Annotated in this window: 50 protein-coding genes (2 of these 50 only partly in view); 23 read left to right on the top strand and 27 right to left on the bottom strand. The window is 72.4% G+C overall.

What is annotated here, in order from left to right:
• On the bottom strand, positions 1-1,954 hold the 5' portion of the coding sequence (gene treY, locus OG259_RS10260; RefSeq protein ID WP_328941993.1) for a malto-oligosyltrehalose synthase. Its footprint begins 473 nt before the window's first position; 1,954 of the gene's 2,427 nt are visible here — the first part of the coding sequence; it begins with the start codon at positions 1,952-1,954; its stop codon lies off the left edge, out of view.
• 90 nt (positions 1,955-2,044) lie between these two features.
• On the opposite strand from treY, the gene OG259_RS10255 reads away from it, so the two are divergent.
• Positions 2,045-3,277, top strand: coding sequence for an MFS transporter (locus OG259_RS10255; protein ID WP_328947042.1), 1,233 nt, complete (start codon positions 2,045-2,047; stop codon positions 3,275-3,277).
• Here the strand turns inward: OG259_RS10255 and glgX are convergent.
• On the bottom strand, positions 3,246-5,366 hold the full coding sequence (gene glgX, locus OG259_RS10250; RefSeq protein ID WP_328941992.1) for a glycogen debranching protein GlgX: 2,121 nt from the start codon (positions 5,364-5,366) through the stop codon (positions 3,246-3,248). The genes OG259_RS10255 and glgX overlap by 32 nt on opposite strands.
• Before the next feature lie 189 nt (positions 5,367-5,555).
• Here glgX and OG259_RS10245 point away from each other — a divergent pair, with 189 nt between their 5' ends.
• From OG259_RS10245 to OG259_RS10230, 4 genes are all read left to right on the top strand, one after another.
• The gene (locus OG259_RS10245; RefSeq protein WP_443052117.1) at positions 5,556-6,377 is read left to right on the top strand and encodes a Tat pathway signal sequence domain protein; all 822 of its coding nucleotides are present in this window, start codon (positions 5,556-5,558) and stop codon (positions 6,375-6,377) included.
• 63 nt (positions 6,378-6,440) lie between these two features.
• Positions 6,441-7,817, top strand: coding sequence for a copper amine oxidase (locus OG259_RS10240; protein ID WP_328941990.1), 1,377 nt, complete (start codon positions 6,441-6,443; stop codon positions 7,815-7,817).
• Between the two features lie 110 nt (positions 7,818-7,927).
• Positions 7,928-9,211 (top strand): SAV2148 family HEPN domain-containing protein, encoded by a 1,284-nt coding sequence (locus tag OG259_RS10235; protein ID WP_266898049.1) that lies wholly within the window; start codon positions 7,928-7,930, stop codon positions 9,209-9,211.
• 87 nt (positions 9,212-9,298) lie between these two features.
• Positions 9,299-10,024 carry a 3'-5' exonuclease gene (locus OG259_RS10230; protein ID WP_328941989.1) on the top strand — a complete coding sequence of 242 codons (726 nt, stop codon included), beginning with the start codon at positions 9,299-9,301 and terminating at the stop codon, positions 10,022-10,024.
• Between the two features lie 12 nt (positions 10,025-10,036).
• Here the strand turns inward: OG259_RS10230 and OG259_RS10225 are convergent, their stop codons facing one another.
• Positions 10,037-10,864: an alpha/beta fold hydrolase gene (locus OG259_RS10225; RefSeq protein ID WP_328941988.1), complete on the bottom strand. Its 828-nt coding sequence runs from the start codon at positions 10,862-10,864 to the stop codon at positions 10,037-10,039.
• A 46-nt stretch (positions 10,865-10,910) separates the two neighbouring features.
• On the bottom strand, positions 10,911-11,768 hold the full coding sequence (locus OG259_RS10220) for a phosphotransferase enzyme family protein (RefSeq protein ID WP_328941987.1): 858 nt from the start codon (positions 11,766-11,768) through the stop codon (positions 10,911-10,913).
• A 147-nt stretch (positions 11,769-11,915) separates the two neighbouring features.
• Between OG259_RS10220 and OG259_RS10215 the strand changes: the two genes are divergently transcribed.
• The 5 genes from OG259_RS10215 (at position 11,916) to OG259_RS10195 (ending at position 16,411) form a co-directional block, all read left to right on the top strand.
• On the top strand, positions 11,916-12,860 hold the full coding sequence (locus tag OG259_RS10215; protein ID WP_328941986.1) for a carbohydrate ABC transporter permease: 945 nt from the start codon (positions 11,916-11,918) through the stop codon (positions 12,858-12,860).
• Positions 12,857-13,699, top strand: a complete 843-nt coding sequence (locus OG259_RS10210; protein WP_328941985.1) for a carbohydrate ABC transporter permease — start codon at positions 12,857-12,859, stop codon at positions 13,697-13,699. Before OG259_RS10215 ends, OG259_RS10210 begins: the two co-directional genes overlap by 4 nt.
• Entirely contained in the window at positions 13,696-14,997 is a 1,302-nt protein-coding gene (locus OG259_RS10205; RefSeq protein ID WP_328941984.1) for an ABC transporter substrate-binding protein, read from the top strand. The genes OG259_RS10210 and OG259_RS10205 overlap by 4 nt, the downstream gene beginning before the upstream one ends.
• Positions 14,998-15,149: 152 nt before the next feature.
• Positions 15,150-15,710 carry a DUF1697 domain-containing protein gene (locus tag OG259_RS10200; RefSeq protein WP_328941983.1) on the top strand — a complete coding sequence of 187 codons (561 nt, stop codon included), beginning with the start codon at positions 15,150-15,152 and terminating at the stop codon, positions 15,708-15,710.
• A 74-nt stretch (positions 15,711-15,784) separates the two neighbouring features.
• Positions 15,785-16,411, top strand: a complete 627-nt coding sequence (locus OG259_RS10195) for a mycothiol-dependent nitroreductase Rv2466c family protein (protein ID WP_328941982.1) — start codon at positions 15,785-15,787, stop codon at positions 16,409-16,411.
• A 94-nt stretch (positions 16,412-16,505) separates the two neighbouring features.
• Here OG259_RS10195 and OG259_RS10190 read toward each other — a convergent pair whose 3' ends face one another.
• The 15 genes from OG259_RS10190 to OG259_RS10120 all read right to left on the bottom strand — a co-directional run bounded on the left by OG259_RS10190 (position 16,506) and on the right by OG259_RS10120 (position 31,197).
• Positions 16,506-17,360 (bottom strand): D-alanyl-D-alanine carboxypeptidase family protein, encoded by an 855-nt coding sequence (locus tag OG259_RS10190; protein ID WP_328941981.1) that lies wholly within the window; start codon positions 17,358-17,360, stop codon positions 16,506-16,508.
• Positions 17,361-17,605: 245 nt separating this feature from the next.
• Positions 17,606-18,349 (bottom strand): sirohydrochlorin chelatase, encoded by a 744-nt coding sequence (locus OG259_RS10185; protein WP_328941980.1) that lies wholly within the window; start codon positions 18,347-18,349, stop codon positions 17,606-17,608.
• Between the two features lie 11 nt (positions 18,350-18,360).
• A complete protein-coding gene (locus tag OG259_RS10180; RefSeq protein WP_328941979.1) occupies positions 18,361-19,248 on the bottom strand; it encodes an ABC transporter permease in 888 nt (295 codons plus the stop codon).
• Positions 19,235-20,029: an ABC transporter ATP-binding protein gene (locus OG259_RS10175; protein ID WP_328941978.1), complete on the bottom strand. Its 795-nt coding sequence runs from the start codon at positions 20,027-20,029 to the stop codon at positions 19,235-19,237. The genes OG259_RS10180 and OG259_RS10175 overlap by 14 nt, the downstream gene beginning before the upstream one ends.
• A 55-nt stretch (positions 20,030-20,084) precedes the next feature.
• Positions 20,085-21,194, bottom strand: a complete 1,110-nt coding sequence (locus tag OG259_RS10170; protein ID WP_328941977.1) for an aliphatic sulfonate ABC transporter substrate-binding protein — start codon at positions 21,192-21,194, stop codon at positions 20,085-20,087.
• A gap of 203 nt (positions 21,195-21,397) precedes the next feature.
• On the bottom strand, positions 21,398-22,741 hold the full coding sequence (locus OG259_RS10165) for a sulfate adenylyltransferase subunit 1 (RefSeq protein ID WP_328941976.1): 1,344 nt from the start codon (positions 22,739-22,741) through the stop codon (positions 21,398-21,400).
• On the bottom strand, positions 22,741-23,676 hold the full coding sequence (gene cysD, locus OG259_RS10160) for a sulfate adenylyltransferase subunit CysD (RefSeq protein ID WP_328941975.1): 936 nt from the start codon (positions 23,674-23,676) through the stop codon (positions 22,741-22,743). Before cysD ends, OG259_RS10165 begins: the two co-directional genes overlap by 1 nt.
• Complete coding sequence (gene cysC / locus OG259_RS10155; protein ID WP_328941974.1) at positions 23,673-24,239, bottom strand: adenylyl-sulfate kinase; 567 nt, start codon at positions 24,237-24,239, stop codon at positions 23,673-23,675. The genes cysD and cysC overlap by 4 nt, the downstream gene beginning before the upstream one ends.
• Entirely contained in the window at positions 24,236-24,958 is a 723-nt protein-coding gene (locus OG259_RS10150; RefSeq protein WP_328941973.1) for a phosphoadenylyl-sulfate reductase, read from the bottom strand. Before OG259_RS10150 ends, cysC begins: the two co-directional genes overlap by 4 nt.
• Positions 24,955-25,134: a hypothetical protein gene (locus tag OG259_RS10145; protein WP_328941972.1), complete on the bottom strand. Its 180-nt coding sequence runs from the start codon at positions 25,132-25,134 to the stop codon at positions 24,955-24,957. The genes OG259_RS10150 and OG259_RS10145 overlap by 4 nt, the downstream gene beginning before the upstream one ends.
• Positions 25,131-26,828: a nitrite/sulfite reductase gene (locus tag OG259_RS10140; protein ID WP_328941971.1), complete on the bottom strand. Its 1,698-nt coding sequence runs from the start codon at positions 26,826-26,828 to the stop codon at positions 25,131-25,133. The genes OG259_RS10145 and OG259_RS10140 overlap by 4 nt, the downstream gene beginning before the upstream one ends.
• 136 nt (positions 26,829-26,964) lie before the next feature.
• Positions 26,965-27,048, bottom strand: a complete 84-nt coding sequence (locus tag OG259_RS10135; protein WP_310591794.1) for a putative leader peptide — start codon at positions 27,046-27,048, stop codon at positions 26,965-26,967.
• A 154-nt stretch (positions 27,049-27,202) separates the two neighbouring features.
• Entirely contained in the window at positions 27,203-27,772 is a 570-nt protein-coding gene (locus OG259_RS10130) for a GNAT family N-acetyltransferase (RefSeq protein ID WP_328941970.1), read from the bottom strand.
• A 156-nt stretch (positions 27,773-27,928) separates the two neighbouring features.
• Positions 27,929-29,248, bottom strand: a complete 1,320-nt coding sequence (locus OG259_RS10125; RefSeq protein WP_328941969.1) for a helix-turn-helix domain-containing protein — start codon at positions 29,246-29,248, stop codon at positions 27,929-27,931.
• Between the two features lie 290 nt (positions 29,249-29,538).
• The gene (locus tag OG259_RS10120) at positions 29,539-31,197 is read right to left on the bottom strand and encodes an acyl-CoA dehydrogenase family protein (protein ID WP_328941968.1); all 1,659 of its coding nucleotides are present in this window, start codon (positions 31,195-31,197) and stop codon (positions 29,539-29,541) included.
• A gap of 17 nt (positions 31,198-31,214) precedes the next feature.
• On the opposite strand from OG259_RS10120, the gene OG259_RS10115 reads away from it, so the two are divergent.
• The gene (locus OG259_RS10115; protein WP_266898095.1) at positions 31,215-32,339 is read left to right on the top strand and encodes a YihY/virulence factor BrkB family protein; all 1,125 of its coding nucleotides are present in this window, start codon (positions 31,215-31,217) and stop codon (positions 32,337-32,339) included.
• A 27-nt stretch (positions 32,340-32,366) separates the two neighbouring features.
• Positions 32,367-33,131, top strand: coding sequence for a helix-turn-helix domain-containing protein (locus OG259_RS10110; RefSeq protein WP_328941967.1), 765 nt, complete (start codon positions 32,367-32,369; stop codon positions 33,129-33,131).
• Here OG259_RS10110 and OG259_RS10105 read toward each other — a convergent pair.
• Entirely contained in the window at positions 33,059-33,514 is a 456-nt protein-coding gene (locus tag OG259_RS10105) for a VOC family protein (RefSeq protein WP_328941966.1), read from the bottom strand. The genes OG259_RS10110 and OG259_RS10105 overlap by 73 nt on opposite strands.
• Positions 33,515-33,622: 108 nt before the next feature.
• On the opposite strand from OG259_RS10105, the gene OG259_RS10100 reads away from it, so the two are divergent.
• The 3 genes from OG259_RS10100 to OG259_RS10090 all read left to right on the top strand — a co-directional run bounded on the left by OG259_RS10100 (position 33,623) and on the right by OG259_RS10090 (position 37,468).
• Positions 33,623-34,633, top strand: a complete 1,011-nt coding sequence (locus OG259_RS10100; protein WP_328941965.1) for a hypothetical protein — start codon at positions 33,623-33,625, stop codon at positions 34,631-34,633.
• Positions 34,634-34,854: 221 nt separating this feature from the next.
• Entirely contained in the window at positions 34,855-35,976 is a 1,122-nt protein-coding gene (gene rsgA / locus OG259_RS10095) for a ribosome small subunit-dependent GTPase A (RefSeq protein ID WP_328941964.1), read from the top strand.
• A gap of 97 nt (positions 35,977-36,073) precedes the next feature.
• Positions 36,074-37,468, top strand: a complete 1,395-nt coding sequence (locus tag OG259_RS10090; protein WP_443051942.1) for an AlkA N-terminal domain-containing protein — start codon at positions 36,074-36,076, stop codon at positions 37,466-37,468.
• On the opposite strand, the gene OG259_RS10085 is transcribed toward OG259_RS10090, so the two are convergent.
• The 3 genes from OG259_RS10085 to OG259_RS10075 form a co-directional block, all read right to left on the bottom strand.
• Positions 37,422-37,799, bottom strand: a complete 378-nt coding sequence (locus tag OG259_RS10085) for a PPOX class F420-dependent oxidoreductase (RefSeq protein ID WP_328941963.1) — start codon at positions 37,797-37,799, stop codon at positions 37,422-37,424. The two genes, OG259_RS10090 and OG259_RS10085, sit on opposite strands and share 47 nt — an antisense overlap.
• Before the next feature lie 196 nt (positions 37,800-37,995).
• Positions 37,996-38,478: a DUF456 domain-containing protein gene (locus OG259_RS10080; protein WP_328941962.1), complete on the bottom strand. Its 483-nt coding sequence runs from the start codon at positions 38,476-38,478 to the stop codon at positions 37,996-37,998.
• An 81-nt stretch (positions 38,479-38,559) separates the two neighbouring features.
• Positions 38,560-39,543: a helix-turn-helix domain-containing protein gene (locus OG259_RS10075; RefSeq protein WP_328941961.1), complete on the bottom strand. Its 984-nt coding sequence runs from the start codon at positions 39,541-39,543 to the stop codon at positions 38,560-38,562.
• Between the two features lie 233 nt (positions 39,544-39,776).
• Between OG259_RS10075 and OG259_RS10070 the strand changes: the two genes are divergently transcribed.
• The 4 genes from OG259_RS10070 (at position 39,777) to OG259_RS10055 (ending at position 47,603) form a co-directional block, all read left to right on the top strand.
• A complete protein-coding gene (locus tag OG259_RS10070; RefSeq protein WP_328941960.1) occupies positions 39,777-43,538 on the top strand; it encodes a S8 family peptidase in 3,762 nt (1,253 codons plus the stop codon).
• A 123-nt stretch (positions 43,539-43,661) separates the two neighbouring features.
• Positions 43,662-45,344: a protein phosphatase 2C domain-containing protein gene (locus tag OG259_RS10065; RefSeq protein WP_328941959.1), complete on the top strand. Its 1,683-nt coding sequence runs from the start codon at positions 43,662-43,664 to the stop codon at positions 45,342-45,344.
• Between the two features lie 41 nt (positions 45,345-45,385).
• Entirely contained in the window at positions 45,386-47,128 is a 1,743-nt protein-coding gene (locus OG259_RS10060) for a pyruvate dehydrogenase (RefSeq protein WP_328941958.1), read from the top strand.
• Positions 47,129-47,198: 70 nt separating this feature from the next.
• Complete coding sequence (locus tag OG259_RS10055; protein WP_328941957.1) at positions 47,199-47,603, top strand: ATP-binding protein; 405 nt, start codon at positions 47,199-47,201, stop codon at positions 47,601-47,603.
• Positions 47,604-47,634: 31 nt separating this feature from the next.
• On the opposite strand, the gene OG259_RS10050 is transcribed toward OG259_RS10055, so the two are convergent.
• Both OG259_RS10050 and OG259_RS10045 read right to left on the bottom strand, forming a co-directional pair.
• Positions 47,635-48,759, bottom strand: coding sequence for a DUF2637 domain-containing protein (locus OG259_RS10050; protein WP_328941956.1), 1,125 nt, complete (start codon positions 48,757-48,759; stop codon positions 47,635-47,637).
• A 204-nt stretch (positions 48,760-48,963) separates the two neighbouring features.
• Positions 48,964-49,830, bottom strand: coding sequence for a (2Fe-2S)-binding protein (locus tag OG259_RS10045; RefSeq protein ID WP_328941955.1), 867 nt, complete (start codon positions 49,828-49,830; stop codon positions 48,964-48,966).
• A gap of 193 nt (positions 49,831-50,023) precedes the next feature.
• On the opposite strand from OG259_RS10045, the gene OG259_RS10040 reads away from it, so the two are divergent.
• The 3 genes from OG259_RS10040 to OG259_RS10030 all read left to right on the top strand — a co-directional run bounded on the left by OG259_RS10040 (position 50,024) and on the right by OG259_RS10030 (position 53,309).
• Positions 50,024-50,800, top strand: a complete 777-nt coding sequence (locus OG259_RS10040) for a GntR family transcriptional regulator (RefSeq protein ID WP_328941954.1) — start codon at positions 50,024-50,026, stop codon at positions 50,798-50,800.
• Between the two features lie 61 nt (positions 50,801-50,861).
• Entirely contained in the window at positions 50,862-51,503 is a 642-nt protein-coding gene (locus tag OG259_RS10035; RefSeq protein WP_328941953.1) for a hypothetical protein, read from the top strand.
• Positions 51,504-51,629: 126 nt separating this feature from the next.
• Positions 51,630-53,309 (top strand): hypothetical protein, encoded by a 1,680-nt coding sequence (locus tag OG259_RS10030; protein WP_328941952.1) that lies wholly within the window; start codon positions 51,630-51,632, stop codon positions 53,307-53,309.
• Between the two features lie 33 nt (positions 53,310-53,342).
• Here OG259_RS10030 and OG259_RS10025 read toward each other — a convergent pair whose 3' ends face one another.
• A complete protein-coding gene (locus OG259_RS10025) occupies positions 53,343-54,128 on the bottom strand; it encodes a hypothetical protein (protein ID WP_328941951.1) in 786 nt (261 codons plus the stop codon).
• Positions 54,129-54,432: 304 nt separating this feature from the next.
• Positions 54,433-56,130, bottom strand: coding sequence for a PucR family transcriptional regulator (locus OG259_RS10020; RefSeq protein ID WP_328941950.1), 1,698 nt, complete (start codon positions 56,128-56,130; stop codon positions 54,433-54,435).
• 307 nt (positions 56,131-56,437) lie between these two features.
• Here OG259_RS10020 and OG259_RS10015 point away from each other — a divergent pair, with 307 nt between their 5' ends.
• Positions 56,438-57,084 carry the 5' portion of an FAD binding domain-containing protein gene (locus OG259_RS10015; RefSeq protein ID WP_055601527.1) on the top strand. 244 nt of this gene lie beyond the right edge of the window, so the window shows 647 of its 891 coding nt (coding positions 1-647); its start codon is at positions 56,438-56,440; the stop codon falls past the right edge of the window.

Here is a 57,084-nt window from a genome sequence, read left to right as displayed (position 1 = left end):
GCGCCCGGATGTGCGGTTCCAGGGCGAAGGCCGCCTCCGAGGCCGCCCGGAGCGGGATGCGGCCGGGCCCGGCCGCCGCGAACTCGGCCACCGCCCGCTCGTACTCCGTGTCGGGCTCCGTCCAGCTGGTCCGAAGCCCCGCCTCCCGTACGGACTTGAGGATCGCGGGACCCAGCCGGTCCGGGTCCGGGGTGCCGAAGCCGAAGGCGGTCTGCCAGGCCGTCCAGGCCACGTGCGGATCGGGCGCCGGCACCCCCGACACCTCCGCGAGCAGCTCCGTCCACACCTGCGGGCACTGGGACAGGACCGCGATGGCGGCCCGGACATCGGCGCTGCGCTTGGTGTCGTGCGTGGACAGCACGGTGCCGGTGCCCGGCCAGTCCCGCGAGATCCGCCGGCAGTACGCGTGGAACTCGTCCACCGGCACCGCCGGGCGGCCCGCGTCCCCGCCGACCTCGTTCGCCGAGAGCAGCGGGGTGTACCGGTAGAAGGCCGTGTCCTCGACGGACTTGGCCCGCAGCGCCGAGGAGGTCTGCGCGAACCGGGCCCGGAACGCCAGGTGCTCGGACCCGTCGCCGAGGGTGCCGAGTGCCAGGTCCCGTACGACGTCGACCGCCGCGGCCTCCTCCGGCACCGCGAAGGCGGCCTTCGCGCCGCGCGCCGCCTCCGGGGTCAGTACCGACTCGCCGCCGGTCCGGTACGGGCGGTAGACCGGGACCCGGACGAGGAGTTCGCGGATCGCGGTGCGCAGCGCCCAGGGCGCGTGGTCCCGCAGCACGGGGTCGGCGGCGCAGATCCGCTCCGCGATCCTGGTCAGGACGGCCGTCTCGGCGGCCAGGTCGTGGCCGACGACCTCGTACGCGGCGCGCCGCTCGGTCGCCTCCCAGCGGCCGCCCCTGTCGCCGGTCCTGCTCACGAACTCCCGGTAGACATCGGAGAGTTCGTCGGCCCCGACCGGGTCGGTGAACACGCCGTCGACGTGGTGCAGGGCGTCGTACCCGGTGGTGCCGGAGACCGGCCAGGCGGCGGGCAGCGTCTCCGGCCCGGTGAGGATCTTCTCGACCACCGTCCAGCAGCGCCCGCCGGTCGCCGCCGCCAGGTCCTCCAAGTAGCCCTGCGGGTCGGCGAGTCCGTCCGGGTGGTCGATGCGCAGTCCCTCGATCACCCCGTCCCCGACCAGTTCGACGATCTTCGCGTGGGTCGCCGTGAACACCTCCGGGTCCTCCACCCGCACCCCGATGAGGTCCGAAATGGTGAAGAAGCGACGGTAGTTGAGTTCCGTGCGGGCCAGCCGCCACCAGCCGAGCCGGTACCACTGGGCGTCGAGCAGCTCGTCGAGCGGCAGCCCCTCCGTGCCCGGCCGCAGCGGGAACTCCTGTCCGTCCAGGTGCAGCGCTCCGCCGGACACCCGCAGCCGGTCCCGTACCTCCGGGAGCCGCGCGGGCAGCACCGGGAGGAGCAGCCGGCCGTCCCCGGCCGACCGGTCGATGTCGAACCAGCGGGCGAACGGTGAGGCGGGACCGTCCCGGAGCACGGCCCGCAGCGCGTGGTTGTGCCGGGGAGAGGCCGCCATGTGGTTGGGCACCAGGTCGACGACGAGCCCGAGCCCGTGCGCCCGCGCGGTCGCGGCGAGGGTCCGCAGCCCTTCCTCGCCGCCGAGTTCGGCCCGTACGGACCGGTGGTCGGTGACGTCGTAGCCGTGGGTCGAGCCGGGGACCGCCTCCAGGACGGGGGAGAGGTGGAGGTGCGAGACCCCGAGCCCCGCGAGGTACGGCACGGCCCGCTCGGCCGCCGCGAAGGGGAACTCCGGCTGGAGCTGGAGCCGGTAGGTGGCGGTGGGGAGGACGGCCGCGGAACCGGACGGGAGGGAGCCCGGGGCGGAGGCCGGGGCGGAGGCCGAGCCGGGCGGGAGGGAGGTCGGGGCGGAGGCCGAGCCGGACGGGAGGGAGGTCATGCGAACGTACGTACCCCGCGCGAGGGCTTCTGTGTCATCGCCTCATGCACCCGTTCGTGTGCATCGCGTTACGTTCGCCCGATGCTCCGGATGTATCGCGACACGTTGACCCTGCTCGGCCCCGCCCTGCCGGTGGTCTCCTTCCTCGGCCGGCTGCCCACCGCCATGTGCCAGCTCGGCAGCCTGCTCCTGGTCGCCGAGACGACCGGCTCCCTCGCCACGGCCGGGCTCACGGGCGGCGCGCTCGCGGCGGGACAGACCGTCGCCGGGCCCGTCATCGGCCGGCTCACCGACCGGCACGGCCAGCGCTCGGTCGTCCTCGCGGCCTCCCTCGCCAACGCGATCGCCGTCGCCGCCCTCGTCCTCGCCGCGCTCGCCCGGACGCCCACCGCCTGGCTGATGGTCCTCGGCGCGCTCGCCGGGGCCACCGTCCCCCAGATCGGACCGCTCGCCAGGACCCGCTCGGTGGCCCTCGCCCGCCGCTCCGGCGCGGACGACCGGACCGTCGGCACGGTGCTCTCCTTCGAGGGCACCCTCGACGAGGTGTCCTTCGTCCTCGGCCCCGCCCTCGTCGGCCTCGCCGCCGCCCTCGCCCACCCGGCGGCCGCGCTCCTCCTGGCGGCCCTGCTGCTCGCCGCCTGCGGCACCGCCTTCGCACTCCACCCGACCGTCCGGGCCACCGCGCCCGAGCCGTCCCTCTCCACCCGATCGGGTGCCGCCGAACGGACGCGGCTGCCGGGATCGGCCTACCTCCTGCGCGGCACGATGGTCCTCCAGGGCGCCATGTTCGGCGCCTCGCAGGCCGGGATCACCGCCCTCACCGAGGAGCTCGGCGCGCCCGCCCAGGCCGGGCTGGTCTACGCGGCGATGGGCGTGATGAGCGCCGCCGTCGGTCTCTCCATGGCGGCCGTGCCCGCCCGGTTCGGGCTCATGACCCGCTGGCGCACCGCGACCGCCGCGCTCGTCGTCCTCTCCGTACCGCTGCCGTTCGTCGGCTCGCTCGGCGCGCTCTACGCGGTGGTGATCGTCCTCGGCGCCGCGTACGCCCCGCACCTCATCACCGTCTTCGGACTCACCGAACGGACCGTGCCGGCGACCCGGCTCGCCGAGTCCATGGCCTTCCTCACCAGCGGGATCGTCGGCGGCCAGGCCCTCGCCCTGGCCGTCTCCGGGCGGCTCGCCGAGGGCCACGGCGCCCCCGCCGCCTTCGCGGTGGCGGTGGGGGCGGCCGTGGCCTGCGCGCTGCTGTCCTGGACGGTACGGGTGACGACGCCCGGTCCCGTGGGGAAGCTCAGGCCGGCCGCCGCAGAACCGTCAGGCTGAGCGGTGCGAGGGACACCCGCTCGCCGCCCGCGAGCTCCGGGCCCTCCTGCGGCGGCATGCCCTCCGGGTCGGAGGTGTCCACCACCGTCCGCCAGCAGGCCCCGTGACTGTCGGGCACCGAGAACTCCAGCTCCTTCGACGAGGCGTTGAACATCAGCAGGAAGGAGTCGTCGGCGATCCGCTCGCCCTGGGTGCCGGGCTCCGAGATGGCGTTGCCGTTGAGGAAGACGGTGAGCGCCTGGGCGTGCGCCGCCTGCCAGTCGCGGGACGTCATCTCCTCGCCCTCGGGCGTGAACCAGGCGATGTCGGTGAGTTCGTCGTGGGTGCCCTCCACCGGCCGCCCGTGGAAGAAGCGGCGGCGCCGGAAGACCGGATGGTCCCGGCGCAGCCGGACCATCGCCCGGGTGAAGCGGAGCAGCGTGGCCTCCGCCTCGCTGTTCTCCTTCGGCCAGCGCACCCAGGACACCTCGTTGTCCTGGCAGTACGCGTTGTTGTTGCCGCCCTGTGTGCGCCCGAACTCGTCGCCGTGGCTGAGCATCGGCACGCCTTGCGAAAGCATCAGTGTGGCCAGGAAGTTGCGGCTCTGGCGGGCCCGCAGCTCGGCGATCCCGACCTCGTCGCTCTCGCCCTCGACGCCGCAGTTCCAGGAGCGGTTGTGGCTCTCGCCGTCCCGGTTGCCCTCGCCGTTGGCCTCGTTGTGCTTGTCGTTGTACGAGACGAGGTCCCGCAGGGTGAAACCGTCGTGGCAGGTCACGAAGTTGACCGAGGCGAGCGGTCGTCGCCCGTCGTCCTGGTAGAGGTCGGAGGAGCCGGTCAGCCGGGAGGCGAACTCGGCGAGGGTGCGCGGCTCGCCCCGCCACAGGTCCCGTACGCAGTCCCGGTACTTGCCGTTCCACTCGGTCCACAGCGGCGGGAAGTTGCCCACCTGGTAGCCGCCCTCGCCGACGTCCCAGGGCTCGGCGATCAGCTTCACCTGGCTCACCACCGGGTCCTGCTGCACCAGGTCGAAGAAGGAGGACAGCCGGTCCACCTCGTGGAACTGGCGGGCCAGGGTGGCCGCCAGATCGAAGCGGAAGCCGTCCACGTGCATCTCGGTCACCCAGTACCGCAGGCTGTCCATGATCAGCTGGAGCACGTGCGGGGAGCGCATGAGCAGCGAGTTCCCGGTGCCGGTGGTGTCCGTGTAGTACCGGGGGTCGTTCGACAGCCGGTAGTACGAGGGGTTGTCCAGGCCCCGGAAGGAGAGCGTGGGGCCCAGGTGGTTGCCCTCGGCGGTGTGGTTGTAGACCACGTCGAGGATGACCTCGATGCCGGCCTGGTGCAGCGCCCGTACCGCCGACTTGAACTCCAGGACCTGCTGGCCCCGGTCGCCCCAGGAGGCGTAGGCGTTGTGCGGGGCGAAGAAGCCGATCGTGTTGTAGCCCCAGTAGTTGGAGAGTCCCGCGTCGACCAGCCGGTGGTCGTTCACGAACTGGTGGACGGGCATCAGTTCGAGGGCCGTGACGCCCAGTTCCTTCAGGTGCCCGATCACCGACGGGTGCGCGAGCCCCGCGTACGTCCCGCGCAGCTCCTCCGGCAGGTCCGGGTGGAGCATCGTGAGGCCCTTCACATGGGCCTCGTAGATCACCGTGTGGTGGTACTCGGTGCGCGGCCGCCGGTCGTCGCCCCAGTCGAAGTACGGGTTGACCACGACCGAGGTCATCGTGTGCGGGCCCGAGTCGAGGTCGTTGCGCGCGTCCGGCTTCCCGAAGGGATAGCCGTACACCGCCTCCCCCCACTTGACCTGCCCCGACACCGCGCGCGCGTAGGGGTCGAGGAGCAGCTTCGCCGCGTTGCAGCGCAGCCCGCGCTCCGGGGCGTACGGGCCGTGCACCCGGAACCCGTAGCGCTGACCGGGCATCACGCCCGGCAGATAGGCGTGCCGCACGAACGCGTCGGTCTCGCGCAGCTCCACCGCCGTCTCCGAGCCGTCGTCGTGGAGCAGACACAGCTCGATCCTGTGGGCGGCCTCCGAGAAGACCGCGAAGTTGGTTCCCGCTCCGTCATAGGTGGCGCCCAGGGGGTACGCCTGTCCCGGCCAGACCTGCATGGATACGACTCTTCCTCTTCTGTCCGGGTTTTGTGGGTGTTCTCCGGCCAGATCCTGCCCGAAATTGGGGCAACCTCCTAGGACTTAGCCCCGTCCTACCGGGTGACCGCACACGAAGAGGGGGAATGAGGGGGAAGTGTGTACGAAATAGCGCGCCGCCACCTGGGGAAGGTGGTGGCCGGAGCGGCCATGGCGGTGACGGGAACCGCCGTCGCGATCGCGATCAGCCTGCCGGGTTCGGCGGGGGCCGACGACACGCCGGGCGGCCGTGGCGCCGTCGGGGCGGGGGGAATCACCGACGTGGCCGGCTCCGCCGGTTCCGCCGGTTCTTCGGGACAGCAGGGCACGGCCGGTACGGGGGGCGGCGACGGTGCGCAGGCCCCGGGCGCCGCGCCGCCCCCCGCGACGGTGGCGCCCGTGGCGGCCGAGGGGGAGAAGGGCGTGGGAAGCGACCCGCTCACCGACGACGAGCTCGCCCGGGCCGAGTCGCTGGCGCTCACCCCGCCCGGCGCCGCCGCCCAGCAGAACGTCGAGGGCGGCCGGGGGCCGCAGCACCTGGGCACCGACCTCGCCGACCCGCTGCCGGGGGACGGCACGCGCCGCGCCGAGGTCCGCTTCTACGACTACGCGCGGGACGAGCTCATCACCCGGACCGTCAACCTCGCCACGGGGAAGGTCGAGAAGTCCGGTGCGCAGCGCGGGGTCCAGCCCTCCGTCCACCCCGAGGAGCTGCGCGAGGCCATGGAGCTGATCCTCACGAGCCCGCTCGGCAAGGGCGTCAAGGAGGACTACAAGGACGCCACCGGCAAGGAGCTCACCTCCACCGCCCAGTTGTGGTTCAACGGCGACCTCTACCGCACCTATCGCGAGGCGAACGTGCCTCCGCAGCTCGCCCGTTGCGGCGAGCACCGGTGCGTCCGGCTCGTCAGCAAGGTCCTCAACGGGGCCTGGATCGACACCCGGAACCTGATCGTCGACCTCTCCGCGAGGACCGTCACCCGCGTCGGCTGACCACCGCCGCCGGTCCTCTCCCGCCGCCTCTCCTGCCGCACTCGTACGAGGGAGTACGTTCCCATGTCCACCCAGCGCAGCCTGTTCACCGGACGAACGCGGCGCACCCGTACGCGGGGCGCCGTTCTGACCGCGGCCGTCCTGCTCGGCACCGCCACGGCCGCCACCGGCCCCGCGACCGGGGCCGTCGCGGCGCCTCCGCCGGTCCCGACGCGCACCCCGGCGGTGCCGCCGCCGTCCCCGACGCGCACCCCCGTCGCACCCGAGGCCGACTGCTCCCACGCCTACCGCATCACGCAGAAGCTCGACGGCGGCACCACCTGGCGCATGTGCTGGCGCTACGACACCGACGCCGGGCTCACGCTCGACAAGGTGACCTACCAGCCGCCCGGTGCCGCGGAGCCCATCAAGGTCCTCACCAGCGCCAGGCTCGCCCAGATCCACGTGCCCTACGACGACGGCGTCGCCGAGTACGACGACCTCACCGGCGCGGGCTTCGGCTGGGGCCTGCAGAACCTCAAGCCGGCCGAGTGCCCCGGCGGCACCCTCACCACCGTCAAGGTGCCCGAGGTCGGCCAGATCAAGGGCCTGTGCACCACCACGCGGGCGCGTGGCCACGCGTACCGCATGGCCAGCGACTCCGGCTCGAAGGTCTACCAGGCGCAGGCCAAGGACCTGCTCGTCTACACCGTGAACAAGGTCGGCTGGTACGAGTACATCTCCGAGTGGCGCTTCTCCGCCGACGGCACCATCGGCGCCAACGTCGGGGCCACCGGCAGCCTCTCGCCCGTCGACTACAACGCCACCGACGGCCGCGGCTGGCCCATCGGAAAGGGCGCCCGCTCCTACGCCACCAGCCACGCCCACAACGTCTTCTGGAAGCTCGACTTCGGCCTCGACGGCTCCACCAAGGACCGGATCGAGCAGTTCGACTCCACCGTCACCGCGCCCCCCGCGGGCGGCGGCGGACCGACCGTGAAGACCAAGCGCACCGTCGTCACCAAGGAGCTCGCCGGCGACGCCAAGAACATGCGCTGGTGGCGGGTGGTCAGCGGCACCGGCAAGAACGCCGACGGCCACGCCCGGTCGTACGAGATCGTCCCCGGCCACACCGACACCCACGCCGGGCGCGGATTCACCAAGCACGACGTGTACTTCACGCAGGCGCGTGCCTGTGAGAAGTTCGCCAGCAACAACATCGGCAACTGCGCGCCCAACGCCGGTGACAGCGTGGACAAATGGGTCAACGGGGAGACTCTGACCAAACCGTCCGTCTGGGTCAACATCGGGTTCCACCACATCGCCCGGGACGAGGACCAGCAGCCGATGCCGGTCCACTGGCAGGGCTTCCAGCTCGCGCCCAGGGACGTAACCGCTATGAATCCGCTCACTCCGGCCGATCTCGCCTCCCAGAACGGGCAGCCGGATCTGGGGAGTTGAGGAAGGAGCCTGACGATCCTGCTGCACCGCCTCCCGCTCGCGGAGTACCCTTCCTTGATCGTTGTCGGACCGGTCGACACGGGCGTCCAGGAGCAGAAGGCGGTGCGCGGGTGAGCTCGGGAGGTCTGGAGCTGCCCCCAGGGGATCAGGGTCGCGAGGGGGGTCCCGCCGACCCCTCCGAAGCGCCGCCCGGCGCGGTCGCGCCGCCCGGAGCCGTGCCGCCCGGCACGGTCACCGTCGCCCGGCCCGTGGAGATCGGAGCGGAGCTCGACTGGGGCGCCGAGGCCTGGAGCGAGGTCCGCACCCGCGCCCAGCGCGCCGGACGGGCCTACATCTGGCTGAACCTCGTCGAACAGCGGCTCCGCGCCGTGGTCGCCGCCGTCCTGCGACCCGTGTACGAACCCGTGCACGGCGAGGAGTGGGTGGTGGCCGCGGCCGGCCCGGCGGGCCAGGAGTGGGTGCAGCGGGCGGTCGCCGTCCGCGAGGTCTCGCGGCGCAAGGGCTATCTGCTCGACCCCGCCGACGACAACGTCCTCAGCTTCCTCACCCTGCCGCAGCTGCGCGAGCTGATGGTCCAGCACTGGCCCTGCTTCGAGCCCTACTTCGACGACCGGCGCGAGGTCGAGCTGGCCCTGGACGAGCTGGAGGTCACGCGCAACGTGGTCTCCCGCAACCGGGCCCTGTCGCTGACCGTCCTCGCCCAGTCCGAACGGGCCTCCGCGCGCATCCTGGAGATCCTCGGCAGCGGTGCCGGGGTGCCCTCCGCCGACCGGCTGCCCGTCGACGCGGTCGAGGACCTCGTCGGCGACCGGTACGCGGACGTGGTCTCCGTCCACCCCGACCGGGTCCGGCTCCAGCGGCAGCTGCCCGCCGAGGACCTCTTCGGCGGGGCCCGCCGCCTCGACGCCACCGGCATAGGTCTCAATCTGCTCGTGCAGAACTTCTCGGGCCGCCGCATGGTCCGCCTCGCCGAGTCCGGCTGCCGGACCCGGCTGCTCTTCCTCAACCCCGCGAGCAGCGCCGTCAAGCGCCGCGAGCGCGAACTCGGCCTGAAGAAGGGCGAACTGAGCCGCTCGGTCGAGATGAACATCCTGCACATGCGCCGGGTCCGCTCCAAGCTCCGCGACCCGGGCGCCTTCCAGATCCACGTCTTCGACGAGACCCCCCGCTTCACCGCCTACCTGGTGGACGGCGACGGCCCGGACGGGGTGGGCGTCGTGCAGTCCTATCTGCGCCGGGCCCGGGGCATGGAGGCCCCCGTCCTCGTCCTGCGCGGCGGCGGGCGGAACGTGGTGCGCCACGGGCAGGGGATCCGTGACGGCGATCACGGACTTTTCGAGACGTACCGGGAGGAGTTCGAGTCCGTCTGGCTCGACTCCCGGCCCGTCTCCTGACCCCTCGCGGGGGGAGGCCGGGAGCGTTGTCAGTGGTGCGTGCGAGGGTGGTCAGCACCACGGGGGAGATCACGTAAGGAGGACCCGATGGCTTGGCACGGCGAGACGCTGGTCGGCTTCGACCTGGAGACGACCGGCACCGAACCGCTGGAGGCCCGTATCGTGACGGCCTCGATCATCGAGGTCGACGGCGGGGGACACGTCACGCGCCGGCGGGACTGGCTCGCCGACCCGGGCATCCGCATCCCGGAGCAGGCCTCCGCGATCCACGGCATCAGCAACGAGCGGGCGGCCGCCGAAGGCCGCCCGGTCCGCGAGGTCGCCGACGAGATCGCGAAGACCCTCGCCGAGTACTGGGAGGACGGCGTCCCGGTCGTGGCGTACAACGCCAGCTTCGACCTGACGCTGCTCTCCGCCGAGCTGCGCCGCCACGGACTGCCCTCGCTGAGCGAGCGGCTCGGCGGCGCCCCCATCGGGCCCGTCGTCGACCCGTACACCATCGACCGGGCCGTCGACCGCTACCGCCGCGGCAAGCGGAACCTGGAAGCGGTCTGCGGGGAGTACGGAGTCGTGCTCGAAGCCGCCCACCAGGCCGCCGCCGACGCGCTCGCCGCCGTCCGGGTCGCCGTCGCGATAGCCGAGCGGCACCGCCAGGTCGCCGAGCTGAACCCGGCCGAGCTCCATGAGCGCCAGATCGCCTGGTACCGCGCCTGGGCCGAGAACTTCCAGGCCTTCCTGCGCCGCAAGGGCGACACGGAGGCGGTCGTCGAGTCCACCTGGCCGCTGCGCGAGGCGGTCGCGGCGGCGGTGTAGGACGCCCGCCCCTTACGCGTTCTCCTCCAGGAAGGAGAGCAGCAGCTCGTTCACCTTCTCCGGCTGGTCCAGCTGGAGCCAGTGGCCGGCCTCCTCGATGCGCTCGTAGCGCCAGGAGCCGCTGACGAACTCGCCCGTGGCGGCCATCGAGTGCTCGGTCAGGAAGCGGTCGCCGGTGGACCACAGGCCCATCACCGGAAGCTTCGGCAGCGGCACCAGCGGCAGCTCGGCGCCGAACAGGACCTCCGGAGGGAGACCGGCCCGGTAGATGTTCAGCGCGGCCGTGAGCGCGCCAGGGGCGCGGATCGGCTCGATCACGGACTCCGCGTCCGGGTGCTCGCCCAGCATCTCGCGGAGGTTGGCGTAGTCGTCACGCGCGAGCCAGTCCTCGGCGAGCCCGGCCAGCTGGAAGAGCACCATGTACCAGGACAGCTGCCGCTGCTCCCAGCCGGCGGCCCGCATGCCGCCCAGGTGCCCCACCGACAGCAGGCTCAGGCTGCGCACCCGGTCCGGCACCACACCGGCGAGACCCTGGACGACGCCGGAACCCCAGTCGTGGCCCACGAGGTGGACCCGGTCGATGCCGAGCCCGGCGAGCAGCTCCAGCATGTCGCCGACGTGCTTGGCCGGGTGGTACGCCTCCGGACCGCCCTCGGGACGGTCCGAGGCCCCGAAGCCCCTCAGTGTCGGGGCGACCGTCATGAACCCGGCCGCGTTCAGCGCCGGAACCTGGTGACGCCAGAGAAGCTGGCTGTCGGGGAAGCCGTGCACGAGCAGCACGGCCGGTCCCTCACCGCTCACCTCGACGTCGAGCGTCACCTCGGAAAGTTCCACACGCATCCCAACACCCCGTTCGACGAGCCCGGTTCGGTCGGGAGACATGATGTCAGAACGGGTACCAGCGCACCTCGGGGTCGCCGTCCCGCAGCGAGGCCACCCGCCGCTCGAATTCGGCCAAAGCCTTCGGGTTCGACGGCGCGTGCTGTGCCACCCACGCGCAGCTCGCGGTCTCCCGCGCGCCGCGCAGCACCGCGCACCCCTCCCACTCCCGTACGTCCCAGCCGTACGCCTCGGTGAAGGCCTCGTACGCGGCCGGGTCCAGGCCGTACCGGTCGCGGGACAGGGCGAGCACCACCAGGTCGTGCTCGCGCAGGTCGGAGGAGAAGGTCTCCAGGTCCACCAGGACCGGGCCGTCGGGGCCGACATGGACGTTCCGGGGGAGGGCGTCACCGTGGATCGGGCCGGGCGTCAGGTGCGGGGTCAGCGCGGCGGCCGCCGGGGCGAAGGAATCGCGCCGCTCCCGCAGGAACGCCGCGTCCGCCGGATCGATCGCGTCCCCCGCGAGCCGCAGCCACCGCTCGACCCCGCCGAGCAGGTCACGACGCGGCAGCGAGAAGGCCACCGGCTCCGGCAGGGCGTGGATCCGCCGGAGCAGCGGCCCCAGATCGCGCGGCTCCGCCGGCCGCACCGCCTCGGGCAGCCGGTGCCAGAAGGTCAGCGGGTGCCCCTCGACCAGACGCGGCTTCTCCTCGGCGGCCCGCACGGCCGGCACCTCCGCGTCGGCGAGCCAGGCGGCCAGCGCCAGCTCCCGCTCGGCCCGCTCGAACACCTCCGCGTCCCGGCCCACCTTCACGGCGAGATCGCCCACGGCGAAGACCGCGTTCTCACCGAGGGCCAGCAGCCGCGCCTCCGCGACCGGCACCCCCGCCGCGGCCAGGATCTCCCGCGCCCGCGCCTCGTCCATCGATCTCTCCCTACCTGTGCGATTGAGCCAAAGTCTCCCATCCACGCAGCTCACCGCGCAGATCGCCTTGACCGCCCCCCGGGCCGTCAGCACCATGGCGAGATTCCCACGGCGGTGGCCGGGGACGGGCGGACGGGGGCGAAATCGGTGAGCACGGTGACCGCGACGAAGCGCCCGGGCGGGACGCGCACACCGCGCGACGCCCACGGGACACGCCCCCGCGGCCCCGACTTCGGAGCCTGGTTCCTGGTGCTCCCGGCGCTGCTGCCGATCCTGGTCCTCAGCGTCGGCCCACTGCTCTACGGCATCGCGCTCGCCTTCACGGACGCCCAGTCCGGCCGCACCCAGGCCACGAGCTGGGTGGGCACCCTCAACTTCCAGGACCTGCTGCACGACAGCCTCTTCTGGGAATCGTTCCGCATCGGAGTCGTCTGGGCCGTCGGTGTCACCGTCCCCCAGTTCCTGCTCGCCCTCGGCCTCGCCCTCCTGCTCGACCAGAAGCTCCGCTTCCGCTGGCTGGCGCGAGCCCTCGCCATCGTTCCCTGGGCGATGCCCGAGGTCGTCGTCGGCATCATGTGGCGGCTCGTCTACAACCCCGACGCCGGCATCCTCAACGAGACGATCCGCACCCTGGGGTTCGGCGAGGGCCGTGACTGGCTCTCCGGGCTCGCCACCGCCCTCCCCGCCGTCGTCCTCGTCGGCGTCTGGGCCGGGATGCCGCAGACCACCGTCGCCCTGCTCGCCGGACTCCAGAACACCCCGCGCGAACTCCACGAGGCCGCCGCCCTCGACGGCGCCGGAGCCTGGCGCCGCTTCCGCGCCGTCACCTGGCCCGCGCTGAGACCGGTCGCCCTCGCCATCACCGCCCTCAACCTGATCTGGAACTTCAACTCCTTCGCCCTGGTCTACGTACTGACCAGCGGCGGACCGGGCGGCCGGACCCGGCTCCCCATGCTCTTCGCCTACGAAGAGGCCTTCCGCTACGGACAGTTCGGCTACGCGGCCGCGATGGGCTGCGTGATGATCGCCGCCGTCTCCGTGCTCATCGCCCTCTCCCTCGTACGCCGGCTGAAAGGGGACCAGGACCGGTGAGCGCCCTCCGGACGAGCCGACCCGCGCGCATCGGCCAGTACGCGGCCCTCCTCGCGTATCTGGTCTTCCTCGCCTTCCCCTTCCTCTGGCTGGTCTCCACCGCCTTCAAGCCCGCCCCCGAGCTGGCCTCGCTCCACCCCACCTGGATCCCGAAGGACCCCACGCTCGACAACTTCCGGCAGGCCTTCGACGAGCAGCCGCTGCTCAGGGCCGCCGCCAACAGCCTGGTCGCAGCGGTCGCCGCGGCCGTGATCGCGGTGGCCGTCGCGACCCCGCTCGCCTATGTGACGGCCCGCCACCGGGGCAGACTCGCCTCGGCCGCCACCGGCTGGGTGGTGATCAGCCAGGCCTTCCCGTTCGTGCTCGTCATCATCCCGCTCTTCCTGATCCTCAAGAACCTGCACCTGATCAACAGCGTGTTCGGCCTCGTCCTGGTCTACGTGGTCTGGTCGCTGCCCTTCGCCCTCTGGATGCTGATGGGGTACGTCCGGGCCGTCCCCGCCGAACTGGAGGAGGCCGCCGCCGTCGACGGCGCGGGCCGGCTCCGTACCCTCGTCTCGGTCACCGCCCCGCTGCTCGTCCCCGGGATCGTCGCCACCGCCCTCTTCGCCTTCGTCACCGCGTGGAACGAGTTCTTCTTCGCGCTCGTGCTGCTCAAGACCCCGGAGAAGCAGACCCTGCCGGTCGTCCTCACCCACTTCCTCGGCGCCGAGGGCGTCGCCGACCTCGGCCCGCTGGCCGCCGCCGCCTTCCTCGCCACGCTGCCGTCCCTCGTCGTCTTCGCCGTCCTCCAGAGACGGATCACCGGCGGGATGCTGGCCGGGGCGGTGAAGTCATGAGACGACGGATCCTCACCCTCACGGCCGCGCTCGCCCTGCTCCTCACCGGCTGCACCACCGGGAACGACGCTCCCGAGGACGGGGTCGTACGGCTCCGCTTCCAGTCCCTCGCCTGGCAGAAGGAGTCCGTCGACGCCAACCGGCAGCTGGTGAAGGAGTGGAACGCCTCCCACCCCGACGTCCAGGTCGAGTACGTCCAGGGCAGCTGGGACTCCGTCCACGACCAGCTCCTCACCTCCTTCGAGGGCGGCGAGGCGCCCGACATCATCCACGACGCCTCCGACGACCTCGCCGACTTCGCCTACGGCGGCGACCTCGCCGACCTCCGCCCGCTGCTGCCCGAACGGCTCCGCGCCGACATCCCCGCCCGCAGCTGGGAGACCACCACCTTCGGCTCCGACAAGGGCGTCTACGGCGTGCCGTTCCTCCAGGAACCGCGCGTGATCATCGCCAACCGGAAGATCCTCGAATCCTCCGGCGTCCGCGTCCCCACCCCGGAGAAGCCCTGGACCTGGACCGAGTTCCGGCAGATCACCCGGGACCTCACCCGCGGCATGGGACCCGGCCGGTACGCGGTCGCCTGGCCGCTCAAGGAACCCGTCTCCGTCAGCCTCAACCTCGGACTCTCCGCCGGCGGACAGCTCTTCCACCGGGAGGCCGACGGCCGGGTGACCGTCCGCTTCACCGAGGCCGACGCCGTCGTCCCCGGCACGATCCACGATCAGGTCGCCACCGACCGCACCGCCCCGCGCACCACGCTCGGCAGCGGCGGCTCCGACACCCTCCCCGGGTTCTTCGCCGGCAAGTACGCGATGGTCCCGCTCGGCTTCGCCTACCGGCAGCAGATCGCCCAACAGGCCCCCGAGGGCTTCGAGTGGACGGTGCTGCCCGCCCCCGTCGGGAGCGCCGGGCTCACCCAGGGAGTCTCCCCGCAGACCCTGTCGATCGCCGAGGACAGCCCGTACAAGAAGGAAGCGGTCGCGTTCCTCGACTTCTTCCTGCGCCCGGAGAACATGGTGCGGCTCGCGCGCGGCGACTGGATGCTGCCCACCGGCGCGGCCGCGCTCGCCGACCCCTCCCTGCACACCGCGAGGGACGGCTGGGCGACCGGGGCCGCCGTGGCCGAACGGCTGCGGCCGGCGCCCGCGCAGTCGGTGCGCGGATACCCGGAGTGGAAGGACAAGGTGGCGACGCCGGCCTTCCAGGAGTACTACAGCGGCGCCATCGACGGAGTCGAACTGCGCAGACGTCTGGTGGAGGACGGCAATCGGGTGCTCGCCCGGTATCAGCGCAAATGATGGGTTCGCCAGGGGTTCGCCATTACGAAACATTGTTGAATAAGTCACAGATGGGTGAAGGGTCTTCTCGCGGATCCCCCTGATCGGACAGTGTTCGAACCGGCCACCGCGCCGCCCCCCACGAGGCGCGGTGGCCCGCCTAGATTGACCCCATGACGAAGAAGAAGACGTACGCGGCCCTGCTCCGCGGCATCAACGTGAGCGGCCACCGCAAGGTCCCCATGGCGGAGCTCCGTCCCCTCCTCGAAGGCCTCGGGCACACGAACGTCCGCACGTACCTCCAGAGCGGGAACGCCGTCTTCACCACCGACTCCGGCGCCGGGGAGGAGGAGCTCAGGACCGCGCTCGAAGACGCCGTCGAGGACCGGTTCGGCTTCCGCGTCGACTGCCTGGTCCGCGACGGCGACTACCTGGCGGCGGTGGCCGAGGCCTGCCCCTTCCCGGCCGCCGAGATCCAGGGCAAACAGCTCCACGCCATCTACTACTCCGGGCCCGCGGACCCCGAGCTCTTCGCCTCGATCGACCGCGAGACCTATCTCCCCGAGGAGTTCGCCCTCGGCGACCGCGTGCTCTACCTCTACGTCCCCGAAGGCCTCGGGACGTCCAGGCTGAGCGCGGTGGTCTCCCGTCCGTCCCTCCTGAAGGGACTCGTCGCCACCGCCCGGAACTGGAACACCGTGATCAAGCTCATCGAGATGACACGGGAGGACTGACCGCGAAGTGGCCCAGCGCCACGGCGTGTGATTGGACCACGGGGACAGGCCACCGGCTGGCTAGATTTCACGGTATGACGAGCACCGACACCCCGCCCCGCCCCGCCGTCGACTTCTACTTCGACCCCGCCTGCCCCTTCGCCTGGATCACCTCCCGGTGGATCCTGGAGGTCGAACGGGAGCGGGACATCGACCTCCGCTTCAAGGTCATGAGCCTGTACCTGCACAACGAGGGCAACACCCTGCCCGACTGGTACCGCGAACTCGTCGACGCCTCGATCGGACCCGTCAGAGTCGCCGCGGCGGCGGCCGAGCGGCACGGCGAGGAGATCCTGCGCCCGCTCTACACCGCGTACGGGACCCGCATCCACGAGAAGAAGCAGACGGACTTCGACGCCGTCGTCGCCGAGTCGCTCACCGAACTCGGCCTCCCCGCCGAACTGGCCGGGGCCGCCCACGACCCGGCGTACGACGAGGCCGTCCGCCGCAGTCACGACGCGGGCAAGGACCCCGAGGCCGGGGCGTACGTCGGCACCCCGACGATCCACGTCGACGGCACCGTCTGGTTCGGTCCGGTCCTGCGCGCCGTCCCGCGCGGCGAGCGCGCGGCCGAACTCTTCGACAGCTTCCGGGTCCTGGCCAACCACCCGGACCTCTTCGAACTGAAGCGGACCCGCACGGGCGGCCTCGACTTCGGCTAGAACCCGTGCTCCCGGAGCTGCCTCCCGCCGGGCGGGAGACAGCCGGGTGCGGGACCGGCGCCGTCGTGGGCCGGTCGCCGCCGATCGCAGTCGACTACCTGGCGAAGCCGTAGTCCAGCAGCTTCTTGACGTCGGCCGCCCTGTTCGTCTCGTTCGACGAGGCGAGCACCGTGCCGATGACCGTCTTGCTGCCGCGGGTCGCCGCGAAGACGAGGCAGTACTTGGCCTGCGGACCCGAACCGGTCTTCAGGCCGATCGCGCCGCTGTACGTGCTCAGAAGCTTGTTGGTGTTGGTCCACGACATGTACCGGTATCCACCGGTCTTGGTGGTCACCTTCTGCTTCGTGGACTTCGTCTTGACGACGGTGCGGAACGTGGAGTTCTTCATCGCACTGCTCGCGAGCTTCGTCAGATCGCGCGGAGTGGAGTAGTTGCTCCCATTGCTTATTCCGTCGAACGAGTCGAAGTGGGTGTTGCGCATGCCGAGGTTCCTGGCCTCGGTGTTCATCTTCCCGATGAACGACTTGATCCGGGCCGCCCGGGTGGTGCCGGTGCCGAACTTGTCCGCCAGCGCGTAGGCCGCGTCGCAACCCGACGGCAGCATCAGGCCGTAGAGGAGCTGTCGGACCGTCACCTTGTCGCCGACGATGAGACGGGCGGACGAGGCGTTCTTGGAGACGATGTAGTCGCTGTAGGCCTTCTGGACGGTGACCTTGGCGTCCAGGTTCAGACCCCGCTGGGCCAGAACCACCTTCGCGGTCATGATCTTCGTGGTGGAACCGGTCGACCTGCGGGTGTCCGCGGCCTTTCCGAACAGCGTGGTGCCCGTCCCGTTGTTCATGACGAAGCCGCCCGCGGCGGTGATCGACGGGGTGGGCGGCGCGGCGTACGCCTGGCCGGTGAAGAGGCCGCCGGCCAGTACGGCCGAGGCCGTGATCGTGACGGTCACGGCTCTGCGTACGCCGAGTGTCGAAGTGATCAAAGTCTTCTGCCCTTGGTAGGAACCGATGTCTGCCGGGTCCGCGATTGGCCCGGCGCACAGAAGACGCACGAAACGGCTCCAGGGATGCACGACCGGGACCATGATCTTCCTCGCACCCGCTGTCGCGAAACCGCAGGAGCGGTCGGCGAGTCGTTCCGTGGCGTCGACGGTATGAACGAGACACGGGCCCAGGAGTAATCGGGCAGCTGGGTTCAGGCGGTGTGGGCGACCGGCCGGCGTGCGGCGTGCGCGCCCTCGTACCGCTCCACGAGCAGCGCGGCCAACTCAGGGGAGGGGCCGAGGACGTCCGCGAGGACGTCGGCCTCCGCCGCGCCCGCCGCGATGCGGTCCGGGAGGCGGCCCGGGGCGATCACGTAGGGGGCCACGGCCACCCGCCGGACGCCCCGGTCGGCGCGCAGGGCGCGTACGGCGTCGTCCGTACGCGGAAGAGATGCGGAGGCGAACGCGGGCCGCACGGAGCACCAACCGGTGCGCCGCAGCTCCCGCGCCGTTTCTGCGATCACCGCGATCGCCTCCGGGTCGGTGGAGCCCGCCGAGGCCAGGACGACCCCGGTGGTGCTCTTGTCGCCGGGCGTGAGCCCGGCCTCGTACAGCCGTCGCTCCACCGCCGCGATCAGCAGCGGCGAGGGGCCGAGGACCTCCGCCTGGTGGATCCGCAGGGACGGGGGTGCCTGGCGCAGTACGGCGGGGATGTCGGCCTTCGCGTGGAAGGCCCGGGTCAGCAGCAGCGGCAGCGCCACCACGTCCCGGACCCCGTCGGCGGCGAGCCGGTCGAGCACGCCCGTCACCGACGGCAGGTTGAAGTCCAGGAACGCCGTCTCCACGCGCAGCCCCGGCCGCAGCGCACCGGCCCGGCGCACCAGCGCCTGGACGGTCGCCGCGTGCCGCGGATCGCGGCTGCCGTGGGCGACGACGAGGAGGACAGGGCGGTTCATGGTGGATCGGCTCACTTCACCAGCAGGCCGCGGCTGCGGAGCACCCAGCGCTCCAGCGGGCTGAAGATCAGCAGGTCGATCGCGATGCCGACGACCAGGATCAGCAGGATCGCCAGGAACACGCCCGGCAGGTCGATGTTGTTGCGGCCGTTCTCCAGCAGCTGGCCCAGGCCCAGGCCCAGATCCGGCGAGGAGGCGATGATCTCGGCGGCCATCAGCGAACGCCAGGAGAACGCCCAGCCCTGCTTCAGACCGGCCAGGTAGCCGGGCAGCGCCGCCGGAAGCGTCACGTGCCAGGTGCCCCTCAGACCGGTGGCGCCCATGGTGCGGCCGGCCCGCAGGAACAGCGGCGGGACCTGGTCGACGCCGGAGACCAGACCGTTGGCGATGGACGGGACGGCGCCCAGCAGGATCACCGTGAACATCATCGCGTCGTTCAGGCCGAACCAGAGCACGGCCGGCGGCACCCACGCCACCGAGGGCAGCGACTGCAGGCCCGACAGGATCGGGCCGATCGCGGCGCGCACGAACTTCACCCGGGCGACCAGCAGGCCCAGCGGGGTGCCGATGGCGAGGGCCAGCAGGAAGCCGGCCAGACCCCGCGACACGCTGGTCCAGATGACTTCGAGCAGGGTGCCCTGCAGCCACATGTCGGTCAGGCCGTCCCACACCGCGGACGGCGCGGGCAGCTTGGTCTCCTCGGTGATCTTCGCGGAGACGAGGATCTGCCAGACGGCGAGGACCAGGACGACGGCGAGGGTGGGCGGGAGGACCTTCCTGAGGAGGACCTCCCGGACCGGCGTACGGCGGATCTCGACCGCGTCCAGGGCGTCGAGTCCGGCCTCCAGACCGGCGAGGTCGTCCTTCTTGACCGTCGCGGCGGTGTCAGTGCTGGCCATGGCGGCGGATCTCCCCACGCAGGTGTTCAGTGATCTCAAGGGACAGCTCGGCCACGTCCGCGTCCTCGATGCGGCGCGGCTGCTGGATGCCCACGGTCCATTCCTTCGCGACCCGGCCGGGGCGGGAGGAGAGGAGGACGACCCGCTGCGCGAGGCGCACGGCCTCGCGCACGTTGTGGGTGACGAACAGGACCGAGAGGTTGGTCTCCTCCCAGATACGGGTGAGCTCGCCGTGCAGCACGTCACGGGTGATGGCGTCCAGGGCCGCGAACGGCTCGTCCATCAGCAGCAGTTGGCTGTCCTGGGCCAGCGCCCGGGCGAGGGCCACGCGCTGCCGCATGCCGCCGGACAGCTCGTGCACCCGCTTTCCGTACGCGCCGCCGAGCCGGACGAGTTCGAGCAGCCGCTCGGCCTCCGGCCTGCGCTCGGCCTTGGACACCCCGCGCAGCCGCAGGGCAAGTTCGATGTTCTTGCCCGCGGTCAGCCACGGGAAGAGGGCGTGCTCCTGGAACATCAGGGCCGGCCGGCCGCCCGGGGTGTCGATGGACCCCTGGGTCGGCCGGTCGAGTCCCGCGACCAGGTTCAGCAGGGTGGACTTGCCGCACCCCGAGGCCCCCAGGATGGTGACGAACTCGCCGGGCGCGACGTCGAGACTGACGTCGTCCAGGACGAGCTGGGTACCGGCCGGGCCGGAGAAGGACTTCGAGACGTGCTCGATCCGGGCGGCGTGCGTCTGCTCCGCTACGGTGCCCTCGGCAGCCTTGGCGAACGTCGTGGCCATGGTCGTCACCTCCTGGGGTTACGGATTCGCGGTCTGTTTCGTCGGCTCGGCGCGGTTACTTGACGCCGAGACCGGCGTCGGAGACCTCGGGCTTGCCGGCGGCCTTCAGCACCTTGTTGAGGAGCTTCAGGTCGTAGATGCCGGCCAGGTCGGGCTGCTTGATCAGCTCGGCCTTGACCGCCCACTCGGACTGGGTCTTCAGCGTCGCGGCCAGCGGGTCGTCGGTGATCGCGATGCTGGGCCACGCCGGGTCGATGACCTTGGCGTCGAGCGCCTTGCCGCCGAGGGACTTCAGCGCCGCGTTGGCGGACGCCTTGGCCTTGTCCGGGTTGGCGTTGATCCACTCGTTGGTCTTCACCGTGCCCGTCAGCACGGCCTCGACCACGTCCGGGTGCTCCGAGAGGAACTTCTGCGACACGATGATGTTCGTGATCACGAACTTCTTGTCGGGCCACAGGGAGGTCTCGTCGAGGAGGACGGTGCCGCCCTGGGCGACCAGCTTGGAGGCGGTCGGCTCGGGAACCCAGGCACCGTCGATGGAGCCGGACTTGAAGGCGTCCGGGGTGACCTTGTTGTCCGTGCGGACGACGGAGACGTCACCCTCGCCGGACTCCGGGTCGACCTTCCAGCCCTTCTCCGCGATCCAGTTGAGGAGCGCGACGTCCTGCGTGTTCCCCTTCTGAGGGGTGGCGATCCGCTTGCCCTTGAGGTCGTCCAGGGTCTTGATCTTGTCCGGGTTCACGACCAGCTTGACGCCGCCCGACGCGGAGCCGGAGATGATCCGCAGGTTCTTGCCCTTGGACTTGACGTACGCGTTGATGGACGGCGAGGGGCCGATGAAGCCGATGTCGAGAGAGCCGCCGTTGAGCGCCTCGATCTCGGACGGGCCGGCGTTGAAGTTCTGCGGCTTCAGCGTGGTGCCGCCCAGCTCCTTCTGGATCAGGCCGTCCTGGACGCCGATCAGAGCGGTCGCGTGGGTGAGGTTGGGGAAGTACCCGAGCCGTACGGTGTCGGCGGAGAGCTTCTTGCCCTCGGCGGCCACCTTCTTCTCGTCGTTCTTGGCCTCGGAGCCGTAGCCGCAGGAGGCGAGTGCGCCGATCAGCAGCGGCAGAGCGGCGGCGGCGGCGAGGCCGCGGCGCAGGGTGGTACGGGTGGTGGCAGGCACGGGAGGTTTTCCCCTCGATTCAGCGTTTTCGAAGTCTGCGTCTATGTCGTTCGGGGTGGAGCGGGTGGAGCGGGGTCGCGCCGCGCATGCGGCGCGTCGAGGTCAGCACGCACATCGCGCGACGCCTCCCATGCCCGCACCGAGGGCGCCGGAGCCCACCCGGCCGCCCTCCTTCGCGAAGGTCGCGTAGACGTTCCGGTCCATCAGAAGTCCCACCCTTCCTCGTCCTCGACGACCGAGACGGCCTTGGCGGTGGCGAAGGACTCGCCCGCCATGCCCGCCGCGAGCGTGGTGCCGTCCGCCGGGTCGATCAGCAGGAACGAACCGGTACGGCGCGAGTCCGCGTACGCGTCGAGCGCGAGCGGCTCTGCCGTGCGCACCACGACCCGGCCGATGTCGTTGGCGACCAGCTGACCCGGGTTCGGGTGCTGCGAGAGGTCGTCCAGGGTCAGCCGCGAGGGGATCTCCTTGACGATCGCCTTGACCGTGCGGGTGGTGTGCTTCAGGAGCACCCGCTGGCCGACGGCGAGCGCCCGGTCCGCCACGTGGCAGACGGTCGCCTCGATGTCCTGCGTGGTCGCCGGGGCGTCACCGCTCGGGGCGAGCAGGTCGCCGCGCGAGATGTCGATGTCGTCGGCGAGCCGGATCGTGACCGACTGCGGGGCCCAGGCGATGTCCACGGACTCGCCGAGCGCGTCGATCCCGGTGATCGTGGAGGTCTTCCCCGACGGCAGGACGGTGATCTGCTCCCCGACCCGGAAGGCACCGGCCGCGATCTGACCGGCGTAGCCCCGGTAGTCGGGGTGCTCGGCGGTCTGCGGGCGGATCACGTACTGCACGGGGAAACGCGCGTGGCAGGCCGTGAGGTCGTGGCTGACCGGGACGGTCTCCAGGTGCTCCAGGACCGTCGGGCCGCCGTACCAGTCCATGTTCGCGGACGGCTCCACGACGTTGTCGCCGGCGAGCGCCGAGATCGGGATCGCGGTGATCTCCGGGACGCCGAGCTCGGAGGCGTACGTCGTGAACTCCTCGGCGATCGCGGCGAAGACGGGCTCCCGGTACTCGACCAGGTCCATCTTGTTCACGGCCAGGACCACGTGCGGGACGCGGAGCAGGGCGGCGACGGCCGCGTGCCGGCGGGTCTGCTCGACCACGCCGTTGCGGGCGTCGACCAGGACCACGGCCAGCTCGGCGGTGGAGGCGCCGGTCACCATGTTCCGGGTGTACTGCACGTGCCCGGGGGTGTCGGCGAGGATGAAGCGGCGGCGGGGCGTCGCGAAGTAGCGGTAGGCCACGTCGATGGTGATGCCCTGCTCGCGCTCGGCCCGCAGACCGTCGGTGAGGAGCGCCAGGTCGGGCGCCTCCTGGCCGCGGGAGCGCGAGGCGTGCTCCACGGCCTCCAGCTGGTCGACGAGGACCGACTTGGAGTCGTGGAGGAGGCGGCCCACCAGGGTGGACTTGCCGTCGTCGACGGAGCCGGCGGTGGCGAAGCGCAGCAGGGTGGTGGCCGCCAGCTGCTCGGACAGCTGCTCGGTGGACGTGCTCATTAGAAGTACCCTTCGCGCTTGCGGTCTTCCATCGCTGCCTCGGACATCTTGTCGTCGGCGCGGGTCGCGCCCCGCTCGGTGAGCCGGGAGGCGGCGATCTCGGCGATGACGGCGTCCAGCGTGGTGGCGTCGGAGTCGACGGCGCCGGTGCAGGACATGTCGCCGACGGTGCGGTAGCGGATCAGCCGGGTCTCGACCGACTCGGTGTCCTTGGGGCCGCCCCAGTCGCCTGCCGTCAGCCACATGCCGCTGCGGGCGAACACCTCGCGCTCGTGGGCGAAGTAGATCTCCGGGAGCTCGATCTTCTCGCGCTGGATGTACTGCCAGACGTCCAGCTCGGTCCAGTTGGACAGCGGGAAGACCCGGACGTGCTCGCCGGCCGCGTGGCGGCCGTTGTAGAGCTGCCACAGCTCGGGGCGCTGGCGGCGCGGGTCCCACTGCGAGAACTCGTCGCGGAGCGAGAACACCCGCTCCTTCGCGCGGGCCTTCTCCTCGTCGCGGCGGCCGCCGCCGAAGACGGCGTCGAAGCGGTGCTGCTGGATCGCCTCGGTGAGCGGGACGGTCTGCAGCGGGTTGCGGGTGCCGTCGGGGCGCTCGCGCAGCTTGCCCGCGTCGATGTACTCCTGCACGGAGGCGACGTGCAGCCGCAGCCCGTGCTGGGCGACGACGCGGTCGCGGTACTCCAGGACCTCGGGGAAGTTGTGCCCGGTGTCGACGTGCAGCAGCGTGAAGGGGATCGCCGCGGGGGCGAAGGCCTTCAGTGCCAGGTGCAGCATGACGATGGAGTCCTTGCCGCCGGAGAAGAGGATCACCGGCCGCTCGAACTCGCCCGCCACCTCACGGAAGATGTGGACGGCCTCGGACTCCAGCGAGTCGAGGTGCGACAGCGCGAACGGGTTGTCGGTGCTGTCGTGAACATGGGCGACGGTGGTCACAGCAGACCCCTCTCGGTGAGCAGCGCGTGGAGCTGCGCCGCGGACTCCTGCACGGTCTGGGTGTGGGACTCGATCCGCAGATCCGGGTTGCGCGGCTCGTCGTACGGGTCGTCGACACCGGTGAGGCCGCTGATCTCGCCCGCGGCCTGCTTGGCGTAGAGACCCTTCACGTCGCGTACGGAGCAGACGTCCACCGGAGTGGCGACGTGCACCTCGACGTAGGGGGTGCCTTCGGACGCGTGGCGCTTGCGGACCGCCTCGCGGCTGTCCTCGTACGGGGCGATGACGGGGACGAGGGCCTTCACGCCGTTGGAGGCGAGCAGTTCCGCGACGAACCCGATCCGCTGCACGTTGGTGTGCCGGTCCTCGCGGCTGAAGCCGAGGCCCGCGGAGAGGAACTCGCGGATCTCGTCGCCGTCGAGCACCTCGACGCGGTGGCCTTCGCCGCGCAGCCGGCCGGCCAGCTCGTACGCGATGGTGGTCTTGCCGGCGCTCGGCAGACCGGTGAGCCAGATGGTGGCACCCGTCACGTGCTTCTCCTGAATGTTCTGAGTGTCCGTCATCCGTGGAGTCCGCATTCGGTCTTGGCGCGGCCCGCCCAGCGTCCGGCGCGGGCGTCCTCGCCCTCCAGGACGCGGCGGGTGCAGGGGGCGCAGCCGACGGAGGCGTATCCGTCCATGAGGAGCGGGTTGGTGAGGACACCGTGCTCGGTGACGTACGCGTCGACGTCGTCCTGCGTCCAGCGGGCGATGGGGGAGACCTTGACCTTGCGCCGCTTCTCGTCCCAGCCGACGACCGGGGTGTTCGCCCGGGTCGGGGACTCGTCGCGGCGCAGCCCGGTCGCCCATGCGCTGTACCGGGTCAGGCCCTCTTCGAGCGGCTTGACCTTGCGCAGCGCGCAGCACAGGTCGGGGTCGCGGTCGTGCAGCTCGGGGCCGTACTCGGCGTCCTGCTCGGCCACGGTCCGACGCGGGGTCAGGGTGATGACGTTGACGTCCATGACGGCGTCCACGGCGTCGCGGGTGCCGATGGTCTCCTCGAAGTGGTAGCCCGTGTCGAGGAAGACGACGTCCACGCCGGGCCGGACCCGCGAGGCGAGATGGGCGACGACCGCGTCCTCCATGGAGGAGGTGACGCAGAAGCTCTCGCCGAAGGTGTCCACGGCCCACCGGAGGATCTCCAGCGGGGAGGCGTCCTCCAGATCACGGCCGGCCTGTTCGGCGATCGCCTTGAGGTCGGCCGTGCCGGCGTCCTGGCCCTGATCTTCGTGAGTTGTCGTCATATCTCTTCCCTTCCAGGGGTGTTGCTCGAAGTCGCCGGGGCGAGCAGCCCCAGGAACTTCAGCTGGAAGGCTCGACTGCACGCGGCGCATTCCCAGGCGCCGTGACCCTGCTCGTTGGGACGCAGGTCCTCGTCGCCGCAGTAGGGGCAGTGGAACGGTGCGGCTCGCTCGCTCATGAGAGGGCCTCCTCGGAGGCGCGGGCCGCCCAGGTGGCGAAGCGCTCGCCGGTCTCGCGCTCCGCCTGGAAGCGCTTGAGGACCCGCTCGACGTAGTCGGGGAGCTCGGCCGCGGTGACCTTGAGGCCGCGGACCTTGCGGCCGAAACCGGCCTCCAGGCCGAGCGCGCCACCGAGGTGCACCTGGTAGCCCTCGACGCGGTTGCCGTCGTCGTCCAGGACCAGCTGGCCCTTGAGACCGATGTCCGCGACCTGGATACGGGCGCAGGCGTTGGGGCAGCCGTTGATGTTGATGGTCAGCGGCTCGTCGAACTCCGGGATGCGGCGCTCCAGCTCGTCGATGAGCGAGGCCCCGCGGGCCTTGGTCTCGACGATCGCGAGCTTGCAGAACTCGATGCCGGTGCAGGCCATCGTGCCGCGCCGGAACGGGGTCGGGTTCACCCGGAGGTCGAGGGCCTCCAGGGCGGCGACCGCCGATTCGAGCTGGGCCTCCTCGACGTCGAGGAGGATCATCTTCTGGTCCGCGGTGGTGCGCAGCCGGCCGGAGCCGTGCTGCTCGGCCAGGCCGGCGATCTTGGTGAGGGTGGCGCCGTCGACCCGGCCCACGCGCGGGGCGAAGCCGATGTAGAACCGGCCGTCGTTCTGCCGGTGCACACCCATGTGGTCGCGCCACTGGCCCGCGGGCTGGTCGGGGGCGGGGCCGTCGTTCAGCTTGCGCTGGAGGTACTCGTCCTCCAGGACCTGGCGGAACTTCTCCGGGCCCCAGTCGGCGACGAGGAACTTCAGCCGGGCGCGGTTGCGCAGCCGGCGGTAGCCGTAGTCGCGGAAGATCGAGATGACGCCCTCGTAGACGTCCGGGACCTCGTCGAGGGAGACCCAGGTGCCGAGGCGGACGCCCAGCTTGGGGTTGGTGGAGAGACCGCCGCCGACCCAGACGTCGAAGCCGGGGCCGTGCTCCGGGTGGTGCACGCCGACGAAGGCGATGTCGTTGATCTCGTGCGCCACGTCGAGCTGGGGCGAGCCGGAGATCGCGGACTTGAACTTGCGGGGCAGGTTGGAGAAGTCCTTGTTGCCGACGATCCGGCGGTAGATCTCGTCGATGGCGGGCGTGCCGTCGATGATCTCGTCGGCCGCGATGCCGGCCACCGGGGAGCCGAGGATGACACGCGGGGTGTCACCGCAGGCCTCGGTGGTGGACAGGCCGACCGCCTCCAGGCGGTTCCAGATCTCGGGGACGTCCTCGATGCGGATCCAGTGGTACTGGACGTTCTGCCGGTCCGTGATGTCGGCGGTGCCCCGGGCGAACTCCTCGGAGATCTCGCCGATGACCCTGAGCTGCTCGGTGGTCAGTCGGCCGCCGTCGATGCGGACGCGGAGCATGAAGTACTCGTCGTCCAGCTCCTCCGGCTCCAGGACACCCGTCTTGGTGCCGTCCAGACCCTGCTTGCGCTGGGTGTAGAGGCCCCACCAGCGCATGCGTCCGCGCAGGTCGTTGGGGTCGATGGAGTCGAATCCGCGCTTCGAATAGACCGTCTCAATACGTGTCCGTACATTGAGACCGTCGTCGTCCTTCTTGAACTGCTCATTGCCGTTCAGGGGGGTGAAGTGCCCCACGGCCCACTGACCCTCGCCACGGTGGCGCCCGGTCTTGCGGCGTGCGGCGGCTGGGGTGGGGTTTTCCGGGGTGGCGGCCATGGCGTCTTGTCCTTCGGGACTGCGAGAGGGCGGCTCTGACCTGCACACTGGCGCTCAGGTCGGAGGGTGGCGCGTCAGTGCGCAGCAGGGTGGGGCAGAGTCGTGCTGAAAAGTGATCGCGGCGGTGCTGGTTCTCTCAGCGCGCCGGACAGATGGCGCTGGACATGCGGCCTAGGTCGACGTGCCGCCGACTCACCAAGGCAATTCCAGTTCCAGACATGACGGAAGCGTGTCACGGGACTTTGGACCCAGTCCAGCATCGTCCAGAATGCGGACATAGTCGTCTCGCTTGGCGAGATGGTGTGGTCTGGGTCACGCAAAAGGGGCCCTGATCAGGGCCCCTACGCGGTTCTGTGGCATGCCTCCCGGGCGGCTCAGGCGTGGGCGCCGGGCCACGGGCCGGGGGTCTCGCTCTCCTCGACCTCCTCGACCTTGGTGTCGAAGAGGCGGAAACCACGGCGCTCGTAGTTGGCCATCGCGTGCGGGCCGTCGAGCGAGCAGGTGTGCAGCCAGACGCGCGTCGTCGTCTCCCGCTCGGGCCACCGCTCGGCCAGGTCCCAGGCGCGCGCCACCCCGTACGAGAGCAGGTGACCACCGATCCGGCGCCCCCGGAAGGCCGGGATCAGGCCGAAGTAGACGATCTCCACCACGCCGTCGGCCTGCGGGTCGAGCTCCACGTACCCGGCCGGCGTCCCCTTGTCGTACGCCACCCAGATCTCGGCGCCCGGCTTCTCGACGATCTCCTGCCACTGCTTGTACGTCAGTGACAGGCGGTCGTTCCAGCGGATGTCGCCACCGACCGCCGTATAGAGGAAGCGGCTGTACTCCGGCGACGGGACCGCGGCCCGCTCGATCGTGATGTCGCCGCCTTCGGGGGCGGGGGAGGGGCGGAGATCGGCCGGTGAGGTCTGCTCAAGGGACCAGGTGGTGAGAGTGATGCGCATGAGCTCATCGCATCACGCCCCCCGTCGGCACGGCGACCGGGGTCGTGGTGCGAGGGGCGCGCCGGGCCGCCGGTCGATGTCGGGGGTGTCGCCGCCGGTGGACGGCCGGTCCCGCTCGGGCGGGGGTGCGGCTCGCGACCCGTCCTCCTCACCCGGCTACGCCGACGGCGTCCCCTGCGCGTCCGTGCCCGTTCGGGGCGTCCTTACGGCCGGGGCGAGGGAGTGGGGGAGCAGGTCCACCGGGCGCTCCGGGCGCAGGACCTCCACGGCCACCTCCTCGCGGAAGCGGTACGGGCGGTGCGCCAGGACCCCGGCCAGGTTCCGGCGTACCCGGGACATCTCGGCACGTACGGTCACCGTGCGCGTACGGTCCCCGAAGACGTCGTCCGCCAGCTCCGCCGCCGTGCGCCCGTCCCGGTGCATCGCCAGGACGTAGAGGAGTTCCGCGTGCCGGGGGCTCAGCTCCTGCTGCCAGCTGCCCGCGGCCCCCGAGACGGACACCGTCCAGCGGCGCGGCCGGCTCAGGTCGAGCACGACCCGGCTCGCCGCCGCCGAGCCCGGCTCGTCCGCCGGGGCCTCCTCCTCGACCCGCAGCAGCCAGCCGCCCGGCAGCGGTTCCACCGCACAGACGCCGAGCGAGGGCAGCCACATCCGGCCGGACCGGAACGACTTCGGCAGGGTGATCCGGTCCACCGGCGCGAGCCCCGTCACCGCCGCCGTCCAGCCGTGGGCGTCGACCGCGATGGCCCGGCCGCCCACCCGGCACAGGATCGGCGCCGCCACCGACCTCAGCCGCTCGACCGATCTGCGGTGCCGCTCCCGCATCTCGGCCTCGGCGAGCTGGGCCACCGAGCCGACCAGGGCCAGCATCGCCGGATGGAAGCTGGACGCGGGACCGCTCACGTCCAGGATGCCGAGCAGCCGCCGGTCGCGCGGGTCGTGCACGGGCGCCGCGGCGCAGGTCCAGTTGTGGAGCGCCTGGACGTAGTGCTCGGCGGAGTGCACCTGGACCGCCCGGCCGAGGGTGAGGGCCGTGCCGACCGCGTTGGTGCCGGTGGTGTGTTCGGTCCAGGCCGCGCCTTCCTCCAGGCAGATGCCGTTGGCCTGCCGCATCACCGCGAGGTTCCCCTGCCGCCACAGCACCCGGCCGTGCTCGTCGGTGACCACCATGATCTGGAGCGAGGTGTCGGCGATGCCGGCGAGGCCGCCGCTCAGCGTCTGCATGACCTCGGCGAGGAGCGTGCTCCTGCGCCGCTCCTCCAGCTCGTCCCGCTGCAGCAGCACGCTGTTCGTGCCCTGGTCGGGGTCGAGCCCGATCCGGGCCATCCGCTGCCAGGACGCGTCGATCTCCGGGCGGGGCGCGATCGGCGGCGTACGGCCCGCCAGGGTCTCCTCGCGCACCCGGTGGAGCAGCCGGGTGGCCTGGGCGGCGTCCATGGCGGCGAGGCGCTTCATGTCGAGCTGAGTGTTATTCATCGGTCTCTCCCAGCCACCCGGGGTGCTGTATCGGTTCTGCACGGGGCAGATGTCCGGAGTGTCGGTGCCCATCGTGCCGTTCGGAACCGTCCGGCGAGGCCCGGTTCGGGTAATCCTGCAACCCTTTGCAACTCTGTTCGGCGACCGGCCTCCTGGGTGAAGGTGGTGTGAGCGGCGGGTGGTGCCGTGTCGGCGCAGCACCACCCCCGCTTTTCCGCGCGTGCCGACCCCTGTGGTCCACCCCTGGCACGCGCGGCACAACTTCCCTTCGCACGGACGTACGGGGTCCCTCAGACCTCCACCCGGGCCCGCTCCACGAGCGCCCTCAGGTCCAGCGTGTGCGGCAGCGTCCCGAACGCCGAACCCCCGTCACCCCCCAGCCGCGACGCGCAGAACGCGTCCGCGACCTCCGGCGGCGCCCACCGCACGAGCAGCGCCCCCTGAAGGACCAGCGCGAGCCGTTCCGTCAGCCGCCGCGCCCGCGCCTCGATCCCCTCCAGGTCCGCCAGTTCGACGAGCAGCCCCCGGATCGCCCGGTCGAGGCGATGGTCCGCGCCCCGGGCCGCCCCGACCTCCCGCAGAAGCGCGTCGAGCGCGGCGGGCTCGGTCCGCAGAGCCCGGACCACGTCCAGCGCCTGGACGTTCCCCGAGCCCTCCCAGACCGAGTTGAGCGGCGACTCCCGCAGCAGCCTCGGCATCCCCGACTCCTCCACGTACCCGTTGCCGCCCAGGCACTCCAGGGCCTCCGCCACCATCGGCGTGCACCGCTTCGTGACCCAGTACTTCGCCGCCGGAACGGCGATACGCAGCAAGGCGCGCTCCTGTTCCGCGTGGCCGGTGCCGTCGTTTCCGACGGCGTCGTAGGCCGCCGCCAGACGCATGCCGAGCACCGTCGCCGCCTCCGACTCCACGGTGAGATCGGCGAGTACGTTCCGCATCAGCGGCTTCTCGATCAGCGGTCCGCCGAAGGCCTCGCGGTACGCGCAGTGGTGCACGGCCTGCGCCACCGCCTGCCGCATCAGCGCCGCCGAACCGAGGACGCAGTCGAGGCGGGTCGCCGCCACCATGCCCATGATCGTGCGGAGCCCGCGTCCCTCCTCGCCGACCCGGCGCGCCCACGTCGTCCCGTCGAACTCGACCTCGGCGGAGGCGTTCGAACGGTTGCCCAGCTTGTCCTTCAGCCGCTGGAGCGCGAAGGCGTTCCGCGAACCGTCCGCGAGCACCCGGGGCACCAGGAAGCAGGTGAGCCCCGCCGGAGCCTGCGCGAGGACCAGGAACGCGTCCGACATCGGCGCCGAACAGAACCACTTGTGCCCCGTCAGGACGTACTCCCCGTCGGCTGCGAGGGGATGCGCCTCCGTGGTGTTCGCCCGGACGTCGCTGCCGCCCTGCTTCTCCGTCATGGCCATCCCGAGCAGGACGCCCGCCTTCTCCGCGACCGGGCGCAGCTCCTGCTCGTACACGTGCGAGGTCGCCGCCGGCTCCCAGACCTCCGCCAGCTCCGGCTCGGCGCGCAGCGCGGGCACGGCGGCGTGCGTCATCGACAACGGGCAGCCGTGCCCCGCCTCCGCCTGTGACACCACCAGGAACCCGGCGGCCCGCCGCACATGACCGCCGGGACGGCCCCACGCGTCCGTCAGCCCGGCCCCCACCGACTTGCCGAGGAGCCGGTGCCAGGCCGGATCGAAGTCGACCTCGTCGATCCGGTGGCCGTACCGGTCATGGGTCCGCAGCCGCGGCGGGTTCGCGTTCGCCCGCGCGCCCCACTCCTGGACCTGTGCCGAACCGGTCGCCCGGCCGAGGACGACGAGATCCTCGCGGGCCTCCGCCAGGAGCTCCGGCGCGAGGTGTCGTTCGACCGCCTCGGCCAGGGCGAGGTCGCTCGTGAAGACGTCGTACCCCACCAGGGGCGGAGCCTGGTTGGTCACGGTGTGGGTGGTCGCTGCCATGCCGATACGGTAAGCAGGTGCAGGCAGCAAGCGAAACACCCGAACGGCCCGAGCGGCGGCCCTGGAGCAGGCTCCACCGCGCGCGCGTCCTCTACCGCAACGTCTCGAAGCGGAAGATGGTCTGGCTGCTCCTCAAGGACACCGTCAACTCGTGCATCGAGTACCGGATCCTCGGCCTCGCCGCCGAGGCGGCGTTCTTCACCCTGCTGTCGCTGCCGCCGCTGCTCCTCGGCCTGATCGCCCTCCTCGGCTACGCCGACGACTGGACCAACACGGACACCGTCGCGAGCATCGAGGAGAACATCCTTCGCGCTGCCGGAACGGTCCTCTCCGACCGCGGGGTCCGCGACATCGCCAAACCGCTCCTGGACGACGTGACCCAGGGCAAACGTCCCGAACTCGTCTCCCTCGGTTTCGCCATCGCCCTCTGGTCCGGCTCGCGCGCGGTGAACGTCTTCATCGACACCATCACCGTCATGTACGGACTCGACGGCCACCGCGGCATCGTGAAGACCCGGCTCCTGGCCTTCCTGCTCTACATCGTGGCCCTGATCATCGGCGCCGTCGTGCTGCCGCTCGCGGTCGTCGGCCCCGACCGGGTCGTCGAACTCGTCCCCTGGGGCACGGAGGTCGTCTCGGTCCTCTACTGGCCGGCCGTCACCCTGCTCTCCGTCGCCTTCCTCACCACGCTCTACCACGTGTCCGTGCCCGTCAGATCGCCGTGGATCGAGGACATTCCCGGCGCCCTCGTCGCGCTCGGGATGTGGGTGCTCGGCAGTTTCCTGCTGCGCATCTACCTCACCAGCCAGGTCGAGGGACCGACGATCTACGGCTCCCTCGCCGCCCCCATCGCCGTCCTCCTCTGGATCGGCATCTCGGCCTTCGCCGTCCTCGTCGGCGCAGCCGTGAACGCCGCCATCGACCGCGTCTGGCCCTCCGTCGCCACGGCCGCGGCCCGCGAGGCCAACGAGCGGGCCCGCGCCGTCCAGGCGGCGGAACTCGTCGCACGCGTGCGTGCCGAGGCGGACGACGTCGACGAGGACGACCCGGACATGCCCTCCGAGTTCCCCGAACGCTGGTCCAGGTTCCTGCCCCCGGACGACGTGAAGGCCCGCCTCCACTCCGGCTGGGAGAAGGACTGACCGATCGGCGGGGCTTATTTTTGAGGTGTGTACGAGGAGCGCCCCGCCCTGCTCGACGGAGCCGTCCTGTGGACCCGGACCGTCGGCACCGCAGTCCCCGCCGGTTCCGCCGCGGAGGTCTCCCGGTCCGTCCTGCCCGACGGCTGCATGGACCTGATCTGGGCCGACGGGCACCTCCTCGTCGCCGGACCCGACACACACGCGTACGTACCGGCGGAGACCGCCGAGCGGTACGCCGGAATCCGCTTCGCACCCGGTGACGCACCCGGCTTCTTCGGCGTACCGGCCCATGAACTCCGCGACCGGCGGGTCGCCCTCGGTGCCCTGTGGGGCGAGGCCGAGGCGCGACGGCTCGGCGAGCGGATCACGGCGGCCCCCGACCCGGCCGCCGCCCTGGACACACTCGTACGCCGCCGGGCCGCCGACGCCCCCGCTCCCGATCCGCTGCTCCGGGCCGTCGTGGCGCGCCTCGCGGCGGGCCGGGCGGTCGCCGAGACGGCCGACGCGGTCGGCCTCGGCGCCCGGCAGCTGCACCGGCGCTCCCTCGACGCCTTCGGCTACGGCCCCAAGACGCTCGCCCGCGTCCTCCGGCTCCAGCGCGCCCTGGCCCTGGTCCTGGCCGGGGTGCCGTACGCGGAGGCCGCCGTCCGCGCGGGCTGCGCCGACCAGGCCCATCTCGCCCGCGAGACCAGGGCGCTGGCCGGGATGACGCTCGGTGCCTATGCGGCGTCCGTGGCGGAGTCGGCGAACAGGGAGACGCCCGAACCGTCCGGGTCGAGGACCACGGCGTAGCGCTGGCCCCAGAAGGCGTCCCAGGGCTTCAGGTGCCCCCGGTACCCGGCCGCGACCAGCTGCTCGTACACCGCGTCCACGGCCCCCGGCGAACCGCACCGGAAGGCGAGCTCGATCCGGTTCCCGCCCTCGGGCCGCCGCCAGTCGGGGTCGAAGGAGCGCACGACGTCCTCGGTGTCCCAGGCGATCCGCAGTCCGCCGGGCAGCGTCGCCTCCACGTGCGGGGCGGAGTCGGCGTCGTCCGGGATCTCCAGACCGAGACGGCGGTAGAAGGCGAGCGAGGCGGCCATGTCCGAGACGACGAGGCCGATGAGGTCGAGCCGGGGCGAGACGTTCAGGGGTGAGGTGTTCAGGGGTGAGGTGTTCAGGGGTGAGGTGTTCATACGGGCACGGTAGGCACGGTGCCGCCGGCCGGTCTTGTACGAATCGGACGCGGCACCCGACGGCACCCGGCCCGCCGTCCCGTCGGACCCGCGGGCTACGGTCGGCCCATGAGCACGCGCGCGTACGGACGGAGCTCCTGGCCCTGGGCCGCGGCGGCCGTCCTGCTGTTCTGGCAGACCTGGTACCTGTTCCACGTGTACGCCACCGAGCGCTCGGGCGTCCGCTGGACCTGCGACTCGGAGGGGTGCGGCACGAACCAGCTCGCGGGCGGCGCGCTGTTCCTCGCGGCGCCCTCGGCGGTGGGCGCCGCCCTGCTCGCGGCCCCGTTCCTGGGCGGCCCCGCCGGGACCGGTCTCGCCCTGCTCCTCGCCTCCTTCGGGCTCTTCGTGGGCCGGGAGGACGACCACGCGGTCCTCGCCGCCCACGGACTGGCCGGGCTCGGTGCCGTTCTCGTCGTGGCCGGAGCGGCACGGGCCGTGCGGCGCCGGGGCTCGTCGGAGCCCGCCCCCGTCCCCGCCGAGGCGGGCGGCCGCCTCCCCGCGCGCATCCTCCTGCGGCTGCTCGCCGCTCCCGCCACCCTCCTGGTGGCCGTGCCCGGCGCCGTCGCGGTCACCGCGCTCGTGCACGGGGCGCTGGACGGACCGCGCTGGGTGATGATGCTCGGCCTGAACGCCACGATCGGCCTGCTGATCCCGCTCGGCCTCGCCCGACTGCGGCACCGGCCGGGCGTGGCGAGCGGCCCCGTCCCCGAGCGTGGAGCCGCCCACGCGCCCGCGCGGGTCCACTCCCTCACCAGCCGGGGCACCGCCTTCGTGTTCGACCTGACCGTCGAGCCGGACGGGGGAGCCCCGTACCGGATCGAGGTCGAGCACCCCCTCGACCTCCAGGACGCCCGCACCCACCGGGCGGCCGTCGTCCGGCACGACCCGCGCCGTCCCTGGCGGGTCGACCTCCCGCAGCACCCTCCGGCCGCCGTCCTGAGCCGGGCCCGGGCCGCCGCCCGCGCGCAGGACCTCCCGCCGGCTCCCCGGCTCCGCACCCCGGCCCCCGGGGCCCCGGCCGTGGTGCTCACCGCCCTGTTCACGGCGGCGCTGGTGACCCTGCTCGCGATGGCCTGAAAAAACCCGTGGCGTGCGCCGGGCGGTCCGGCTACGGTGTTCCCCGTACAAGATCGCGAAGAGATCACGCGAACGAAGAAAGACAACAGGAGGTGTGACCGATGGCTGTCATCACGACGGGCCTTGCCCTCACGCAGAAGTTCATCCACACCACCTCCGTGGCCACCGGCTGACCTCACCGTTCCACCCAGTGCCGGGGCCACCCCTGTGAAGGGTCCCCCTTGTCTTTCCCGCTTTCCGAGCGTTCCTCCTTCATCTCTTCCTCCTCCCTGCTCGACGCCCACGGCTGGGACGCCGGCTGGGCCGCCGACTTCGCCCCGCACGCCGCCCAGGGACTCGTCCCCGGCCGAGTGATCCGGGTCGATCGCGGGCAGTGCGACATCGCCACCGCCGACGGGATCGTGCGCGCCGACACGGCGTTCGTGACCCCGCACGACCCGCTCCGGGTCATCTGCACCGGCGACTGGGCCGCCGTCGACGCCGAAGGCGTCAGCGACCCGCGCTACGTACGGGCGTGCCTGCCGCGCCGTACGGCCTTCGCGCGCTCCACCTCCTCCAAGCGGTCCGAGGGACAGATCCTCGCCGCCAACGTCGACCACGCCGTCATCACCGTCTCGCTCGCCGTCGAGCTGGACCTCGGCCGGATCGAGCGCTTCCTCGCCCTGGCCTGGGAGTCCGGCGCCCAGCCGACCGTGGTCCTCAGCAAGGCGGACCTCGTGCCCGACCCCGTCGGGCTCTCCTACCTCGTCGAGGACGTCGAGACGGTCGCCCCCGGCGTCCAGGTGGTGCCCCTCAGCTCGACCACGGGCGAGGGACTCGACGTGCTGTCCGCGGTGGTCGCGGGCGGTACGACCGTGCTGCTCGGCGTCTCCGGCGCCGGGAAGTCGACCCTCGCCAACGCCCTCGTCGGCGAGGACGTCATGGACGTCCAGGCCGCCCGTGACATCGACGGCAAGGGCCGCCACACCACGACCACCCGCAATCTCTTCGTCCTGCCGGGCGGGGGCGTCCTCATCGACACCCCCGGGCTGCGCGGGGTCGGGCTCTGGGACGCCGAGACGGGCGTCGGCCAGGTCTTCTCGGAGATCGAGGAGCTGGCCGGGAACTGCCGCTTCCACGACTGCGCCCACGAGGCGGAGCCGGGCTGCGCGGTGGCGGCGGCGATCGAGGACGGCTCGCTGCCGGTGCGCCGTCTGGAGAGCTACCGCAAGCTGATCCGCGAGAACCAGCGGCTCGTGGCCAAGACCGACGCCCGCGTGCGCAACGAGATCCTCAAGGACTGGAAGCGCAAGGGCGCCGAGGGCCGCCGGGCCATGGAACTGAAGCGCGGCCACGTCCGTTAGCGGGCGCGCGGGGGAGGGGCGACCCTCCCCCGACCCTCGCAGCGCCGTGTCCGAAAACCGCGAGCCGGGTGTCGTCGGGCGTCGCACACTGGGAGACGTGAAGGACGACGACACCCGCTACGAGGCGGTCAGCAGCAGGGACGCACGGTTCGACGGAGAGTTCTTCTTCGCCGTCCGCACCACCGGCATCTACTGCCGTCCCAGCTGCCCCGCCGTCACCCCCAAACGGCAGAACGTCGCGTTCTTCCCGACGGCCGCCGCCGCCCAGGGCCACGGCTTCCGGGCCTGCCGCCGCTGCCGCCCGGACGCCGTGCCCGGCTCCGCCGCCTGGGACGTACGGGCCGATGTCGTCGGGCGCGCCATGCGGATGATCGGCGACGGCGTCGTCGACCGCGAAGGCGTGCCCGGACTCGCCGGCCGCCTCGGCTACAGCACCCGGCAGGTACAGCGGCAGCTCACCGCCGAGCTCGGCGCCGGGCCCGTCGCCCTCGCCCGCGCCCAGCGGGCGCACACCGCGCGGCTGCTGCTCCAGACCACCGGGCTGCCGGTCACCGAGATCGCCTTCGCGGCCGGCTTCGCCAGCGTCCGCCAGTTCAACGAGACGATCCGCGCCGTCTACGCCCGCACCCCCACGGCCCTGCGCGCCGAGGCGGGCAGCGGCGCGGGCGCCCGGACCGCCCTCGCCGCCGGGGTACCGCTGCGGCTCGCCCACCGGGGCCCGTACGCCGCCGGCGAGGTCTTCGACCTCCTCGCGGCCGAGGCCGTGCCCCGCGTCGAGGAGGTCGTCGGCACCCCCGGGGTCCGCACCTACCGGCGCACGCTCAGGCTCCCGTACGGCACCGGGGTCGTCTCCGTCGACGAGCGCTCCGCCGGGCGTTGGCTGGAGGCCCGGATCCATCTCACCGAGCTGCGCGACCTGACCACCGCCGTGCACCGGCTGCGGCGCCTCTTCGACCTCGACGCCGACCCCTACGCGGTCGCCGAGCGCCTCGGCGCCGCACCCGGGCTCGCCGCCGAGGTGGCCGCCCGGCCCGGCGTACGGTCCCCCGGCACGGCCGATCCGGAGGAGTTCGCGCTGCGCACGCTCCTCGGTACGGCGCAGGCCGCCCGGGTCGTCGAGGCCCACGGCACCCCGCTGGCCACCCCCTGCGGCACCCTCACCCACGTCTTCCCGGAGCCCCGGGTCCTGACCGGCCACCCCGTCGCGGGCCCGCTGGCCCGTGCGCTGGCCGACGGCGAGGTCCGGCTCGACCCCGGCGCCGACCGCGACGAGGCCGAGCGTGCGCTGCTCACCGTCCCCGGCGTGACCGCCGAGGCCGCCGCCCTGATCCGGATGCGGGCCCTCGGCGACCCGGACGTACCCCCGGCGGGTGTCCCGGGCGGGGAGCAGTGGCGCCCCTGGCGTTCGTACGCCGCCCGCTACCTCAGGACCGCGCTCCCGGGGACTACTCCAGACCCCAGCTGTGGATCCGGCGCGGGTGGATCCGGATGACCTCCTCGCTGAAGTGCGGGCCCAGCGCGTGCGGGCCGACCAGGAGCTCCGCCTCGCCCCGGATCTCGACGCCCCGCACCCGCCAGGGCCGGACGCTCGCGAGGTCGTCGACGACCAGCGCCACCTTCGGGTTCTCCCGCAGGTTGCGCCACTTCTTCGTACGGCCCATCGCGAGACCGCCCACCAGGACGGTCCCGTCCTCCTGCGGGAAGAAGCCCACCGGATTGACCTGCGGCTGACCGGACGGGTCGACCGTGGCCATCCGGCCGAGCTGCCGGCCGCCGGCGAGATAAGCGCGCTCCGCCTCGCTGAAGCCCTCGAAGTCCCTCATGACTCCAGCATCGCGCCGCCGCGCCGCCGGCGGATCGGCAGCGGGACCCATCCCGTCTCCCTCCTCCGACCTAGGTCGTGTCCGGAGAATCCCGCCTGGCCTGCGGGCGGACGGCGCTACTTCCCGGGCACGACCCAGGCCGTGTCCGGGAAGTCCCGCTCCGCACGCGACGTACACGCCGTACCCGACGGAGGACTCAGCCCCAGAGCACCGCCCCCGCCCACGCCCCCACGATCAGCAGGCAGGAGAACAGCTCGACCAGCACGCTCGTGCCGGCCGCCCGCATCACCGTGCGGGTCGCCGCCCGTGCCTGGCCGTGGCCGCCGAGCCGGAGCCGTTCCGAGAGGTAGATCCCGCCGACGAAACCGGGGATCGCGCCGAGCACCGGGACCAGGACGAAGCCCAGGAGCGCGCCGACCCCGGCGTACGTCACCATCCGCCGGGTGATGCCCACGCCCCGGAAGCGGCGGGGCGGCAGCTGCCACACCACCACCTGGGTGAGCAGCAGCAGACCGGTCGTGGAGGCCAGCAGGATCCAGGCGAGGTCCGTCCGCTCGTGCAGCGACCACCAGAGCATCGCCGCCCACACCAGCCACGTCCCCGGCACGCCGGGGGCCAGGACCCCGAACAGGCCGAGCAGCATCACCGTCGCGACCATCAGGAGCTGCCACACACCCACGCTGCCCAGCGTCCCCCACAACCGGCGTTCGCGCAGGTCGCGGCGGGCATCCGGGTACGACGAGCGCGGCGGCGCCCCCGCTCAGCCGCGCGCCACCCAGCCCTTCTCGTACGCGTGCCAGCCCAGCTGCAGCCGGGTCGTCACCCCGCTCAGCTCCATCAAGCCCTTCACCCGCCGCTGCACCGTCCGCAACCCCAGGTCCAGCTGCTTCGCCACGCTCGCGTCCGTCATCCCGGCGAGCAGCAGCGACAGGATCTCCAGGTCCATGACGTCAGGACCCGGAGCCTCGTCCTCGGTGATCTGCGCACCCGCCCCGAGTCTCAGCGGCAGCGCCTCCCGCCACACCGACTCGAACAGGCCCATCAGCGATTCGAGCAGCCCGCTCGCGTGGACCACGATCGCCGCCGGTTCCGCGCCCCGCCCGGTCAGCGGCACCATCGCCAGGTTCCCGTCGGCGACCACCAACTTCGTCGGGACCCGGTCGGCGACCCGGATCCGCTCCTCGCGGCCGAGGGCGGCCGAGAGTTCGAGGAGACCGGACGGGAGCGTGAGCACCTCGCGCTCGATCACCACCCGGTAGCGCACCCCCCGGCCGGCCGCCTGCTCCTCCGCCTCGTTCTCCATGCCGGAGACCGCGATCGGCTTGCCCGTCACCAGGGCGCAGACCTCCTCCTGCGCACCCAGCTGCAGCTGGAGGAAGCGGTGCGTGACGGCGCTCGCGCCGGTCACCACCTCCACCAGGTCGTGCACGGCCGCTTCCTCGGCCTCCGCCCGGTACTCCTCGGCGAGCAGCGCCGCCGCCAGCTCCGCCTGTTCCAGCTCGTGCCGCTGCTGGGTGAGCAGCGCGCCCAGGGCCACCCCCGGCGGCGCCGCCACCCACCGCCCGGTCCTCGCCGAGGACTGTGCGGCGAGGCCCTGCGATTCGAGGCGGCGCAGCGCCCGCTCGGTGTCCCGCTCGGGCAGTGCGAGCCGGTGCGCGAGATCGGTCACCTCGGCCGCGCCCAGCGCGACCAGCGCCCGGTACGCGGACTCCTGGCGCTCGTCGAGTCCTATCGCTCCCAGCATGGATGCCCCACCCCTCGCCCTACCTCCGGCGGCGCGACCCGGATCTTCCCAGGACATTCACCGGAGGCATTCGTTCCGTTGGTGACCTGGCGGGAAACGGCCACGGCGCATTCCCGCCTCGCCCATCATCCCTGTACGGCCCTCACCTCTGCCAATGTGGCGCCACCGCAGCACTAACAGCCTCCGGAAACGGGTGTCTTGTGCCCTTTTTCCGGAATCAGATGGGGAGAGCGATGCGCCCGATTTCGCGTACGGCCCTGGGGGCGGCGACCGCCGTCGTCCTGGCCGTCACCGCGGTCGCGCCGTCCATGGCGAATGAGCCGCAGGACGACACGGCCGGCAAGCGACCGCTGGTAGGCAGCGAGGCCTCGGCCCGCGCCGGGGACCGGCCCGTCACGGTGACCCTGGTCACCGGAGACCGCGTCGTGGTCACCCGCGACGCCGACGGCAACCCCTCCGCCACGGCCCTGCCGCGCGAGGACGGAACCGTCCCCCTGGTCCAGACCCGCCGCTCCGGCCAGGACCTGTACGTCTACCCCGAGGACGCCACCGACGCGCTCGCCGCGGGCCGCGTCGACGAGGAACTCTTCAACGTCACCGGGCTGGTCCGCCAGGGCTACGACGACGACGCCACCACCACGCTTCCGCTCATCGCGGTCTACGGCTCCGACCTCGCCCGCTCCGTGCCCGCCGCCCCGCGCGGTGCCGAGCGCGGCCAGGTCCTCAAGACCGTCGACGGCGTCGCACTCAAGGCGGAGAAGAAGCAGGCCGCCACCTTCTGGGCCGAGCTGAACGCCCCCGTCGCCCGCTCCGCCTCCGGGATCAAGAAGCTCTGGCTCGACCGCAAGGTCCAGGCCACCCTGGAGCGCTCGACGAAGCAGGTCCACGCCCCCGAGGCCTGGGCCGCCGGCTACGACGGCACCGGGACCAAGGTCGCCGTCCTCGACACCGGCGCCGACGCCGAGCACCCCGACCTCAAGGGCCGCATCGTCGCCGCGGAGAACTTCACCGACTCCGACACCGCCGACGACCGCCAGGGCCACGGCACCCATACGATCTCGACCGTCGGCGGCTCCGGCGCCGCGAGCGGCGGCGCGAAGAAGGGCGTCGCGCCCGGCGCGGAGCTCCTCAACGGCAAGGTCCTCAACGACTCCGGCTCCGGCGCCACCTCGTGGATCATCGCCGGCATGGAGTGGGCCGTCGCGCAGGGCGCCGACGTCGTCTCCATGAGCCTCGGCAACCCCGCCCCCACCGACTGCACCGACCCGATGAGCGTCGCCGCCGAGGAACTCGCCCAGAACAAGGGCACGTTGTTCGTCATCGCCGCCGGAAACTCGGGCCCGACCCTCAACACGGTCTCCTCGCCCGGCTGTGCGCCCAGCGTCCTCACCGTCGGCGCCACCGACCGCGACGACTCCACCGCGTACTTCTCCAGCCGCGGCCCGACGATCGTCAACCACACCCTCAAGCCCGAGATAGCCGCGCCCGGCGTGAACATCTCCGCCGCGGCCGCCGGCGGCCGGGGCGTGTACGCCTACCAGTCCATGTCCGGTACGTCGATGGCCACCCCGCACGTCGCGGGCGCCGCCGCCATCGTCAAGCAGCGCCACCCCGACTGGACCGCCCAGCAGATCAAGGCCGCCCTCGTCTCCTCCGCCGAGAGCGACCTCCCCGGCGACGTCCGCGAGGTCGGCGGCGGCCGCCTCGACGTCAAGTCGGCCATCGACCAGACGGTCCTCGGCGCCTCCGCCGTCCAGGGCGGCACCTTCAACTGGCCGCAGGACAGGACCGACCGCACCACGGTGTCCGTCCCGTACACCAACACCTCCGACGCCCCGGTCACCCTGAACCTGGCCGTCGAGAAGGTCACCGGCAACGACGGCTCCCGCGTGCGGAGTTCGGTCGCCCGCCTCGGCCAGGGCACCGTCACCGTCCCGGCCGGCGCGACCGTCCAGGTCCCGCTGGAGCTCGCCCCCGACGCCGCCCTCGACCGCGCCCAGTACGGCGACGTCACCGGCCGCGTGATCGCCACCGGCAAGGGCGGCCTCCACGTCTCCACCCCGTTCTCCCTCTACGTGGAGCCCGAAACCGTCACCCTCCGCGTCAAGCTGATCGACCGTCAGGGCAAGCCCGCCTCCGGCGCCTCGTCCCTCGACGTCATCGGCACCGACGTCGCGAGCGGCGAGCGCCGCTTCAACGAGGGCGCCGCCGACCAGGTCTACCGCCTGCGCCCCGGCAGCTACTTCCTCTCCTCCTTCGTCACCAGCCCCGACGTCGAAGAGGGCGCCAAGCTGACCGACTCGCTCAGCTACCTCGGCCGCCCGCAGCTGGAGCTGAAGAAGGACACCACCGTCGTCCTCGACGCCCGCAAGGCCCACAAGCTGTCGGTGAAGACCGACAAGCCCGGCGAACTCCGCGGCGCCACCCTCGCGTTCTCCCGCTCCTGGGACGACTTCTGGCTGCACGCCGGCACCGCCGCCGGACCCCGTACCATCCGCGGCTACTACGCCTCGGTCGAAGGTGCCGCCGACGAGGGCGACTTCGAGTTCGGCAGCTACTGGCGCACCGCGGCCCCGCTGATCACCTCGCTGCGCACCACCGACGGTCTGACCCTGCACCCGCTCACCGCCTCCACCGGCTCCGACAACCTCGACGGCACCGGCTCCGCCCGGCTCGTCGACGCGGGTGCCGGCACCCCGGACGAGCTGAAGGCCGCCGGCGTCCAGGGCCGCATCGCCCTCGTCCGACTGCCCGACGACTCCACCGCCGCGGGCGCCCTCGCCCGTGACGCCAAGGCCGCCGGCGCCGTCGCCGTGATCGTCCACCACTCGACACCCGAACGCTGGTACCCGGGCGGCTCGTTCACCGGCCTCGGCCTGCCCGTCCTGTCCGTCCCGTCCGGCGAGGCGGCGGCCCTCCGCGGCAAGCTGGCGGCCGGTGAGGTCACGCTCGACTGGAAGGCCACCGCGAAGAGCCCGTACTCCTACAACCTGGCCTTCCCCGAGTCCGGCTCCGTCCGCGACGAGAAGACCTACCGCGTCCAGGACTCCCGTCTCGGCCGCAAGGACGCCCGCTACGGCTCGGCCGGGATCGCCGCCGACTTCATGTACTTCGCGGACGCCTACCGCCCGAACGGCACCCGCGTCACCTTCGGCTCCCTGGAGAGCGTCCCGGCGCCCGGCAGCCGCACCGAGTACTACACGGGCGGCGACACCGCCTGGGCCGAGATGGTCGGCAGCAGCTTCCCGTTCGGCGAACTGATGATCGGCACCGCGCACACCTACAAGTCCGGCGAGAAGCGCACCGAGAACTGGTACGACGGCGTCATCGCCCCCACCGCCCCCCGCGACGCCACCGGCAAGCCGGTCCTCGCCGCCGAGCGCCAGGGCAACTACATCGGCTTCTCCGCCGCCATGTGGGGCGACAGCACCCACTACGCCGAGGCCGGTTCCTTCGGTGACATCGGCAACCTGAGCCTCAGCCGCGACGGTGAGCTCCTCGGGCAGAACGGCTGGCCGTTCGGCGCCTTCGAGGTACCGGCCGAAGCCGGGACGTACACGCTCGAACAGAACACCATGAAGATCGGCAGCAAGGTGTGGGCCCGCTCCACGTCCGTCAACTCGGTGTGGAAATTCACCTCCAAGCTTGACGAGAGCGTCTATTCTCAGGGCATCCCGATTCTCTTCCCCCGGTACGACCTTCCGGAGGACGGACTCAAGACCCTCGCCGCGACCGACGGCCAGCACATCGGCCTCACCGCGACGGGTCACGCGGGCTACACCCCCGCAGCGCTCACCTCGGCCAAGCTCTCGTACTCCTACGACGGGGGTACGACCTGGACCGAAGCGCGGGTCTCTCAGCAGGGCGGCAACTGGACCGCGACCGTGAACCACACGGGCGCGACCGGCAAGCCGGTCACCCTGAAGACCGAACTGACGGACGCCAACGGCAACTCCGTCACCCAGACCGTGGTCCGCGCCTACGACGTGCGCTGATCACGCCGGTCCGCCGGACGTCCTTCCCGTGGGGGGTGGGGCCGTCCGGCGGACCACCCATTTGCAGCAACGGTTTTCCTGATGTCCCGTTTTCGGGCGCCCCGCGCGGTGGACAATAAGGGCATGACTCAGCAGGGGGACGACAACTGGTGGGACAAGCTCTACGACGAGTCGGCGCCGGACACGGCCCCGACGGCGTCGGGTGACACACTCGACGACCACTTCACGACGGCGACGAGGGCCACGACGGACCCGCCGACACGGGAGTCGGCGCCCAGCGCCTCGTCCGGCCCGGCACCCGTGCCGGACCCGCGCCCGGCGTCACAGAGTCCGGCCGCACAGAGTCCGGCCGCACAGGGCCCGGACCCCACGCCCGCCCCGCCCCGCAGGACGCCGGACCCGTGGGGCGCGACGGCCGGCCCCGCCCCGGCCCCGCCGCACGCGCCACCCGGGACGGGCGGACCGCCGAACCCGGCCAGGGCCCCGAGCGCGCCTTCCACGCCGCCGCCCCCGCCCACCGCGCAGGGCCCCTCTTCCGCGCCGCACACCCCGCCACCGGCCCCCGCCGCGCCACCCGCGCCGTGGGAGGTACGGCAGGAAGGGCCGCAGACCTTTGCCGCGCCGCCGCCTCCCCCTCCTTCGCCGCCCGCGCCGCCCGTCGAGGTGCCCACCGTCCAGGTGCAGGTGCCCCCGGTCCCGCCCCGGCAGGACCCGGAGTTCGAGCCCGAGCCCGAACCGGGGTTCGAGGACCGGGACCGTGCCGGCTCCGGCTCCGGCTCCGAAGCCGACCTCACCGTCGAGGTCTCCGTGCCCCGGCCCCGTACCGGATACGTCGGCAGCAGGCCCCCCACCTACGAGCCCGAGCCGACCGCACTGCCCGTCGCCCGGCCCGGGGAGCTCGGCGAGCTGGTGTCCGACACCGTGCTCGACGGGGCCCGTTACGGCACTTGCACCCTCCGGGCCGCCTCCGTACGCGGCGACTCCGCGCGCTACCGGGGCGAGCCCCGCCGCGACGCCCTGCTCACCGCCCGCTTCGGCCACGACGAGACCGCGCTCGTCCTCGTCGCCGTCGCCGCCGGGTCCCGCGCCGCCGAGGACGCCCATCTCGCCGCCGCCGACGCCTGCCAGTGGATCGCCGAGGCCGTCTGCCGCAGTCATGCCCGGCTCTCCGAGGACATCAGGTCCGGCCGCCGCGGCGACCTCAAGTCGGGACTGCACCGGCTGACCGACCGTACGTACGGAAAGCTCCGCACCCGCGCCGCCGAGCGCGGCCTCGCCCCCGACGAGTACACCGCGACGCTCCGCTGTCTGCTCGTCCCCGCCGACCCCGACTGCCGCACCCGGGTCTTCTTCGGCATCGGCGGCGGTGGGCTCTTCCGGCTCCGTGACGGCTCCTGGCAGGACATCGAACCGCTCCTGCCCGAACAGGCCGCCGTCACCGGCGCCCCCGTCCTCGGCTTCGGCTCCCCGCCCACCACCGCCGCCGAAGAGACCGAGGAGGGCGACCGGCTCACCATGGACCTCGGCATCACGACCGCCCCGGGGCCGCTCGTCGAGGAGCCCGTGCCGCCGCCCGCCGAGCCGTTCCGCTTCCGAGCGTCCGTCGCCCGCCCCGGCGACACCCTGCTCCTCGCCTCGCCCGGCCTCGCCGAACCGATGCGCGGCGAACCCGCCCTCGCCCGCGAGCTCGCCGCCCGCTGGGGCGCAGCCGAGGCGCCCGGCCTCGCCGCGTTCCTCGCCGACACCCAGCTGAGGGTGACCGGTTACGCCGACGACCGTACGGGGGTGGGCGTCTGGGAGGCGTAATCCACCGGGCGCAACCCGCCGGGCCATGTGTTGATGGAGCCATGGCCAAACAGAACGTGGCGGAACAGTTCGTCGACATCCTCGTGCGCGCGGGAGTCCGGCGCCTGTACGGCGTCGTCGGTGACAGCCTGAACCCGGTCGTCGACGCGATCCGCCGGACCCCCTCGCTCGACTGGATCCAGGTGCGGCACGAGGAGGTCGCGGCCTTCGCCGCCGGGGCCGAGGCCCAGATCACCGGCCGGCTCGCCGCCTGCGCCGGCTCCTGCGGCCCGGGGAACCTGCACCTCATCAACGGCCTGTACGACGCCCATCGCTCGATGGCCCCCGTCCTGGCCCTCGCCTCGCACATCCCGTCCAGCGAGATCGGCCTGGGCTACTTCCAGGAGACCCACCCCGACCGGTTGTTCCGCGAGTGCAGTCACTACAGCGAACTCATCTCCAACCCGAAGCAGATGCCCCGGCTGCTCCACACGGCGATCCAGCACGCCGTCGGCCGCGGCGGCGTCAGCGTGGTCTCGCTGCCCGGCGACATCGCCTCCCAGTCGGCCCCGGAGAAGGCGGTGGAGACGGCGCTCGTCACCACCCGGCCGACCGTCCGCCCGGGGGACGCCGAGATCGACGCCCTGGTGCGGATGATCGACGCGGCCGACCGGGTGACGCTCTTCTGCGGCAGCGGTACGGCCGGGGCGCACGCCGAGGTGATGCAGTTCGCCGAGCGGATCAAGTCTCCGGTCGGCCATGCCCTGCGCGGCAAGGAGTGGATCCAGTACGACAATCCGTACGACGTCGGCATGAGCGGACTGCTCGGCTACGGCGCCGCCTACGAGGCCACCCATGAGTGCGATCTGCTGATCCTGCTCGGCACCGACTTCCCGTACAACGCCTTCCTGCCCGACGACGTCAAGATCGTGCAGGTGGACGTCCGGCCCGAGCACCTCGGCCGCCGGTCCCGGCTCGACCTGGCCGTCTGGGGAGACGTCCGCGAGACCCTGCGCTGTGTGGCCCCGCGCGTCCGCGCCAAGAGCGACCGCCGCTTCCTCGACAAGATGCTGAAGAAGCACGCCGACGCCCTCGAAGGCGTCGTCAAGGCCTACACCCGCAAGGTCGAGAAGCACGTTCCGATCCACCCGGAGTACGTCGCCTCCGTCATCGACGAACTGGCCGACGGAGACGCCGTGTTCACCGTGGACACCGGCATGTGCAACGTCTGGGCGGCCCGCTACCTCAGCCCCAACGGGCGGCGCAGGATCATCGGTTCGTTCAGTCACGGCTCCATGGCGAACGCGCTGCCGCAGGCCATCGGCGCGCAGTTCACCGACCGGAACCGGCAGGTCGTCTCGCTCTCCGGCGACGGCGGATTCTCCATGCTGATGGGCGACTTCCTCACCCTCGTGCAGTACGACCTGCCGGTGAAGGTGATCGTCTTCAACAACTCCTCGCTCGGCATGGTCGAGCTGGAGATGCTGGTCTCCGGACTCCCCTCGTACGGAACGACGAACAAGAACCCGGACTTCGCGGCCATCGCCCGCGCCGCCGGTGCCTACGGCGTACGGGTCGAGAAGCCCAAGCACCTGACGAGCGCCCTCAAGGACGCCTTCAGACACAAGGGCCCGGCCCTGGTGGACGTCGTCACCGACCCCAACGCGCTCTCCATCCCGCCGAAGATCAGAGCCGACATGGTCACCGGCTTCGCCCTCTCCGCCAGCAAGATCGTCCTGGACGGGGGAGTGGGCCGGATGGTGCAGATGGCACGGTCCAACCTGCGCAACGTGCCCCGACTCTGAGGGAATGCGGGCGTTTTGGCGGGGCATGCATCCCCGTGAGCCTGTTCGACGCGATCTGTGGGTGGGGGTTATGGCCGGGGAGGCACGACAGCCGACTCAACTGCTCAGAAAGGTGGGATGCGCAGATCTCACCGCGGTGCCGGAGGTGCGACATGCCCTGCGTGAACTGCTGCGGAAGTGGGGCGGACCGGGCGCCTCCGACGTGGCGGAGCTGCTCACCAGCGAACTGGTGACCAACGCCCTGATCCACACCGAGCACGGCGCCGTCGTGACCGCGACGGTCGTGCCCGAGCAGCTGAGGGTCGAGGTCCGTGACTTCGTCCCCGGACTCGCGCCACCGCACGTACCGCGCGCCGACGACGGTACGCACGGCAGAGGACTCGTCCTCGTCGAGGCCCTGGCCGACTCCTGGGGGGTCGAGGACCACGAGGTCGGCAAGGTGGTGTGGTTCGAACTGAACGGCGGGGCCGCCTGAGAGGCGGCCCCGCCGGTCTGCGGAGGGGTGCTCAGCCGAACTGCTGCTCCAGATCCTTGAGCTTGCGCTCAAGGGAGTCGAGCCGGGGCAGCGTCTGGGTGTCGTCCTCCGCGGTGAGGTCCACCGTCCGGGAGTCACCCGTCTGGATGTCACGGCCTCTGACGGCCTGGAGGGAGGGCCGGGGTCGAAGCGGCAGTTGTCCCGGGTCCGCTATGGCGGGTTCCGCGACGGCGGCCTGTACGGACGCCGTGGCGGAACCCGAACCCGACCCGGTGCCGGACCCCGAACCCGGGCCCGTACCGGAACCTGCCGCGGCGTTCAGCGCCGCCATCTCCACCTGACGGCCGCCGCCCCTGCCGAGCCCGAAGGCGCGGTGCTGGCGGTTGATCGCCTTCAGCCGTGCCCGGTCGAGCTTGACCTGGTCGCGCCGACGGATGCGGTTCTGCTCCTTCTCCCGCCGGTCCTCGCGCACCTCGTCGACGGCCTCGTCCAGGGTCCGTACGCCCTCCAGCAGCATCAGCGACCAGGCGGCGAACGTCTCCCGGGGCGCCCTCATCCACCGCACGATCCGGATCTGCGGCAGCGGGCGGGGCACCAGGCCCTGCTCGCGCAGCGCGGCCCTGCGGGTCTGCTTGAGGGCCCGGTCGAAGAGGACCGCCGCCGAGAGGGACATGCCCGCGAAGAACTGCGGGGCGCCGTCGTGGCCGAGGCCTCGCGGTGCGTGCACCCAGTTGAACCAGGCCGCCGCGCCCGCGAACAGCCAGACGAGCAGACGCGAGCCGAGCGCCGCGTCGCCGTGGCTCGCCTCGCGGACCGCGAGCACCGAGCAGAACATGGCGGCGCCGTCGAGGCCGAAGGGGACGAGGTACTCCCAGCCCCCGGTGAGATTGAGGTTCTGCCGGCCGAAGCCGACGAGTCCGTGGAAGGACAGTGCCGCGGCGACCGCGGCACAGCAGAAGAGGAGGACGTAGGAAGCGGTGCCGTACACGGCTTCCTTGCGTCTGCGGCGCTCCTCACTGCGTTCCCAGGAGTCCTCGGCCGCGGCCTGGTCACCGGCGCGCTTCCCGCGCGCGAGCACCGCCACCGCCGTCAGGACTCCGGCCACCATCACGCCACCCGGAAGCAGCCAGTCCAGCGATATGTCGGTCAGTCTCATGCGGTGTCCCTTGCATCGCAGTAGGGCGTTTGGCGGCCCATACTGGCCGACCCCGTGGGGCGCTCAAGGGGTTTCCGGGCAAGAGCACGCCATCGGGGCGCCACGGCATACGAATAGGTGCGATCTGGTCGAACGCCCATACAGGGAACGGGAATCGAGTTCGATTTACGCCACCCTTCCGGGTGGCGTAACCACTCGGGAGCCTCAGGCGGTCGCGGTGAGCCGACGGACCCGCTCGGCGTCGCACGTACGCGGGCAGGTGATGCAGGTGTCCTCGGGCCGCAGCGTGTAGAAGAAGCAGCAGGTCGCCCGGTCGCGCGTGGCGCGCGGGGCGCCGTCCGGCCCCTCCGTGCCCGCCAGTTCACGGAAGCCCGCCGCGCCCGCGTACGGCTTGTACGGCTTGGCGGTGCCCGGCATCAGGAGGTCGAGCTCGGCCATCGCCCGGCGCTCCTCGCCGAGCAGGGCACCGACGTACCAGAGGCCCTCGACGATCTCGTCCGTGGCCATCCCCCACAGGGCACGACGGCCGCGCCGCATCCGGGAGCCGAAGCCGTCGAGGATCGCCTCGAAGTGCTCGGCGAGCGAGGCGCGCACCTCGGCCCGCAGCGCGTCCTCGTCGGCGACCACCCGGGCGCCGGGCAGCGCCGCCGCGGGGTCGCCCGGCAGGCAGGCGAACTCCTCCACGCGCACCGCCATCCGCCCCAGCGCACGCTGGAAGGAGACGTTCCGTGCGGGCAGCCGGGGCACCCTGCGGTCCAGGAACCAGGGGACGGTGACGAGGAGACAGGCCGGCCAGGCGTACCGGTGCAGTCCGAAGCTGGCGACGACGTCGGGGCGGGCCTGGGTGCCGTAGTCGCGCAGCACCTGCGCGTTGTCCCAGGCGAGGAAGGCGTCGAGGTCGGGGCCGCCGGCCGCGAGCTCCTCCGCGCCGACCCAGCCCGCGCCGCGCGGCAGCCGCTCACCCCGGACGTGTTCCTCTATCCGGAGGTGGGGGAAGACCTCGGCGAGCCGGGCGTAGGCAGCCGCGACGGGCGAGGTCGAAGAGGCGGGCAACAGAGCGGGGACGGTCATGCGGACCACCGAATCGCGAGCGTTGGCAGGTTAGCCTTACCTTACCCGATTCGGGGTCACCTCTCACCACCGGCCCGAGGCCCCCACCAGCGAGGCAGTCCTCACACCCCTGATGTCGGTCCGTTCGCCTATGGTGCACAGAGGACCCGCGCGACGCGAGCGGGGACCGGTTCGAGGCCGCAGGAGGACCCGGGTGGAGCAGGGCGCAGCGCGCGAGCGGGCGACGGAGAGGCCGTCCCCGCCCTTCGGCGACGACGCCGCCCGCGTCCCGGAACAGGCCCGACCCCACGAGTACGCGCGGGGCGAGCACACCCACGGCGAACCGGCCGCCCCCGCCCCTGCCTCCCGCGTCGTACGGCACTCCGTGCGCGGCCAGATCCTCGACGCCCTCCGTACCGCCCTCGTCGGCGGCGAGCTCGTCCCCGGCGAGGTGTACTCCGCGCCCGCCCTCGGTGAGCGTTTCGGCGTCTCGGCCACCCCGGTCCGTGAGGCCATGCAACGCCTCGCTGTCGAAGGCGCCGTCGAGGTCGTGCCGAACCGCGGGTTCCGCGTCACCGAGCGGACCCCGCGCGAACTCGCCGAACTCGCCGAGATCCGCGCGCTCATCGAGGTCCCCGTCATGCTGCGGCTCGCCCGCACGGTCCCGGCCGCCCGCTGGGCCGAGCTCCGCCCGCTCGCCGAGGCGACCTCGACCGCCGCCGCCCGGGGCGACCGCGCCCACTACGCCGAGGCCGACCGGGCCTTCCACCGGGCCGTCCTCTCCCTCGCGGGGAACGAGCAACTGCTCGCCGTCGCCGACGACCTCCACCGCCGCTCCCAGTGGCCCCTGATCAGCGCACCCGCCGTCCGCCACGGTGTGCTCGTCGCAGACGCCGCCGAGCACACCGCCCTGCTCGACGCCCTGATCGCCCACGACCTCCCGGTCGTGGAAGCCCTCGTCCGCGAACACTTCACCGGCTCGAACACCTGACCTCTGCGGCCCGCTAAGGTTGATGATCATGTCGATCGGCCGAGCCACACGGGGAGTCAGGATGAAGACGGGGATACGAGGGATGGCCGTCGCGGCGGTTCTGTCGATCGCGCTCACGGGATGCGGGGACGGTGACGGAACCGATGCGGTCGCGGGGGGCGCGGAGGGCAAGGACAAGGTGCAGTCGGTCTCGCTGGACGCGACCGGGCTGATCAACGCCCTGCCGGTGGCGTCCGAGTTCAGCGACGGCACGTACACCGGCGGCGACCCCGAGCTGGTCCCGGAGGCCGAGGCCATGAAGTTCTGCGCCGACAGGCTGGAGGACGTGGCCTGCGCCGGAGTGAAGGCCGCGAGCATCAAGGACCTGGTCCTGGCCGGCTCCTCCTCGGACGAGGGGGTCTCCTTCATGCTCTACACCTTCGGCACGGAGGCGGAGGCGACCGCCGTACTGAAGGCGGTGGAGAAGAAGAGGAAGGCGTCGACGGGCGAGGCCGGCACCTTCACGCCGGTGAAGGCCGAGACCGGGGCCGACGAGACGTACGCCTTCGAGCGGGACGGCTACGTCGGTGTCTACATGCGCGTCGGCACCGTGGTGTCCTACGCGAGCACCAATCGGTTCGGACCGGAGAGGGCGGAGCGCGCCGCCCAGGTCCAGGTCGGCCGGCTCAAGCTCGTCGCGGGCGGCGGCAACCCCGACCTCTGACCCGCCCCGAGAATCCCGCGGAAGCTCCCGGGAGACCGCCTCCGCCGACGGGGCGGCCCCCGGGGCCCGCGCCCACTAAGGTCATGGGCGACAGCCGCCCGTACCGCGTCGCCCGTGAGGTGCCTCATGCCGTCCGCGACCCCGTCCCCGGCATGGGACGGACGCCGACCCGCCACCGGTACGGAAGCCGAGGCCACGGCCCTGCTCGGCTGGCTGACCGACCCCGAGGCGCCCCGGCTCTGCCTCGTCACCGGTGCCCCCGGCAGCGGCAAGACGGCGCTGCTCGGCTGGTTCGCCAAGCACGGCCCGCGGGCCGGCCGGCCGCGCCGCCGCACGGCCCGGGTTCTCGTCCCGCTGGCCGGACAGAGCGCGCTCGGCGCGACCTGGACGATCGCCGACCGCCTCGGGGTGGTGGCGAGGGCGCCCGGCGACCTCGTGCACGCCCTGGCCACCAGCGAGGCCCGGCCCGCCGGACGCCCGGTCCTCCTCCTCACGGACCTCCACGCCGCCGCCGAACCCGCCGCGCTCACCGAGCTGATCGCCGAGCTCGCGGGTGTCGGCCGGGTCCGTCTCGTGGTCGAGGCCCGCAGCGGCACCCCGGCTCCCGCCGCCCTGCGGACCGACCGGCGGGTGGCCGTCGTGGACCTCGACGGCGACCCCGACGCCGTCGTCGTCGGCGCCCCGGAGCGGGACCGGCCGCCGCCGGACCTCTCCGACCCGGTGGCCGTCTGCACGGCCGACCCGCTGCACGTCACCACGGCGTACGTCACCGGGGCGGCCGCCGCCGGACTCCCGGGCACGCTCGACGGCCCCGAGGCACCCGCCCGGCCCGGCGAGGACGCCGCCGAGGACCACGGCGGGCTACGGGCCGCCTGGATGCGGGCCGGTCAGTCCCTCTGCCGCGAACAGACCCCGGCGGAGCGGGCGTTGGTACTGCTCTCGGCGCTCGGCGACGGTGCCGACCCCCGGCTGCGCCCGGCGCTCGCCGAGCTCGCCGAGGGTGCGGCCTGGCGGCTCCGCTGGGCCCGGCACCGCGGCGATCTGACCCCGCCCTGGCCGGGTCCCGTCACCGTCCTCGGCGCGGCGGGCGGGCCGCTGGAGGGGACCCTGCTCGTCGGCGACCGCACCGGCGCCGTACGGCTGCTCCACGAGGCCGACGCGAGTCCGGCCGGACGCCTCGCGCACACCGTTCCCGGCCGGGTCACCGCGCTCGCACCCGCGCCCGACGGGACGGTCCTGCTCCTGGACGACCGGGGGAGACTGCACACCGTACGGGGGGCGGCGCCCAGGGCCCCGTACCTGGAGCGGCTCACCGAGGCCGTTTCGACGACCCTGGCCCGTCACCCGGGCACGGCCCTCGCGGCGATCGCCGGTTCGGTCGTGGTGGGGGACCGGCTCGGCTCCGTGCACGCCTTCGGTCTGCGGGGCCTGCACCAGGCCGCCTCGCACAGCGGCCGGGTCACGGCGGTCTCGGCGGTGGAGTCCGAGACCCCGTTCGTCTGCTCCGGCGGCGTGGACGGAACGGTCCGGCTTTGGACCCCGGGCCGTGACCCGCGCCCCGAACCCCTCGCCGAACGCCCCTCGCCGGTGGTCTCCCTGCACGCGACGGAGACCCCGCACGGTCCGCTGGTCGCCGTCGCCTGGGGCGACGGTCTCGTCGAACTCCACCGCCCGGAGGGCGGCCGGACGCTCTCGTTCCGTCCGGGCCCCCCGGTCCGTGCGGTCGCCGTCACCGGCGCGGGCTCCCTGCTCATCGGAACCGACGAGAGCCTGGTGTGTCTCGCGCCGAAGCGCCCTTCCTCCTGACGTACCGTCACCAACCCCTCAGGGGGCGGTGGTTCAGGCCGTCCGCGGTGTCAGCTGGCTCGCGAGCCAGGTCGGCACCCCGCCCAGGAGGCGGAAGAGACGGCGGGCCTCGGCGCGCAGGCGACCCGCCTCCGGTTCCGTCTCGGTGGTGGCGAGCGCGGTGAGGGCCGGGGCCGTACCGACCAGGTAGCCCAACTCCTCGCGGATCCTGAGCGATTCCGCGAAGCCGTGCCGCGCCTCCGCCAACTCGCCCTCCCGCAGGGCCAGTCCGGCCAGATGCCGCCAAGTGGAGGAGAGCAGCAGCGAGTCGCCCTGCGCGGTGGCCCCGGCATGCGCCCTGCGGTACGCGGCGTGGGCCGCCTGCGGGGAGTCGCCGAGGTTCTGTGCGATGAGCCCGCGCCGCAGGTCGAGCAGCGGCCGGCCCTCGGCGGAGGGGGCGATCAGGGCCGCCGCCCGGCCCAGTGCCATCCGCGCCTCGTCGGCCCGGTCGCGTACCCCCAGAAGCGTCGACGCGTAGGCGAGATAACCGCGTTCACACGCGGCGGCGCCCCGTTCCTCGTCCGTGCCGGCCACCGCTTCGGCCGCCCTGAGCGCCTCCTCGGCGTCGGCCCAGCCCTGTTCGGTGTAGAGGCAGCGCTCGATCAGCAGCGCGGCCCGTTCGAGTGCGGCGGCCGGTTCGTTCGCGTGCGGTGCGAGCAGCGCCGCCGCGTCCGTCCAACACCCTCGGGAGCGGAGCCGCCATATGGCGGTCTCCACGGGAGTCTCCTTGCCGTAGGCGAGGGACGGATCTTCGCCGCCCCTTGATTCGGAACCAGACATGGCGGTGTCCGCCACATTGCCCTCCCCGAGCGCGCCATTGAGCTGTTGAGTGAGACCCGCATCTCAGCACGAAGGGCAGTACCTGGCCAAGGGGTCAGGTGAAAGAATTCACAAGACACCGGTACGGAGGGGCGCCGCAGTCCCGACCCCGGCCGACAGGCCGTCAGATCGCCGCAGGGCCAGTGATCAGGCCCCGGTGGGGGCCCGTCGGCCGACCCGGCCGACGGGCCCCCACCGGCCGGACGTCACTCCACCGGACTCGCCCGAAAGGGTGAATCCGCGTCGGAGTTCCCCGCTCGTCCGATCAGCTCATCCGAAGGGCGAGGAAGAAGTCGAGCTTGTCCTCCAGACGGGACAGATCACGGCCGGTGAGCTGCTCGATCCGGCCCACCCGGTAACGCAGCGTGTTCACGTGCAGGTGGAGGCGGGTCGCACAGCGGGTCCAGGAGCCGTCGCAGTCCAGGAAGGCCTCCAGGGTCGGGATCAGCTCCGCACGGTGCCGGCGGTCGTAGTCGCGCAGCGGGTCGAGCAGCCGGGCCGTGAACGCGCGCCGGACGTCGTCCGGCACGAACGGCAGCAGCAGGACGTGCGAGGCCAGCTCGTGGTGACCGGCGGCGCAGACCCGGCCCGGGCGGGCCGCGGCGACCCGGCGGGCGTGCCTGGCCTCCTCCAGGGCCCCGCGCAGGCCCTCCGCCGAGTGCACGGCCGCGCTGACGCCGAGGGTGAGCCGCCCGTCGTCGGCGAGACCGGCCGACAGCGGAGCGCGCACGGCCGCGAGCAGCGCGTCCGCGTGCAGGCCCAGCGCGGTGGCCGGGCCCTCGTCCTCGCTGTCCGGCAGCGGCCCCGCGGCCAGCGGGACCAGGGCGATGGCCTCGTCGCCGCTGTGCGCGACGGCGATCCGGTCGGCGGACTCGGCGCCCACGGTCGCCGGGTCGACGAGGATCTCCTCCAGGAGGGCCTGGGCGACCGGGCCGGCGTCCACCGGGGAGCTCTGACCGGCTTCCTGCTCCCACTCGACCCTGGCGACGACCACCTGCCAGTGCGGGGCCGTGCCGAGGCCGGGCAGCAGCACCGGGGCCGCGACCCGCAGCCTGGCCGCGATCTCGGCGGGCGCGGCGCCCGTCTGCACCAGCTCCAGGACCTCCTGGGCGAGCCGGCGCCGTACCGTACGGGCCGCGTCGCGCCGGTCCCGCTCGACGGCGATCAGCTGCGTGACGCCCTGGAGCAGGTCCAGTCGGGCGGCCGGCCAGTCCCCGGCGTCCGCCTCGACGGCGAGCAGCCAGTCCGAGAGGACCGTCTCGCGCACGTCACGGGAGGCGGGGGCGGCACCCCGGCCGGTGTTGCGGATCGGGAACAGGGAGTACGCCGTCCCGCCGGTGCTCAGACGGTGCGGGCCGCGCCGTCCGGTCCGGGTGGCGGCCAGGTGCTCACCGGCCAGGGTGGCGGCGAGGGAGGCCGGGAGGGGCTCGCCGGCGCCCGCGATCTGGCGGCCGGTGGGGGAGAGGACCCAGGCCCGGAGGTCCAGGTCGGAGCCGAGCAGGTCGAGGACCACCTCGGGCCCGCCGCCCGCCGGTCCCGAGGTCATGAGCCGCCGGTGCCGGTCGACCACGGCCGCCAGGTCGCCGGCCCGCTCGCCGGAGACCTGTCGAACAACGTGCTCGGTGATCGTCGCGAAAGCAACGGACTCGTTCACCGCGAAGAGCGGCAGCCGATGGCGTGAACACGCCTCTACGAGATCATCGGGAATGTCGCCGAGCTCCGCCTCGCCGGCCGCGAGGGCCGCGACCCCGGCCGAGGCCAGGATGCGGGCGAAGGGCTCGGCGTCGGCGGGCTCCCGCAGCCAGGCGAGGCCGGTCAGCACCAGCTCGCCGCCTGACAGGTACCGGCTGGGGTCCTTGAGGTCCGTCGTCATCACGCCGCGGACGGTGCGGTCCAGCTCGTCCTCGCCGCCGAGCAGGCGCAGCCCGAGCGCGTCGTTCTCCAGCAGTGCGCGCAGCCGCATCGTGTCGCCGCCGTTCCTTCGTCAGTGGGTGGTGGGGTGTCCCGTTGTCGACGGTGGCGTGGGGCCACCGTTTCCAGGGGAAAACAGCGAGGTAACTGTTCCCCGCCTTTCGTTCGAATCTACAAGACGACGACGGGACCCAGCCAACTCCTTCATGTTTTCGGTGACTGCACCCGGGCGAGCGTGGGCTTGTGTACTAGGCCACACACCGCGTGAACAGCACATGAACGTGAAGTCGAGGACCGGCCGTCCCCCCGGAACCCTGCGCACGACCCCCGATCGCAAGAATCACTAGAAGAGAGCCACCATGGACTTCCTTCGCCCCGCCAGCTGGGAGGAGGCGCTCGCCGCCAAGGCAGAGCACCCCACGGCCGTGCCCCTTTCGGGTGGCACGGACGTCATGGTCGAGATCAATTTCGACCACCGGCGGCCCGAGTACCTCCTGGACCTGAACCGCATCGAGCTGCTGCGCGAGTGGGAGGTCGGCGAGGAGAACGTCCGCCTCGGCGCCGCCGTTCCGTACACCCAGATCATGGAGAACCTGCGGGCCGAGCTGCCCGGTCTCGCACTCGCCTCGCACACGGTCGCCTCCCCGCAGATCCGTAACCGCGGCGGCGTCGGCGGCAACCTCGGTACCGCGTCGCCCGCCGGCGACGCCCACCCGGCCCTGCTCGCCGCGGGCGCCGAGGTCGAGGTCGAGTCGGTGCGCGGCAGCCGGTTCATCCCCATCGACGAGTTCTACACGGGCGTGAAGCGCAACGCGCTCCAGCCCGACGAGCTCATCAAGACCGTCCACATCAAGAAGGCGGACGGCCCCCAGCAGTACTCCAAGGTCGGCACCCGCAACGCGATGGTCATCGCCGTCTGCGCCTTCGGCCTGGCCCTGCACCCGGAGACCCGGACGGTGCGTACCGGCATCGGTTCCGCCGCGCCGACCCCGATCCGCGCCAAGGA

Origin of the sequence: Streptomyces sp. NBC_00250 (genome assembly GCF_036192275.1) — a bacterium.
Taxonomy (GTDB): Bacteria; Actinomycetota; Actinomycetes; order Streptomycetales; family Streptomycetaceae; genus Streptomyces.
The sequence above is the reverse complement of the archived record's forward strand: the minus strand, read 5'-3'. Positions and strand labels throughout refer to the sequence as shown.

Bases quoted from the DNA above. Each gene is read 5' to 3' on its own strand.
- OG259_RS10245 (WP_443052117.1), top strand. From the start codon at position 5,556: ATGGCGGTGACGGGAACCGCCGTCGCGATCGCGATCAGCCTGCCGGGT.
- OG259_RS10140 (WP_328941971.1), bottom strand. From the start codon at position 26,828: ATGGCCGCCACCCCGGAAAACCCCACCCCAGCCGCCGCACGCCGCAAG.
- OG259_RS10165 (WP_328941976.1), bottom strand. From the start codon at position 22,741: ATGAGCACGTCCACCGAGCAGCTGTCCGAGCAGCTGGCGGCCACCACC.
- OG259_RS10220 (WP_328941987.1), bottom strand. From the start codon at position 11,768: ATGGACGAGGCGCGGGCGCGGGAGATCCTGGCCGCGGCGGGGGTGCCG.
- OG259_RS10120 (WP_328941968.1), bottom strand. From the start codon at position 31,197: ATGGCAGCGACCACCCACACCGTGACCAACCAGGCTCCGCCCCTGGTG.
- OG259_RS10200 (WP_328941983.1), top strand. From the start codon at position 15,150: ATGACGAAGAAGAAGACGTACGCGGCCCTGCTCCGCGGCATCAACGTG.
- OG259_RS10255 (WP_328947042.1), top strand. From the start codon at position 2,045: ATGTATCGCGACACGTTGACCCTGCTCGGCCCCGCCCTGCCGGTGGTC.
- OG259_RS10060 (WP_328941958.1), top strand. From the start codon at position 45,386: ATGGCCAAACAGAACGTGGCGGAACAGTTCGTCGACATCCTCGTGCGC.
- OG259_RS10130 (WP_328941970.1), bottom strand. From the start codon at position 27,772: ATGCGCATCACTCTCACCACCTGGTCCCTTGAGCAGACCTCACCGGCC.
- OG259_RS10125 (WP_328941969.1), bottom strand. From the start codon at position 29,248: ATGAATAACACTCAGCTCGACATGAAGCGCCTCGCCGCCATGGACGCC.
- cysC (WP_328941974.1), bottom strand. From the start codon at position 24,239: ATGACGGACACTCAGAACATTCAGGAGAAGCACGTGACGGGTGCCACC.
- OG259_RS10180 (WP_328941979.1), bottom strand. From the start codon at position 19,248: ATGGCCAGCACTGACACCGCCGCGACGGTCAAGAAGGACGACCTCGCC.
- OG259_RS10175 (WP_328941978.1), bottom strand. From the start codon at position 20,029: ATGGCCACGACGTTCGCCAAGGCTGCCGAGGGCACCGTAGCGGAGCAG.
- OG259_RS10240 (WP_328941990.1), top strand. From the start codon at position 6,441: ATGTCCACCCAGCGCAGCCTGTTCACCGGACGAACGCGGCGCACCCGT.
- OG259_RS10035 (WP_328941953.1), top strand. From the start codon at position 50,862: ATGAAGACGGGGATACGAGGGATGGCCGTCGCGGCGGTTCTGTCGATC.
- OG259_RS10195 (WP_328941982.1), top strand. From the start codon at position 15,785: ATGACGAGCACCGACACCCCGCCCCGCCCCGCCGTCGACTTCTACTTC.
- OG259_RS10050 (WP_328941956.1), bottom strand. From the start codon at position 48,759: ATGAGACTGACCGACATATCGCTGGACTGGCTGCTTCCGGGTGGCGTG.
- OG259_RS10105 (WP_328941966.1), bottom strand. From the start codon at position 33,514: ATGAACACCTCACCCCTGAACACCTCACCCCTGAACACCTCACCCCTG.
- OG259_RS10045 (WP_328941955.1), bottom strand. From the start codon at position 49,830: ATGACCGTCCCCGCTCTGTTGCCCGCCTCTTCGACCTCGCCCGTCGCG.
- OG259_RS10225 (WP_328941988.1), bottom strand. From the start codon at position 10,864: ATGCGTGTGGAACTTTCCGAGGTGACGCTCGACGTCGAGGTGAGCGGT.
- OG259_RS10065 (WP_328941959.1), top strand. From the start codon at position 43,662: ATGACTCAGCAGGGGGACGACAACTGGTGGGACAAGCTCTACGACGAG.
- glgX (WP_328941992.1), bottom strand. From the start codon at position 5,366: ATGCAGGTCTGGCCGGGACAGGCGTACCCCCTGGGCGCCACCTATGAC.
- OG259_RS10025 (WP_328941951.1), bottom strand. From the start codon at position 54,128: ATGTCTGGTTCCGAATCAAGGGGCGGCGAAGATCCGTCCCTCGCCTAC.
- OG259_RS10085 (WP_328941963.1), bottom strand. From the start codon at position 37,799: ATGAGGGACTTCGAGGGCTTCAGCGAGGCGGAGCGCGCTTATCTCGCC.
- OG259_RS10135 (WP_310591794.1), bottom strand. From the start codon at position 27,048: ATGTCTGGAACTGGAATTGCCTTGGTGAGTCGGCGGCACGTCGACCTA.
- OG259_RS10205 (WP_328941984.1), top strand. From the start codon at position 13,696: ATGAGACGACGGATCCTCACCCTCACGGCCGCGCTCGCCCTGCTCCTC.
- OG259_RS10075 (WP_328941961.1), bottom strand. From the start codon at position 39,543: ATGCTGGGAGCGATAGGACTCGACGAGCGCCAGGAGTCCGCGTACCGG.
- OG259_RS10030 (WP_328941952.1), top strand. From the start codon at position 51,630: ATGCCGTCCGCGACCCCGTCCCCGGCATGGGACGGACGCCGACCCGCC.
- OG259_RS10150 (WP_328941973.1), bottom strand. From the start codon at position 24,958: ATGACGACAACTCACGAAGATCAGGGCCAGGACGCCGGCACGGCCGAC.
- OG259_RS10185 (WP_328941980.1), bottom strand. From the start codon at position 18,349: ATGAACCGCCCTGTCCTCCTCGTCGTCGCCCACGGCAGCCGCGATCCG.
- OG259_RS10020 (WP_328941950.1), bottom strand. From the start codon at position 56,130: ATGCGGCTGCGCGCACTGCTGGAGAACGACGCGCTCGGGCTGCGCCTG.
- OG259_RS10070 (WP_328941960.1), top strand. From the start codon at position 39,777: ATGCGCCCGATTTCGCGTACGGCCCTGGGGGCGGCGACCGCCGTCGTC.
- OG259_RS10230 (WP_328941989.1), top strand. From the start codon at position 9,299: ATGGCTTGGCACGGCGAGACGCTGGTCGGCTTCGACCTGGAGACGACC.
- OG259_RS10100 (WP_328941965.1), top strand. From the start codon at position 33,623: ATGAGCACGCGCGCGTACGGACGGAGCTCCTGGCCCTGGGCCGCGGCG.
- OG259_RS10145 (WP_328941972.1), bottom strand. From the start codon at position 25,134: ATGAGCGAGCGAGCCGCACCGTTCCACTGCCCCTACTGCGGCGACGAG.
- OG259_RS10055 (WP_328941957.1), top strand. From the start codon at position 47,199: ATGGCCGGGGAGGCACGACAGCCGACTCAACTGCTCAGAAAGGTGGGA.